At 68.5% G+C, this 51,498-nt stretch carries 45 protein-coding genes; 25 read left to right on the top strand and 20 right to left on the bottom strand.

Annotation, left to right across the window (positions count from 1 at the left end):
- Positions 1-1,346: hypothetical protein (locus FMQ63_RS24455; RefSeq protein ID WP_228556485.1), on the top strand; the 1,346-nt coding region annotated here is incomplete at its 5' end.
- A 40-nt stretch (positions 1,347-1,386) separates the two neighbouring features.
- Here FMQ63_RS24455 and FMQ63_RS24450 read toward each other — a convergent pair.
- On the bottom strand, positions 1,387-2,550 hold the full coding sequence (locus FMQ63_RS24450) for an alpha/beta fold hydrolase (RefSeq protein ID WP_011551552.1): 1,164 nt from the start codon (positions 2,548-2,550) through the stop codon (positions 1,387-1,389).
- Positions 2,551-2,643: 93 nt separating this feature from the next.
- Here FMQ63_RS24450 and pssA point away from each other — a divergent pair, with 93 nt between their 5' ends.
- The 4 genes from pssA to FMQ63_RS24430 all read left to right on the top strand — a co-directional run bounded on the left by pssA (position 2,644) and on the right by FMQ63_RS24430 (position 6,983).
- Positions 2,644-3,510, top strand: coding sequence for a CDP-diacylglycerol--serine O-phosphatidyltransferase (pssA, locus tag FMQ63_RS24445; protein ID WP_020477746.1), 867 nt, complete (start codon positions 2,644-2,646; stop codon positions 3,508-3,510).
- Between the two features lie 111 nt (positions 3,511-3,621).
- The gene (locus tag FMQ63_RS24440) at positions 3,622-4,887 is read left to right on the top strand and encodes a CinA family nicotinamide mononucleotide deamidase-related protein (protein ID WP_011551554.1); all 1,266 of its coding nucleotides are present in this window, start codon (positions 3,622-3,624) and stop codon (positions 4,885-4,887) included.
- Positions 4,884-6,416: a hypothetical protein gene (locus FMQ63_RS24435; RefSeq protein WP_011551555.1), complete on the top strand. Its 1,533-nt coding sequence runs from the start codon at positions 4,884-4,886 to the stop codon at positions 6,414-6,416. Before FMQ63_RS24440 ends, FMQ63_RS24435 begins: the two co-directional genes overlap by 4 nt.
- A 57-nt stretch (positions 6,417-6,473) precedes the next feature.
- Entirely contained in the window at positions 6,474-6,983 is a 510-nt protein-coding gene (locus FMQ63_RS24430) for a DUF1285 domain-containing protein (protein WP_171452300.1), read from the top strand.
- Here the strand turns inward: FMQ63_RS24430 and recA are convergent.
- Entirely contained in the window at positions 6,980-8,008 is a 1,029-nt protein-coding gene (gene recA / locus FMQ63_RS24425; RefSeq protein ID WP_011551557.1) for a recombinase RecA, read from the bottom strand. The genes FMQ63_RS24430 and recA overlap by 4 nt on opposite strands.
- 294 nt (positions 8,009-8,302) lie before the next feature.
- On the opposite strand from recA, the gene FMQ63_RS24420 reads away from it, so the two are divergent.
- Positions 8,303-9,688, top strand: coding sequence for an NAD(P)/FAD-dependent oxidoreductase (locus tag FMQ63_RS24420; RefSeq protein ID WP_011551558.1), 1,386 nt, complete (start codon positions 8,303-8,305; stop codon positions 9,686-9,688).
- A 15-nt stretch (positions 9,689-9,703) separates the two neighbouring features.
- Here FMQ63_RS24420 and FMQ63_RS24415 read toward each other — a convergent pair whose 3' ends face one another.
- Positions 9,704-11,347, bottom strand: a complete 1,644-nt coding sequence (locus FMQ63_RS24415; RefSeq protein ID WP_011551559.1) for a YifB family Mg chelatase-like AAA ATPase — start codon at positions 11,345-11,347, stop codon at positions 9,704-9,706.
- A gap of 197 nt (positions 11,348-11,544) precedes the next feature.
- On the opposite strand from FMQ63_RS24415, the gene FMQ63_RS24410 reads away from it, so the two are divergent.
- Positions 11,545-12,219 (top strand): hypothetical protein, encoded by a 675-nt coding sequence (locus FMQ63_RS24410; RefSeq protein WP_011551560.1) that lies wholly within the window; start codon positions 11,545-11,547, stop codon positions 12,217-12,219.
- Here the strand turns inward: FMQ63_RS24410 and FMQ63_RS24405 are convergent.
- The 5 genes from FMQ63_RS24405 to FMQ63_RS24385 form a co-directional block, all read right to left on the bottom strand.
- Positions 12,120-12,743 (bottom strand): DUF2378 family protein, encoded by a 624-nt coding sequence (locus FMQ63_RS24405; RefSeq protein ID WP_011551561.1) that lies wholly within the window; start codon positions 12,741-12,743, stop codon positions 12,120-12,122. The two genes, FMQ63_RS24410 and FMQ63_RS24405, sit on opposite strands and share 100 nt — an antisense overlap.
- Before the next feature lie 78 nt (positions 12,744-12,821).
- Entirely contained in the window at positions 12,822-13,322 is a 501-nt protein-coding gene (locus FMQ63_RS24400; RefSeq protein WP_011551562.1) for a biopolymer transporter ExbD, read from the bottom strand.
- Positions 13,322-13,738 carry a biopolymer transporter ExbD gene (locus tag FMQ63_RS24395; protein WP_011551563.1) on the bottom strand — a complete coding sequence of 139 codons (417 nt, stop codon included), beginning with the start codon at positions 13,736-13,738 and terminating at the stop codon, positions 13,322-13,324. Before FMQ63_RS24395 ends, FMQ63_RS24400 begins: the two co-directional genes overlap by 1 nt.
- A gap of 125 nt (positions 13,739-13,863) precedes the next feature.
- Positions 13,864-14,547: a MotA/TolQ/ExbB proton channel family protein gene (locus tag FMQ63_RS24390; RefSeq protein WP_011551564.1), complete on the bottom strand. Its 684-nt coding sequence runs from the start codon at positions 14,545-14,547 to the stop codon at positions 13,864-13,866.
- 71 nt (positions 14,548-14,618) lie between these two features.
- Positions 14,619-15,371, bottom strand: coding sequence for an energy transducer TonB (locus tag FMQ63_RS24385; RefSeq protein WP_011551565.1), 753 nt, complete (start codon positions 15,369-15,371; stop codon positions 14,619-14,621).
- Positions 15,372-15,605: 234 nt separating this feature from the next.
- Between FMQ63_RS24385 and FMQ63_RS24380 the strand changes: the two genes are divergently transcribed.
- From FMQ63_RS24380 to FMQ63_RS24365, 4 genes are all read left to right on the top strand, one after another.
- Positions 15,606-18,791 (top strand): TonB-dependent receptor, encoded by a 3,186-nt coding sequence (locus tag FMQ63_RS24380; RefSeq protein ID WP_026113827.1) that lies wholly within the window; start codon positions 15,606-15,608, stop codon positions 18,789-18,791.
- Positions 18,792-18,827: 36 nt separating this feature from the next.
- Positions 18,828-19,538 carry a hypothetical protein gene (locus FMQ63_RS24375; RefSeq protein WP_011551567.1) on the top strand — a complete coding sequence of 237 codons (711 nt, stop codon included), beginning with the start codon at positions 18,828-18,830 and terminating at the stop codon, positions 19,536-19,538.
- A gap of 131 nt (positions 19,539-19,669) precedes the next feature.
- A complete protein-coding gene (locus FMQ63_RS24370) occupies positions 19,670-21,214 on the top strand; it encodes a radical SAM protein (protein WP_011551568.1) in 1,545 nt (514 codons plus the stop codon).
- Positions 21,215-21,310: 96 nt separating this feature from the next.
- Complete coding sequence (locus tag FMQ63_RS24365) at positions 21,311-22,222, top strand: hypothetical protein (protein ID WP_026113826.1); 912 nt, start codon at positions 21,311-21,313, stop codon at positions 22,220-22,222.
- Between the two features lie 121 nt (positions 22,223-22,343).
- Here the strand turns inward: FMQ63_RS24365 and FMQ63_RS24360 are convergent, their stop codons facing one another.
- Entirely contained in the window at positions 22,344-22,925 is a 582-nt protein-coding gene (locus tag FMQ63_RS24360) for a hypothetical protein (RefSeq protein WP_011551570.1), read from the bottom strand.
- Positions 22,926-22,931: 6 nt separating this feature from the next.
- Positions 22,932-23,492, bottom strand: coding sequence for a DUF4920 domain-containing protein (locus FMQ63_RS24355; protein WP_026113825.1), 561 nt, complete (start codon positions 23,490-23,492; stop codon positions 22,932-22,934).
- Between the two features lie 88 nt (positions 23,493-23,580).
- On the opposite strand from FMQ63_RS24355, the gene FMQ63_RS24350 reads away from it, so the two are divergent.
- Positions 23,581-24,012 carry a DUF2752 domain-containing protein gene (locus FMQ63_RS24350; protein ID WP_026113824.1) on the top strand — a complete coding sequence of 144 codons (432 nt, stop codon included), beginning with the start codon at positions 23,581-23,583 and terminating at the stop codon, positions 24,010-24,012.
- 10 nt (positions 24,013-24,022) lie between these two features.
- Positions 24,023-24,601 (top strand): glycerol-3-phosphate 1-O-acyltransferase PlsY, encoded by a 579-nt coding sequence (gene plsY, locus FMQ63_RS24345; RefSeq protein WP_011551573.1) that lies wholly within the window; start codon positions 24,023-24,025, stop codon positions 24,599-24,601.
- Here the strand turns inward: plsY and FMQ63_RS24340 are convergent.
- From FMQ63_RS24340 to FMQ63_RS24330, 3 genes are all read right to left on the bottom strand, one after another.
- Complete coding sequence (locus FMQ63_RS24340) at positions 24,518-25,819, bottom strand: class I SAM-dependent RNA methyltransferase (RefSeq protein WP_011551574.1); 1,302 nt, start codon at positions 25,817-25,819, stop codon at positions 24,518-24,520. The genes plsY and FMQ63_RS24340 overlap by 84 nt on opposite strands.
- 6 nt (positions 25,820-25,825) lie before the next feature.
- Positions 25,826-26,110 carry an antibiotic biosynthesis monooxygenase gene (locus tag FMQ63_RS24335; protein WP_026113823.1) on the bottom strand — a complete coding sequence of 95 codons (285 nt, stop codon included), beginning with the start codon at positions 26,108-26,110 and terminating at the stop codon, positions 25,826-25,828.
- Between the two features lie 119 nt (positions 26,111-26,229).
- On the bottom strand, positions 26,230-28,740 hold the full coding sequence (locus tag FMQ63_RS24330) for a DNA translocase FtsK 4TM domain-containing protein (protein ID WP_194866446.1): 2,511 nt from the start codon (positions 28,738-28,740) through the stop codon (positions 26,230-26,232).
- A 214-nt stretch (positions 28,741-28,954) separates the two neighbouring features.
- Between FMQ63_RS24330 and FMQ63_RS24325 the strand changes: the two genes are divergently transcribed.
- The 4 genes from FMQ63_RS24325 to gatB are packed head-to-tail and all read left to right on the top strand — an operon-like array spanning position 28,955 to position 32,535.
- A complete protein-coding gene (locus FMQ63_RS24325) occupies positions 28,955-29,290 on the top strand; it encodes a zf-TFIIB domain-containing protein (RefSeq protein WP_026113821.1) in 336 nt (111 codons plus the stop codon).
- A gap of 6 nt (positions 29,291-29,296) precedes the next feature.
- Positions 29,297-29,584 (top strand): Asp-tRNA(Asn)/Glu-tRNA(Gln) amidotransferase subunit GatC, encoded by a 288-nt coding sequence (gene gatC / locus FMQ63_RS24320; protein WP_011551578.1) that lies wholly within the window; start codon positions 29,297-29,299, stop codon positions 29,582-29,584.
- 18 nt (positions 29,585-29,602) lie between these two features.
- Positions 29,603-31,063, top strand: a complete 1,461-nt coding sequence (gene gatA, locus FMQ63_RS24315) for an Asp-tRNA(Asn)/Glu-tRNA(Gln) amidotransferase subunit GatA (RefSeq protein WP_011551579.1) — start codon at positions 29,603-29,605, stop codon at positions 31,061-31,063.
- Between the two features lie 32 nt (positions 31,064-31,095).
- Positions 31,096-32,535, top strand: coding sequence for an Asp-tRNA(Asn)/Glu-tRNA(Gln) amidotransferase subunit GatB (gene gatB / locus FMQ63_RS24310; protein ID WP_011551580.1), 1,440 nt, complete (start codon positions 31,096-31,098; stop codon positions 32,533-32,535).
- Here the strand turns inward: gatB and FMQ63_RS24305 are convergent.
- Both FMQ63_RS24305 and FMQ63_RS24300 read right to left on the bottom strand, forming a co-directional pair.
- Positions 32,532-33,566 carry a carbon-nitrogen hydrolase family protein gene (locus FMQ63_RS24305; RefSeq protein ID WP_011551581.1) on the bottom strand — a complete coding sequence of 345 codons (1,035 nt, stop codon included), beginning with the start codon at positions 33,564-33,566 and terminating at the stop codon, positions 32,532-32,534. The genes gatB and FMQ63_RS24305 overlap by 4 nt on opposite strands.
- A gap of 6 nt (positions 33,567-33,572) precedes the next feature.
- Positions 33,573-34,535 carry an isopenicillin N synthase family oxygenase gene (locus tag FMQ63_RS24300; RefSeq protein WP_011551582.1) on the bottom strand — a complete coding sequence of 321 codons (963 nt, stop codon included), beginning with the start codon at positions 34,533-34,535 and terminating at the stop codon, positions 33,573-33,575.
- 173 nt (positions 34,536-34,708) lie between these two features.
- Between FMQ63_RS24300 and FMQ63_RS24295 the strand changes: the two genes are divergently transcribed.
- Positions 34,709-36,790, top strand: coding sequence for a serine/threonine-protein kinase (locus FMQ63_RS24295; protein WP_011551583.1), 2,082 nt, complete (start codon positions 34,709-34,711; stop codon positions 36,788-36,790).
- Between the two features lie 49 nt (positions 36,791-36,839).
- On the opposite strand, the gene FMQ63_RS24290 is transcribed toward FMQ63_RS24295, so the two are convergent.
- A complete protein-coding gene (locus FMQ63_RS24290) occupies positions 36,840-37,229 on the bottom strand; it encodes a hypothetical protein (RefSeq protein ID WP_011551584.1) in 390 nt (129 codons plus the stop codon).
- Between the two features lie 255 nt (positions 37,230-37,484).
- Between FMQ63_RS24290 and rplU the strand changes: the two genes are divergently transcribed.
- From rplU to FMQ63_RS24255, 7 genes are all read left to right on the top strand, one after another.
- Positions 37,485-37,793: a 50S ribosomal protein L21 gene (rplU, locus tag FMQ63_RS24285; protein ID WP_026113820.1), complete on the top strand. Its 309-nt coding sequence runs from the start codon at positions 37,485-37,487 to the stop codon at positions 37,791-37,793.
- Between the two features lie 39 nt (positions 37,794-37,832).
- Positions 37,833-38,108, top strand: a complete 276-nt coding sequence (rpmA, locus tag FMQ63_RS24280; RefSeq protein ID WP_011551586.1) for a 50S ribosomal protein L27 — start codon at positions 37,833-37,835, stop codon at positions 38,106-38,108.
- A 126-nt stretch (positions 38,109-38,234) separates the two neighbouring features.
- The gene (gene obgE, locus FMQ63_RS24275; protein WP_011551587.1) at positions 38,235-39,692 is read left to right on the top strand and encodes a GTPase ObgE; all 1,458 of its coding nucleotides are present in this window, start codon (positions 38,235-38,237) and stop codon (positions 39,690-39,692) included.
- Positions 39,693-39,696: 4 nt separating this feature from the next.
- Positions 39,697-40,374, top strand: a complete 678-nt coding sequence (locus tag FMQ63_RS24270; protein ID WP_011551588.1) for an RNA methyltransferase — start codon at positions 39,697-39,699, stop codon at positions 40,372-40,374.
- Positions 40,375-40,421: 47 nt separating this feature from the next.
- Entirely contained in the window at positions 40,422-41,144 is a 723-nt protein-coding gene (locus tag FMQ63_RS24265) for an outer membrane lipoprotein carrier protein LolA (protein WP_020477744.1), read from the top strand.
- A complete protein-coding gene (locus FMQ63_RS24260; RefSeq protein ID WP_011551590.1) occupies positions 41,092-42,579 on the top strand; it encodes a hypothetical protein in 1,488 nt (495 codons plus the stop codon). The genes FMQ63_RS24265 and FMQ63_RS24260 overlap by 53 nt, the downstream gene beginning before the upstream one ends.
- Positions 42,580-42,625: 46 nt before the next feature.
- Positions 42,626-43,591, top strand: coding sequence for a hypothetical protein (locus FMQ63_RS24255; RefSeq protein WP_216609432.1), 966 nt, complete (start codon positions 42,626-42,628; stop codon positions 43,589-43,591).
- A gap of 30 nt (positions 43,592-43,621) precedes the next feature.
- On the opposite strand, the gene rimO is transcribed toward FMQ63_RS24255, so the two are convergent.
- From rimO to FMQ63_RS24235, 4 genes are read right to left on the bottom strand one after another with little or no spacing between them, the layout of a single operon-like run.
- On the bottom strand, positions 43,622-45,052 hold the full coding sequence (gene rimO, locus FMQ63_RS24250; RefSeq protein ID WP_011551592.1) for a 30S ribosomal protein S12 methylthiotransferase RimO: 1,431 nt from the start codon (positions 45,050-45,052) through the stop codon (positions 43,622-43,624).
- A 5-nt stretch (positions 45,053-45,057) separates the two neighbouring features.
- Positions 45,058-46,161: a hypothetical protein gene (locus tag FMQ63_RS24245; RefSeq protein WP_026113819.1), complete on the bottom strand. Its 1,104-nt coding sequence runs from the start codon at positions 46,159-46,161 to the stop codon at positions 45,058-45,060.
- Between the two features lie 8 nt (positions 46,162-46,169).
- Positions 46,170-46,667 carry a YajQ family cyclic di-GMP-binding protein gene (locus FMQ63_RS24240; RefSeq protein WP_011551594.1) on the bottom strand — a complete coding sequence of 166 codons (498 nt, stop codon included), beginning with the start codon at positions 46,665-46,667 and terminating at the stop codon, positions 46,170-46,172.
- Positions 46,668-46,688: 21 nt separating this feature from the next.
- On the bottom strand, positions 46,689-48,329 hold the full coding sequence (locus FMQ63_RS24235) for a ribonuclease J (RefSeq protein WP_011551595.1): 1,641 nt from the start codon (positions 48,327-48,329) through the stop codon (positions 46,689-46,691).
- Positions 48,330-51,498 lie beyond the last annotated feature (3,169 nt).

The raw sequence follows: 51,498 nt of genomic DNA, 5'->3' as shown, positions 1-51,498 counted from the left end.
GGCAGGGGCCGGGGGTGGTGCTGCAAGCGGAGGGCGCTGCTCGCACGGTCATTCAGGTGGGTGAAGATGCGGAGTTGTCGGATTTTGTCGTCCAGGGTGGGCTCTGGGGGGTGGAGAGCATGGGCGGCGGCCATGTCCGGCTGGCGCGAGTGGGCTTCAGGGGGCAGGTGACGGGAGCGGTGCGCGTGGAGGCCGGGCGGCTGGATGTGGAGGACAGCCGGTTCGAGGCGGCGCCAGCGGCCATGGTGGGGGTGTTGCTGGAAAGCGGACGGGCCCCGTCTCCGGAGAGTGGCGAGCAATCGGCACCGCGCGACGCCTCGCCCAAGCCCGAGGTGCTGTCGAACACGGACGGATCCATGCACTCGCCTCAGGACAGCGAGGCCGCCACGGGCGCTGGAGCGCAGCAGGAAGACCCGAGACATGCCGGAGCCATCGTGGAAGCCCACATCCGCGGGAGCACCTTCACCGGCCCCTACCGTCGAGCCGTGCGGCTGCGCGGCGCGGACGTGCGGGCCACGTTGGAGGACCTCCAGTTCACGGGGGCCGCGACAGCGGTCGGCGTGGACGGTGCGTACGCCGAGGTGCGGCGCTCCACCGCGGAAGGTGGGCAGGCGGCGGCTTTCTCGGTGATGGACGGCACCCTCATCCTGGATGAGGTCTCCGTGACGGGGCACGAGTACGGCGTGTCCTCCATGCAAGCACGCAGGCTCGACGTGCACCGCTTCACGTCGGTGCGGGCCATTCGGGCCGGCATGGGACTGCTGATGTCATGCGTCCGGCTCCGGGACATCGTGGTGCGGGACAGCGGCGCCTATGGCGGGCTTCAGTTCTCGGGCGGGGACCTGGACGTCCAGGGCGTTCGAGTGGACGGCGCCGCCGAGTACGGGGTGATGGCGCTGCGTGGGAAGCTGCGGCTTCGTGACGTGGACATCCGCCGGGTGCGCACGGCGGACGGTGTCACCGGGGATGGCCTGCACCTGCGTCAGGTCGAAGCGGACGTGGAGGGCGTCGTGGTGCGCGATGCACAGGGGGCGTGTGTCCTCGCGGCGCAGAATGCCCGCGTGTCACTGCGGGGCGCGAAGCTGGAGACCTGCGGGTACGTCGGCCTGCTGACGGACACCCTGGCGCGCATGAACGCCGTCAACGTGGACATTCAAGGGGCGGCGACGGCGCTGGGCGCTCTGGGAAACGGCGAGTTGCGTGTGGAATCCCTCTCCGCGAGTGGCCTGGAGACGGGGTTCGTCCATGCGGAGTGCGAGGGCGCCACGCAGGTGCACCTGAAGGAATTCCGCTCCGAGGACACGCGAGGCCTGTCGGCGCGCTGTGTCCACGCCAGTCCGAAGTGAACCGGCACGACAGCAACGGTTGCTCCATCCCGCTGGATGCTCATGGGACGGAGCGCTCCGGCTCGCGAGGCTCCTCTTCCACTGGGGCGGGAGCGGGGTCGGTGATGGCGGCGGGCAGGGCGGAGGCATGTCGCTCCAGCCACTCGCGGATGACGGGATAGACCTCCGACGGGGCGCCGGTGCCGAAGATGAGGTCCCCGTGCCCGTAGTTCATCTTGTCGCCATGGTCCGTGCCGAAGATATGCAGCGTGCGGTCGGGCGCGGTGGCGAGCGCGAACTGCGACTCCACGTTGCCCGGCGTGGCCAGCCGGTCCGAACTGCCGCCCATGACGAGCAGCGGAAGCTGGAGCTGTGCGATGCCAGCGCGCCAGTCCTTCGTGCGGTCAAAGGAGCGGAACATGTCGTGCTCAATCCAGTCCTGGAACTGAAGCAGCACCTTGCGGCTCATCGACGACATCATGTTCGCGTAGACCTGCCGCTGGATGCGCGGGGGGATGTGCTCGGGGTTCACCAGCAGGTCGGACAGGGGCAGGGTGATGTAGCCCAGGAACGGCGCGAGGCTGGCGCTCATCCACTCCTGCCGGAAGCGTGCGGGCCAGGCGGCACGGACGCCCATGGAGATGAGCGTGCGCAGGAAGGGCTCCGACTTGAAGTGCACGGGAGCGCCCAGCGCGAGCAACCCCGCAAGCTTCTCCCCGTGCGGGCCTTGCGCGACGCCGTAGCCCACCAGCCCGCCCAGGGAATGGCCGAGCCAGAATGCGCATTTCGCACCCGTCTCCTTCAACGCCAGCTCCAACAGCGCGGGTCCATCCTGGAGGATGTGGTCGTCGATGGTGAAGTCCGTGTACCTCCGTCCTCGGGGCGGCCGGCGCGAGTGCCCGGTGCCGCGCCACTCGACGCTGAAGCAGTCGAAACCCGCTTCGGTCAGGTAGTGCGCGACGGAGTAGGGGGGCTCGAAGTCGAAGGTGAACCGGTTCGCCGCGAGCCCGTGGCACAGCAGCACGGGCTCCTCGAATCGGCGCACGGCCGCGCGCCGCGCGTGAATCACCAGCTCCCATCCGTCCTCGCAGCGGGCGCGGAGGACCTGGGGCAGCTCCGCCCTGGGGCGGTACCATCGTCGCACGGCCACGACCCAAAGGACGTTCCACAGAACGAGTGCGACCCCGGCGACCAGTACCCACACCACCCACCGCGAAGCATCCATGCATCCTCCTTTTCAAAAATAAAACCCTGCTAAGGTCGGTTCACCCGCCGTCCTGCCGCCGGGAAGTCACGGTCATCAGAGGAAGTCGAGGGAATGATGAAGTTGCGGAAACTGATGTTCGTGCTGCCGAATCTCTTCACCGTCACGTCCATTTTCTGCGGCTTCTACGCCATCACCTTGTGCACGGGGGACGCCGAACCGGTGCAGCTGTACCAGGCGGCCCTGGCCATCTTCTTCGCCATGTTCTTCGACGGCTTCGATGGCCGGGTGGCCCGGTTGACGAAGACTCAGAGCGACTTCGGCGTGCAGCTCGACAGTCTGGCGGATGTCATCTCCTTCGGAGCGGCGCCCTCTCTCCTGGTGTACAAGTGGGCGCTCGAGCCCCTGGGGTTCATGGGGCTGTTCATCGCGTTCTCCTTCGCGGCCTGTGGTGCATTGCGTCTGGCGCGCTTCAACGTGCTGGCGGCGCGCAACCCGCACGGAGGCGGTGGCAGTTTCTTCGTGGGCCTGCCCATCCCCGTGGCGGCCGGAATGCTGGTCTCCGTCATCATCTCCCACCATGCGGCGACGCAGGGGCAGCCCCTGGCCGAGAGCGCCGTGGTGCCCATGGCGGTGGCGGTGGCCGGCCTGGCGCTGCTGATGGTGTCGACGGTGCGCTATCGCACCTTCAAGGACACGCGGCCCAACCGGAAGAGCGCGCTGGCTTTCATGCTCGTGGTGGTGGGCGGCACGGTGATCGCCACGCAGTTGCACCCGGCCTGGGTGCTGGTGGCGTGCTGCGGCGCCTACCTCGCGCTGGGGCTGGTGGAGTCGGCGGTGCTGGTCCGCAGTCGGCTGGTCGCTCGCAAGGGGGCGGCCCCCTGCGCGGTGGCCGCGGTCGCGGTGGCCACGGTCATCGACGACGAGGAAGAAGAGGACGCGGAGTCCAACCAGGGCAACGACGGGCCCGCGTACCTCTGACCTGGAGGACGCTGTTTCCCGCTCGGCCCCCTTCCAGACCAGGGGGCGTTGCTGCTTGAGTGCGCTTCGGTCCGTGCCCAGCCGTCCGGCTGCCGCTAGGATGCGCGGCCCATGCGCGTCGAGCTGCTGTGCACCGGTGACGAGCTCGTCACCGGCCTCATTACGGATACGAACAGCACGTACCTGGAGGCCCGCCTCTTCGACCTTGGCGTCAAGGTGGAGCGCGTGGTCCTGGTGGGTGACGTGCGGCCGGACATCATCCAGTCGCTGAAGGAAGCCGCGTCGCGCGCGGATGTGGTGGTGGTGTCGGGGGGCCTGGGGCCCACGGCGGACGACTTCACCCTCGAATGCGCCGCGGAGGCCGCGGGCGTGCCGCTGGAGGAGGATGCCCAGGTCCTCGACTGGCTGCACCAGCGCTACGCCGCGCGAGGCCTGTCGCCCAACCCGAGCGCCCTGCGCATGGCCCGCGTCCCCCAGGGCTCGGAGCCCGTGAAGAACCCCGAGGGCTCCGCGCCGCTCGTCGTGATGAAGCTGGGTGGCGCCCAGTTGTTCTTCCTTCCGGGGGTGCCCCGTGAGTTCAAGGCGCTCCTGGAAGGCGAGGTGCTGCCGCGGATCCGCGCGACGCTGGACGCCCGCCCCGAGCGCACCTACCGGGCCTTCCGGCTGCTGCGCACGGTGGGCATCCCGGAGTCGGAGCTCGACATTGCGGTTGCTCCCATGGGCCCCCGGCATCCCCGCATCGTGTTCGGCTTCCGCACCCACGCCCCCGAAAACCACCTGAAGCTGATGGCGGAGGCCCCCTCCCAATCGGAAGCGGATGCCGCGCTCGCCGCCGTGGAGGTGGAGTGCCGCCAGATGCTGGGCACGAAGCTCTTCGGTGTGGACTCGGAAGCGTACGCCGCGGTGGTCCTCGAAACGCTTCGTCGGGCGGGCGCCACGCTGGCGGTGGCGGAGAGCTGCACCGGCGGCCTCATCGCCCAGCAGCTCACGGCCGTGCCGGGCTCCAGCGAGGTCTTCATCGGCGGCGCGGTGGTGTACTCGGAGAAGATGAAATCCGCATGGGTGGGCGTTCCTCCCGACGTGCTCGCACGGCACACGGCTGTCTCGCGGGAGACGGCCGAGGCCATGGCGGAGGGCGTGCGCGATGCCTGTGGCACGACCTACGGCCTGTCGGTGACGGGATACGCGGGCCCTGGCGGTGGCACGCCGGAGGACCCCGTTGGCACCGTGTACTGCGCGCTGTCGGCGCCTGGCGTGCCCACCCGCTGTGAGCGCATCTCTGTCACCGGCGACCGCGACCGCGTGCGCCTGTTCGCCGCTTCCCACACGCTTGAAATGCTGCGGCAGCACCTGCTCGCCGCGCCCGCTACCCCATGAGCCGTTCCAAGTCCAAGCGCCCCCGTCCGCCCTCCTCCGAGCCGGGAGCTTCCGAACCAGCCGCGTCAGGAGCGTCCGCTGTCGCGCCCGTCGCTCCGCACCAGGATGCGGGGCCCGCAGCCGCCAGCGCGCCAGTCCCTTCCGCCGAACCCGAAGCCGCCCCGCCTTCGGTGCCACCGCCCGCGTCCTCACCGGGCACCCCCGTGTCGGGAGGCCTGCCGTTGAACGTCGCGCGTGTGTGGCTGTCCGCCTACCGCGTGGAGGTGGTGCTGTTCGTGGTCGCCTTCGTGGTGCTCGCCAGCTTCAGCTCCCAGCGCTTCCTGCGCCAGAGCGCCGCGCCTCACTTCGTCTATCAGGCCCAGGCGTGGATGGAGGGGCGGCTGGACGTGGACCCGCAGGTGCTGCCCAACATGGAGGACTGGGCCTGCGTCCGCATGGTGAACGGCGACAAGGTCCGTTGCACCGGACGCCCGCTCCCAACGGACCGCTGGTTCGTGAGCTTCCCGTCCTTCCCCGCGGTGGCGATGTTGCCCTTCGTCGCACTGCACGGCTACCAGTTCAACGACACCTCGTTTGGTGTCATCGTCGGTGCGCTGGCGGTGGCGCTCTTCTTCTCGCTGCTGCGCTTCCTGGCGAAGGAAGGGGAGACGGAGCGCAACCGCAACGAGAACGTGGCCCTGGCGCTCATCCTCGCCTTCGGCACCCTGTTCTTCTACTGCGCCATCCGGGGAGAGGTCTGGTTCAGCGCCGAGGTGATGGGCGTGGCGCTCACCTGTCTCTACGTACGCAACGCCGTCCGGGCGCATCGTCCGCTGCTCGCGGGCCTGTTCTTCTCCATGGCGACGCTCACGCGGACGCCCTTGCTCTTCACGGGGCTCTTCTTCGTGCTGGAGGCGCTGTGTCCCGGGCCGGAGCCTCGCCTGGCGCAGCTCAAGGCCCTGGCGCAGAACTGGACGCCCGCCGCGAAGAAGCTGGGCCTCTTCACGTTGGGCGCCGCGCCGCTGGCGGGGCTCGCAGCCGCATACAACGTCTACCGCTACGGCCGGCTGAGCGAGTTCGGGCACGCGTACCTCTTCAACAACCGCGTCAACGCGGACATCGACCGCACGGGGCTCTTCAATTGGGAGTACCTGCCACGAAACCTGGAGGCGGCCTTCTTCAAGCTGCCCTCGGTGTCCTTGTCTCCGCTGAAGCTGGGATATGACCCGCACGGGCTGACGCTGCTGCTGACGCTGCCGCTGCTCGTCTTCCTGTTGGTGCCGAAGACGCGCCCGCGCCTGCATTGGCCGGTGTGGCTCACCGTGGCGGTGTGCGCGCTGCCCGGGCTCTTCTATCAGAACACCGGTTACATGCAGTTCGGCTTCCGGTTCAGCCTCGACTACACGCCTTATCTCCTCCTGCTCTTCGCATTGGGGGGGTGGTCCCTGCGGAATCGGGCGGTGATGGCCGCGGTGGCGCTTGGGGTGCTGGTGAACTTCTGGGGAGCGGTGGCTTTCCGCGGCTACACGGAACTTGTCCGGAACTGGTAGCGCCCCACGTTTCATGGGCTTGAATCCTTCGCGCTTCACGCGCAGATGAGAGACGTCATGCAACCACCCACTGGACAGCCGCCTCCCGGCAAGCGCTGGCACACCCGTGAGGACAGCGGCATCCGCCTCGACGCCAGGATGCGCTGGTGGCACGACGACGAGCCCATCCTCCATCCCAAGATCATCGAGCTCTTCAACGCCTCGCTCGTGCTGGATGACGCGGACCGCTACCAGCTCCGCATTGGCAACGACTGGTGCTTCATCCAGGTTGAAGGCGCCGCCTACGAGGTCCGGACAGTGGACGTCACCCCCGACGAGCGGGTGTCCGTGCGCCTGAGCGACCGCACCGCCGAGGCGCTGGACGTCGCCAGCCTGCATCTGGACGCGGACGGCGTGTTGTCCTGCCGAGTGAAGCAGGGGCGGGCCCAGGCGCGCCTCTCGCGCGACGCGCAGTACCAGCTCGGACAGCTCCTGGAAGAAGGGCCCGACGGCGGGCTCGTGCTGAATGTCGGTCAGCGCAAGCTCGCCGTCCCGGTCAAGCTGGACGTGTTGGCGTCCTCCGTCTAGGCCGCGACCTCCACCGGCGCGGGCGAGGAGGGCAGGGCGGAAGTCCCCGTAATCTCCTTGCCCAGCGCTTCCAGCACGTCGGGATGTTCGCGCAGCCACTCGGCGGCGCGCTCCCGGCCCTGGCCGATGCGCTCTCCGCGCAGGCTGAAGTAGCTCCCCGACTTCTCGATGAGGCCCGTGGCCACGCCGAGGTCGAGCACTTCCCCCACGCGGTGGATGCCGCTGCCGTACATGAGGTCGAACTCCGCTTCCTGGAAGGGCGGGGCGACCTTGTTCTTCACCACCTTCACGCGCGCCTTCGAGCCCACGACGGCATCACCGTCCTTGATGTTGCCCGTGCGGCGAATCTCCATCCGCACGGATGCGTAGAACTTCAGCGCATTGCCACCCGTGGTGGTTTCCGGATTGCCGAACATCACGCCAATCTTCATCCGAATCTGGTTGATGAAGATGATGCACGTGCCCGAGCGGCTCACCGCGCCCGTCAGCTTGCGCAGCGCCTGACTCATCAGCCTCGCCTGGACGCCCATGTGCGCGTCCCCCATCTCGCCCTCGATTTCGGCCCGTGGCACCAGGGCCGCCACCGAGTCGACGACGATGAGGTCCACCGCGCCGGAGCGCACCAGGTGCTCCGTGATTTCCAGCGCCTGTTCGCCGGTGTCGGGTTGCGACACGAGCAACTCCTCCACACGGACGCCCAGCTTGCGCGCGTAGGACACATCCAGCGCGTGCTCCGCGTCGATGAAGGCCGCTACGCCACCCGCCGCCTGCACCTGTGCAATCGCATGCAGGGTGAGCGTCGTCTTGCCCGAGGACTCGTTCCCGAAGACCTCCACCACACGGCCCCGGGGATAGCCGCCCACGCCCAGCGCGCGGTCCACCCCCACCGAGCCGGAGGGGATGACGGCGACCTTCTGTTCGCGTGCTTCCCCGCCCAACGTCATCACCGAGCCTCGTCCGAACTGCTTCTCGATGCTCGCTACCGCCGCCGCCACTGCCTTCAGCTTCTCCGCCAGCTTGCTCATCGCGTCTGTCACTCCCTCGCCGCCCTTGCTGTGTTGGATGCCGCCTCTAGGGACGCCGTCATGGCGCCGCCAGCGCGGCGGGCAGACAGGTGAGCAACACCTGTGCCGCCCGCTCCTCCCCCTGAGAGATGGGAGTACAGGTGTCCGGGTACGTGGCTGTGTGTCCAAGAGTGCGGAGTGTGCGCGTGCCACTCCGGCAGTCGGATGAGAAACAAGCATGGGAGCCCACGCTTGGCGGCATGGTGATTGGCGCTTTGCGTTGAAGATGGGCTGGGCAGATATGACCTTCCCTGCGTGAGCCCGAAATCAAAGCGCGAAGACCTGCCCCACGTGGTCATCCTCGGCGGTGGTTTTGCCGGCCTCTACGCCGCCCGTCATCTCTACAGGGCACCCGTGCGCGTCACGATGGTGGACCGGCAGAATCACCACCTGTTCCAGCCTCTGCTCTACCAGGTCGCCACGGCGACGCTGAGTCCCAGCGAGATTGCGGCGCCGCTCCGGGCGGTGCTGGGGCACCACCAGGTGGCGGTGGTGCTGGCGGAAGTGACGGGTGTGGATACGGCTGGCAAGCGCGTGCTGCTCTCCGACGGAGAGCTGAACTACGACTACCTCGTCATCGCTACAGGGGCCACACACTCCTACTTCGGCAATGACGCCTGGGCTCAGTTCGCTCCCGGCCTGAAGTCCATCGAGGACGCGCTGGCGATTCGCCGGCGGATCCTGGTGGCCTTCGAACTGGCGGAGCGGGAGACGGACCCGGAGATCCGCCGCTCGCTCCTCAACTTCGTCATCATCGGCGCCGGACCCACGGGGGTGGAACTCGCGGGCTCGTTGGCGGAAATCAGCCGGCATTCGCTTCATGGCGACTTCAGGAACTTCGATCCGCGGGACGCGCGCATCATCCTCATCGAGGGCATGGACAAGGTCCTGCCCGTCTATCCGGATGACCTGTCACAGAAGGCCTGCCGCACACTCGAGAAGCTGGGGGTGGAGGTCCGTACGGGGGCTCGGGTCACCAACATCACCGAGCAAGGGGTCTTCATCGGCCAGGAGTTCATCCCCGCGAGGACGGTATTGTGGGCCGCGGGCGTGGCGGCATCGCCGGTGGCGAAGTCGCTGGGCGTCGAACTCGACCGGTCCGGGCGCGTGCTCGTCACTCCTGAGCTGACCATACCGGGCCACGACGATGTCTTCGTCGTCGGTGACCTGTCCTTGCTCAAGGATGCGGAGGGCAAGCCGGTGCCAGGCCTTGCTCCCGTGGCCATGCAGGAAGGCAAGCACGCCGCCCACAACATCCGCCGCCAGTTGCAGGGCAAGCCGATGGTGCCCTTCTCGTACTGGGACCGCGGCTCCTACGCGGTGATTGGCCGAGGCCACGCGGTGGGCATTGCCTTCCGCCGCTTCAAGCAGGCGGGCTTCGGTGCCTGGATGGCCTGGCTGCTCATCCACATCACCTTCCTCATCGGCTTCCGTAGCAGGCTGGCGGTGCTGCTCAACTGGGCCTTCTCGTACCTGACGTTTGGCAAGTCGGCGCGCATCATCACCGGCCCTTCGCCTCGCCTGGACCGGCTCCAGCCCACCCACGCCTTGCCGGAGGGTGGGCAGACCCCGTCCATCGCAGAGCCCCGCTTCCAGACGACGACGTCTCACGCGGAGTCCGCGACGACCGGGACGCACTGACGCGCGCGGCAGCCCTCAACCATCCAGGTCCTCCAGCGGGCTGGCCCTGCCGGAGGGCCCGGTGTTCCGCCAAGCGGCGTCCTCGGGCGGAGGGGCAGGGCGGGCTCCGTGAAGCTTGCCTTGCATCGCCCCTCGCCGGTCCAGCATGCGGCAGTTGATGGCGAGCTGCATGTCGGTCTGCTCGATGCGGTCGCGTCCCTCGAGGTCTGCCCGTGTGAGCGCCAGTTTCATGATGCGGTCATGGGCTCGCGCGGACAGGCCGAACATCCGCACCGCTTGCTGCAGCATGTGCTCGGCCCGTTCGCTCATGGCGCAGTACCGGCGCAGCAGGTGCGCGGGAAGCTGCGCGTTGCAGTGGATTCCCGGCTCATCGCGATAGCGGGCGCGTTGACGCTCGCGCGCGACCTGGGCCCGCTCGCGGTAGTAGCGGCTCGAGGGCTCTTGGACCGTCGAGCGGGCCATGTGGTGATACTCCACCGGGCGCGTCTGCAGGCTGATGTCGATGCGGTCCAACAGGGGCCCGCTCACGCGCGTCATGTAGTCGAAGACGCGCTGCTCGCCGCAAGTGCAGGAGCGGCTGGGGACGTTGTAGTAACCGCAGGGACAGGGGTTCATCGCGGCCACCAACATGACCCGGCAGGGATAGGTGATGTTCTGGTTGGCGCGTGCCAGGTGGATGACGCCTTCCTCCATGGGCTGGCGCAGAACCTCCAGCACGTTCCTCCGGAACTCCGGAAGCTCGTCGAGGAAGAGCACGCCATTGTGCGCCAACGAGAGTTCGCCAGGCCTCGCCGAGAGGCCGCCGCCAACCAGGCCCGCGTCGGAGAGGGTGTGGTGGGGCGCGCGGAACGGGCGCTCGCGCATCAATGCGTGGCCTTCGCCCAGCAAGCCCAGCACCGAGTAGACCTTCGTCACCTCCATGGCCTCGGTGAACGTCATCTCCGGAAGGATGCCGGGCAGGCGCCGCGCCAGCATCGTCTTCCCCGAGCCCGGTGGCCCGGACATCAAGACGTTGTGGCCCCCCGCCGCGGCGATTTCGAGGGCGAGCTTCAGGTCGGCCTGCCCGCGGACATCGGACATGTCAGGCGCCTGTCCCGTGGGCGCCAGAAGACGGGGTTCCCGCTGCCGCGTGTACGGCGGGATGCTGCGGGCCCCCGTCAGGTGGTCCACCGCCTCCCGCAGGGTCTTCACGGGAATGACGCGCAGTTCTTCGACGAGCGCTGCCTCCGCGGCATTGGCCCAAGGCACCATGACACCTTCGAAGCCGCCGTTGAGCGCCGCCACCGCCAACGGAAGCACTCCTTTGATGGGGCGGAGTGTGCCGTCCAGGGACAGCTCGCCTCCGAAGAGAAGCCGTTCCAGCGGGGCTTCATCCATCAACTTCGCCGCCGCTAGGACGCCCAATGCAATCGGCAGTTCGAACGCCGCGCCTTCCTTCTTCAAATCCGCGGGCGCCAGATTCACGGTGATTCGCTTCTGGGGAAGCTCGAAGCCCGTGTTCTTCAGCGCGGAGATGACGCGGACTTTCGATTCCCGGACCGCGCCCTCCGCCTGCCCCACGACGTTGAAGTAGGGGAGGCCGAGCGCCATGTCGACCTCACACTCCACCACCACCACGTCGATACCCATCAACGCCCCCGACCGCACCCTCGCCAACATGTCCCGTCCTCTCGCCGTGCCGCCCGAAGTCCTTGAGCAATGCACGTACCGGGGCCCACCCCAGGCGTAGGCCCGCGCTCGCCAATCCGCGCCGGCGGATGCCCATCCCAGCCTCGGGAGCTTGAATTTCAGCCCCGTGGTATTTGTGAAGCCAGGGCTAGCCATGCCCTGACGAGTCCGGTAGCGTTTCACCCACCTTGGGGGACGCTATGGGAGCAGAGGCCGCAGTGGAATCGGGGGACGTTCGTCAGCGCCGGCAGGTTCGTATCCGCAGGGCGGACATCAAGCGGGGCCAACGGATGAAGGTGGCGTTCGCCGTGTTCCGCTTCTGCCTCTACGGCATGGTGGGGCTCAGCGCCGAAATCTTCTTCTACAACCTGGTGCGCATCGCCCAGCACGTGCCGTTGCTGGAGGCGCTCTTCCGCTTTCAATGGCGCGTGGACGACCGGTTGGGGCTCAACGCCATCTGGGATACGCCCATCTCCACGGCGTATGGACAGTGCTCGCTGTGGATGTTCGTCATCTACGGTGTGGCGTGCTTCTTCTTCATCGAGCCGCTCTACCGCTGGATGCTGTACCAGCACACGGGCCTGCGAGCCGCTGTGTACGGCGTGGTCATCCTGCTCTTTGAAGGCTTCTCCGGTGTCATGCTGGAGCGGCTCACGGGATACCGCATCTGGTACTATGCGGATGCCGGCGCCATTCTCTGGCAGATGACCTCGCTCTACATCCTGCCCATCTGGATGGTGACGGGCCTGCTGGCGGAGTTCATCTACAGGGAGCTGATGGACCCTGACCTCCTGGCGGCCTTGGAGTCTCCGCTGCCCGCCACGCCGGAAGAGACCGAGGCCTCGTTCCAGTTGATTCGGTAGACGCAGGCGTGGCCGTCGTAGCCGGACATCTCGATGACGATGTCCTGCGCACCGGCCACCCGCAGCCCCGCGTGGATGATGCCCGCGGTGAAGGCAGGGTAGGGGCCTACCTCGTTCATCCAGAGCTCGAACTGGGTGGGCCCCAGCTCACGCAGCTTGGATTCCGTGTAGTTGTTGCCAGCCCGGAAGTTCTGTGTGGCCCGCATCAGCGTCCTGCGGGGCCCCAGCACGCGAAGCAATGAGAGGACGGCGCGTCCCAGCATCGTCTCACGGAAGCCTTCGATATAGGCCTCACCCAGCTTCCAGGTGCCCTGCTCGAGCGGGAGTTGGGGAAAGAGCTCCTCCGACGTGATGCGAAGGAACGTCATCCACGCGTCGAAGGTGTAGGCTGGCCGGAGCTTCTGATCCACATCGAGCCCTGCCTGCCGCAGGCGTGCCTTGCACTCAGGCGTCAGGCGCCCGTGCAGTGCCCGCAGGAACAGGGCTTCGATGGTCTGCTCAAAAATGAGAAGCTCGTCGGCCATGAGGAGTGAACTCTAGCCGACGAGCTTCTCGATGTGAACCACGTACCCACCCGGAGCGTAGGCTCCGGAAGAGGAGTTTCAGGGCGTGGGTGCGGGGGGCGGGGTCGGCGTATCGACCGAAGTGCCCTGGATGATGGCGTTCTGCGGCAGCTCCGTGGCCATGCCCAGCACTTTCGCACCAGCGGTCTTCGCGCCGTCCAGCGCAGTGATGAGCCGCCCGTAGTTGGTGGCGTCATCCGCCATGAAGAAGACGACTTTGTCGTCCGCCTTCTTGGCCGCCAGCATGCGCTTGAGCCGCGTCACGTAGTCGGCGGGGGCAATCTTCTCCGTGTTGATGGAGTAGCCACCGTCCTTGTCGAGCTGGACCACCAACTGCTGGTCGTTCGGGTCGGGAGGCGTCGGCTCCTGGTCGACCTCGGTGTCCGGCACGCGCACCACGATGTCCTTCTCGAGGAGCGGCGTGACGACCATGAAGATGATGAGGAGCACCAGCACCACGTCAACCAGCGGCGTGACGTTGATCTCCGAGTTCGGCTGCGCCTGGGGCTTGACCCACTGTCGTTGCTTGCGGCCGGCCATTACTTCTTCTCCTCGACGCCCAGGGAGATCTGCTTGGCCTTGGACTTGCGGGCCACGTCCAGCACCTTGCGCACGTCACCAACGCTGAGCGCGTTATCACCCTTGAGCAGGATCTTCTTGCCTGGATCCTTCTCGATTTCCGCGGTGAGCTTCTCCTGGAGCCCTTTCTCATCCACCTGGTCGTTCTCCACGAACACCTTCTTGTCCGGGGTGATGGAGAGGATGAGCGGGTCGGCTTCCTTCCCTTTTCCTTCCTTCTCGATCTCGGTGGCCTTCGGGAGCTCCACGGACTTGCCACGCTGGAGCATCGGGGTGACGACCATGAAGATGATGAGGAGTACCAGCACCACGTCGACCAGCGGCGTGACGTTGATGTCGCTCTTGACGCTCCCCTTGGGGCCTGCTGACATTCCCATGTCTTTACCTGTTTCCTGGTAAGGAGGTGCCCGCCTTCACGGTGGGCCTCCAGCGCCCCGAAGAAGAGCTGGAGACAGGGTCACCGTGAAGGGCATCGGGTCGTCCCCGACTCGCCCGGGACGGCTCAGGCGGCGTTCGAGGACTGCGCGCCACCACCCAGGTGGCGGGCAACCACGTCCAGGAACTCGTTGGACGACTCGGAGATGTCCACCGAGCGCGCGTCCACCCAGCCCTGCAGGAAGTTGTACGCCATCACCGCGGGGATGGCCACGAGCAGACCGAAGGCCGTGGTGATGAGCGCCTCGGCGATACCGGCGGAGATCGTGCCGAGACCACCGGAGCCCGCCTGCGCCATCAGCTGGAAGGCGTTGACGATACCCATCGTGGTGCCGAGCAGACCGACGAACGGCGCCGTGGAGCCGACCGTGGCCAGCAGGCCCAGACCGCGCTTCATGCTCTGGACCTCACGCTGCGCCTGACGCTCCAGCGCGCGCGCCACCGACTCCACCGCCACGTCCTTGTTGTTCGGGCTGATCCGGTACGCCGTCAGTCCGGAGTTGATCACCCGGCCCAGGTGGCCCACATCCTTGCCCAGGTTGGTGTTGGCGGCCGTGTTCAGGTCGCCTTTGGCCAGGATGGCACCCATCTTCGCGGCGAAGTTGCGGCTGTCAGACCGCGTCTTGCGGAAGACGATCATGCGCTCCGCCAACACGACCAGCGAGGCGATGGACATGATGCCCAGGGTGAAGATGATCATACGGGCGAAGAGGCCCGTGTGATCCCAGATTTCTGCGAGAGTGAATTGCATGGTTGGGTTGAGCGCTCCTCCTCACGAGCGCGGGGTAGTCAGCAATACGCCTCTAGACGACGCGCCCGGACTCAGCGCGGCAGCTTGAAGTTCAGGGTGAAGGTGTAGTCCACCTGCACAGGACGGCCCTGGAACGTGACCGGCTTGTAGCGCGACGACGCCAGCGCGTCCAGGACGGCCCGGTCCATGTGGGGCAGGGGCTTGATGATCCGGCAGTTCTCCACTCGACCTTCCACGGTGACGATGCACTTCACGATCATCGTTCCCTGGACGCGAGCCTCGAGCGCCTCACGAGAGTACTCGGGCTGAGGACCGGACAACTTCTCCGGCCGCGTCATGCCCGCACCGAACGGAAGCACGTCGGTTCCCGTCCCGCCAAGCTGGCCGCCGACCACGCCGCCAATCACACCACCGACCACGCCACCGACGACGCCGCCGACCACGCCACCTTCCACGCCGCCCTCGACGACTTCTTCGCTCGCCTCTTCTTCAGCGGGAGGCTCTTCGGAGGGCTCCACTTCCTTCGGGACCTCCTTCGGAATCTCCTTCGGCTGGACGATGGCGTCCGGCTTCTTGGGCTTCTTCGGCTGCGTCTTCGGCTTGCTCGAAGAGGCAGGAGGCGGTGGAGGAGGAGGGGGCGGCGGAGGCGGTGCCATGGTCGCCTTCAGCGTGACCTCAATCTCCTTCTCCTCCTCGACGGGCGGTCGCGTCGACAGCCAGATGGAGAGGCCGAACAGCGCCACATGGAGGATAACCGAGACAGTAGCCCCGACGCCGAATCGCGACTTGGGCCCCTGACCACGGTCAAGGACTGAATCGAACATGCACTAGACTCCTCTTCACCAGTGGACACCCATTGGCGACGCTCCGCCCGGATGAAAGGGCGCGCTACCATACAGAAACGCGTTCCAGGTTCAAGCAAGCACGGTCGACGGACGGGGCGTGATCGCGCAATTGCCCCACTGGTTACCAAAAAGCAACGGTCTATTGACAACTGCTCGACCTCGGATATTTTCCCGGGTCATTTTCACTTGCAGCCCACCTTGGAGGGGTCTGGTATGCACTTGAACCGAGTGCTCCGGGAAACCGGAGTTGTTGTCGCCGCAGGTCTGCTGTACGGATCCGCGGCTTTCGCGCAGTCGAGCACGATCATCGGTACGGTGATCGACGCTCAGAGTCGGCAGCCTGCCGCTGACGTCGTTGTGACCGCCACCTCGCCCAACCTTCAGGGTGAGCAGACGGTCGTCACCGACGCGCAGGGTAACTACCGCATCCCCCAGTTGCCCCCCGGCGACTACACCCTGCGGTTCGAGAAGGAGCAGTTCAAGCCGTACGCTCGTTCGGCCATCCAGCTGCGTCTCAACCGCACCATCCGCGTCAACGTGGAGCTGCTCCCCGAGGCGCTCGGTGAGGTGGTTGAGATCGTCGGCGCGCCCCCGACCATCGACGTGGGTTCCACGACGATGGGCGTGAACGTCGATCAGGAGTTCATCAAGCGCATCGCCGTTGCGCGTCCGGGTGGCAAGGGCGGCGCGACCCGCTCCTTCGAGTCCCTGGCCGAGCTCGCGCCTGGCGCCCAGAACGACAACTACGGCGTGTCCATCAACGGCTCGACCTCGCCTGAGAACGGCTACGTGGTGGACGGCCTGTCCACGAACGACCCGGCCTTCGGCGTGAACGCCAGCCCGTTGAGCATCGAGTTCGTGCAGGACGTGAACATCATCACCGGCGGTTACATGCCGGAGTTCGGCCGGTCCACCGGCGGCGTCATCAACGCGGTCACCCGGTCGGGCTCCAACGAGTTCCACGGCTCCGTGTTCGCGAACTGGACGCCGGGCACCCTCGAGGGTACCCGCAAGCAGATTCGTGAAGAGGGCACGGTCATCACCGGCCAGAACCAGCTGCAGAACCTGGGCGACTTCGGCGCCACCCTCGGTGGTCCGATCCTCAAGGACAAGCTGTGGTTCTTCGCCGGCTTCGCGCCGTCGTTCACCCGCTACCAGCACACCCGCACGCTCAATGCGCTGCGCGTCGATGACGAAGGCAACACGATCAAGGACGAGACCGACTTCACGGTCGCGGACGCGATCCCCGGTTCCGCCAGGAAGTACTACGCCGACTCCCGTACCATTCAGTACATGGGTAAGTTGACGTACCTCATCAACCAGGACCACAACGTGTCGTTCGCCCTGAACGGTACGCCGACCTCGACGGGTGGCCTTGGGAAGCTGAGCGTCAATCCCCAGTCGGGAGGCCTGCCGGGCGTGCTGGCTACCCGTCCGGGTGACTTCGGTCTTACGGAGACGAAGGCCAACACGACGTCTCTGGCCCTGAAGTACGCCGGTGCCTTCGCGGACAAGAAGGTCCTCGTTGATGCGAACCTCGGCTGGTTCCACCAGACCGCGTCCACCCTGCCGGGTGACGGCAGCAACCTGGGCGATCGCACGGGCCTGGCTGGCTACTCGCGGATGGTGTACACCACCCCGCGCGCGCTGACCCTGTTCGAAGCCCTGCCCGAAGGGCAGGAGGGTGCCTGCGGCAGCACGCCGGAAGAGCAACTGCTCCGCTGCCCGGTGACGGGCTACGGGGTGGGTGGCCCTGGCTTCATGAGCGACCAGACGCTGGATCGCTACCAGGCCAACGCGAAGGCCACCTACCTGCTGAACGCGCTGGGCACCCACGTGTTCAAGGCAGGCGTGGACGTCGAGTTGCTGTCGTTCGACCAGGTGAAGGCGTACGGCGGCGGCGTGTTCTTCCAGGAGGGTTCGAACTACGGGGTTGCTGGCCAGGGCCCCGCCGTGCACGATGCGCGTCGCTACGGGTATCAGACCGGTCCTGACTCTGCGGTGACGCAGTTCACCCAGGTTGCCAAGACGACCAGCACCACGGTCGGTGGCTTCCTCCAGGACTCCTGGTCCATCGCGAACCGGGTGACTCTGAACCTGGGCGTCCGCTACGACGTGCAGGCGCTCTACGGCGGCAATGGCGACCTCTCGCTGCTGCTCGGCAATCAGTGGTCGCCGCGTATCGGCGCCATCGTCGACCCGTTCGCCAACGGCCGCGCGAAGGTGTTCGTGAACTTCGCTCGTTACTACGAGCAGGTCCCGCTCAACCTGATGGACCGCGCGTTCCCGGGTGAGAACCGCATCTCCGCGCGTCGCTCCCTCGCGGAGCCGGGCCAGGGCACGGCGACCTCGTGCGACCCGTCCAGCTTCGAGAGCCAGCAGGCTACGTGCAACACCGACTCGAACCTGCTTGCCATTCCGGAGAGCAGCCGCAACGTGAACCGCTTCTACACGGGCGGCACGGTTGGCGGGACGCCGGTCGACCCGGACATCAAGGCCCAGTCCTCTGACGAAATCGTGGTCGGCGCCGAGTACGAAGTGCTGGCGAACACCCGCCTGGGTGCGAGCTACACGCACAAGGACATGAACTCGGTCATCGAGGACATGAGCCGCGACGACGGCAACACGTACTTCCTCGGTAACCCCGGCAGCGGCTTCGCCGGTGAGTTCCCGACGCCGGTTCGTAACTACGACAACGTCACCGTCTACCTGAACCGTACGTTCGCCGACGGCTGGCTCGCCCAGGCCAACTACACCTGGTCGCGCCTGTACGGTAACTATCCTGGTCTGTTCCGTCCTGAGACGGGCCAGCTCGACCCGAACATCCTCTCGGACTTCGACCTCATCGAGCTCCTGGAGAACCGCACGGGTCTGCTGCCGTTCGACCGCACGCACCAGATCAAGGTCTTCGGTGCGAAGGAGTTCAACATCTCGAACGCCCTGTCGGCGAGCGTGGGTGTCTCCTACCGCGGTAGCTCTGGTACGCCGATCAACTACTGGGGTAGCCACTGGGCCTACCTCCAGGACGAGTCCTTCGTCCTCCCCCGTGGCGCTGGCGGCCGTACGCCGTGGATCAACACCATCGACTCCAACATTGGCGTGAACTACCGCGTCAGCAAGGACAGCGTGGTGTCGTTCACCCTGGACGTGTTCAACCTCTTCAACTTCCAGGGCGTGAACACGGTCGACCAGACGTACACCCTGCGCGACATCAAGCCCATCCCGGGTGGCACGCCTGCGGACCTGGAGAACCTCCCGGGCCGCGTGGAGTTCCAGGACCAGGCGCCGCGTGACGAGCCCTTCGGCAGTGTCGACGGCGACGTGAACAAGAACTTCAAGAACCCGCTCTCGTACCAGGCGCCCCGTCAGGTCCGCTTCGGCATCCGGTACACGTTCTAATCCCAGGCCCAGTCACGGAATCGGAACATCAGTCACATGACCAAGAACATCGTCAATACTGCGTTGGTTCTCGTGGGCGCGGGAAGCCTGCTGACGGGCTGCAACTTCGAACAACCTGAGACCAACTGCTTCGTGCAGGAGTCGCCCAGCTGGGCGGTGAAGTACGACGTCGTGGATTCCCCCAAGGACGCGAATGGCGACGAGTGCACCACGACTGCGCCGCTCGTGGAGTTGATGGGTGTCTACAAGTACGTGAACCCGGAGACGGGGGCCGCGCAGCTCGCACTTCGTCCCGCGACTCTGGCGAGCCGCGCGATTGCTGACACGACGACCACGTCGGCGGATCAGACTTCGCTCGGTTCTCTGGACACCGAACCCAAGGACCATGGCTTCTGCCACGCGAACGACTTCGCTCCTGCGTTCGTCAACGTGGCGGCCTCGGATACTGCGGCGGCGAACACCATCCGCTACGAGTTCACTAATGTTCGCGTGTACTCGGCGGCTGTGGCGCCGGGAACCCAGTTCACGGGCGAGCTCAAGTACACCAGCAATGGTTGCACTTCGTCCTACGTGATGCGCGCTGTGTGGCCGCCCGCACCGTGCGATACCGCCTCGACGGAGCCCGCAGAGAACTGCGGTGTGGGGTCCGGCCTGAACCCGGAATTCGCCGTGGTGTGCCAGCCGACCAGCGCGACTGGAACCACGGGCTACTGCGTGCCGGCGGGTGACATCCCGTCGTTCAAGTAGTCGAACAAGTCGTCTGCTGAACCGCGCCACCCCACCTGGGTGGCGCACCTCGGCCCCGGCGGTCTCTCCCCACATGGGAGTGGCTGACCGGGGCCGCGGTGTTTAAAAGGCTGGACCTGTACTGGAGACACATGGAGGGCCGTTACTCACTCATCGAGCGCGTTCGCAGCTTGCTAGCGGACGAACAGGGCACGCTGCACAAGGCGGCGCCCTACCGGGTGGCCCTCTGCTACCCCAGCCCCTACCACGTGGGCATGAGCTCGCTCGGCTACCAGGCCATCTACCGTGAAATCCACGAGCATCCTGGCGCGACGGCCGAGCGCGTCTTCCTTCCGGATGACGTGGACGCCTTCAAGCGCACCCGGACGCCGCTCTTCACCTGGGAGTCCCAGGTCCCTGTCGCCGACTTCGACATGCTGGCCTTCTCCGTGGCCTATGAGCTGGAGCTGACGGGGCTCTTCTCCATGTTGGAGCTGACGGGCATCCCGCTCCTGGCGGAGGAGCGCCAGGATGGCCGCTATCCGCTCGTGGTGGGCGGCGGGCCGTTGACGTTCTCCAACCCGGATCCGCTGGAGCCCTTCGTGGACGTGCTCGTCCAGGGCGAGGCGGAGGATTTGATCCACCTGCTGGTGGAGGCCGCGGCGACCATGGAGCGCGAGGCCCTCCTGGCGCACCTGGCGCGCATCCCGGGCTTCCGCGTGCCCGGGCGGGGCGGAGCGCGGTACCACGTGGCCAAGGCCACGGATTCACGGCTGCCTGCTCGGTCGCAAATCGTGACACCGAACACCGAGCTGCGCTCGATGTTCCTCATCGAGCCGGAGCGGGGCTGCTCCCGGGGCTGCCATTACTGCGTCATGCGGCGCACCACGAACGGGGGCATGCGCACGGTGCCGCCGGAGCGGATCCTGTCCCTGATTCCGGAGCATGCCCGCCGGGTGGGGCTGGTGGGCGCGGCGGTGACGGACCATCCGCGCATCGTCGAGTTGCTCCGGACGATTGTGGAGTCCGGCCGTGAGGTGGGGGTGTCCTCCCTGCGCGCGGACCGGCTGACCCAGGAGCTGGTGGATCAGCTCCGGCGCGGAGGGGCCACCAACCTCACGGTGGCGGCGGACGGTCCGTCACAGCGCCTGCGGGACATGGTGGACCGGAAGCACTCGGAGGAACAGATTGTCCGGGCCGCGACCTTCGCTCGTACGGCGGGGATGAAGCAGCTCAAGGTGTACAACGTCGTGGGTCTGCCGACCGAAGAGGACGCGGACATCGACGAGCTCATCCGCTTCACCAGCGAGCTGTCCCGCATCCTACCGGTGGCGCTGGGCGTGGCGCCTTTCGTGGCCAAGCGCAACACGCCGTTGGATGGCGCTCCCTTCATGGGCATTCGCGAGGTGGAGGGGCGGCTGGAGCGACTGCGCAAGGGGCTCCGGGGGCGCGCCGAGGTGCGCCCGACGTCCGCGCGTTGGGCCTGGGTGGAGTACATGCTGGCCCAGTGCGGTCCGGAGGCGGGGCTGGCGGCCATGGATGCCTGGAAGGCCGGAGGGAACTTCGCGGCCTGGAAGCGGGCCTTCGACGCCCGGGAGTGTGAGCCGTACCTGGCCCGGCGGGTGGAGGACGGTCGGCGCAACCCCGTCCTGTGGCCCACCGTGCCGAGGACCGCGCCCCCGGCGTCCGCCGCCTGACGTGGGATTGCACGTGGTGGTGCACGTCCGCCCCGGCTTCCGCTAGAAGGCCGCTTGGCGCGCCGATGGCCGGCGTCCAGGGCAGCGGAGATCCAGGTGAGCACGCAGCGAGTGGACAAGTCGTGGCAGCAGAAGGGCCTGAAGGAGTACTCGACGGAGGCCCTGCTCGGGACGCTCGGCCATTACGGCATTGCCGTGGGCGAGGACGACTTCCGCAAGCTGGCGGAGACGGCCTTCCCGCTGGGCATTGCCCAGCAGTGGCGGCCGCAGTGGAAGGGCACCGGCCCCTTCAAGGACTTCGCTGTGGCGGCGGCAGTGGAGCTGTGGAGCCGCTGGCTGCCGGACCGCGTGGCGCCCATGGAGATGGCCGACACGCTGGCGAACCTGATGCAGCAACTGTCGTTCCTGTTGGGTGGGCGGCAGGACGCGGCGGTGGACGCCGCCTTCGAGAAGATGAACGCGGTGCGCGCGAAGATGCCGCTCGACGAGAAGGGTGCGCCGCAGGAGCGCTTCATGCGCGAGGCGCTGGCGCCCTTCACGGAGAAGCAGGCCGAAATCTTCGACAGCCTCGCGGAGGCGCTGGCGTCGTCGGGCCACGTGGGCCACGCGGAGTCTTTCGCGGACCTGGAGGAGTTCCTCCTGCCGGACCGCCGTGGAATCTCGCGGGCCATCGTCCGCGCGGCGAAGGGCGAGCTGCAGCCCGCCACCGAGGACATGGTGAAGCTCACCGAGGACACCGAGCGCTCCCCCATCGCACGCCTGCTGGCGGTGGACGGCCTCATCCACATCAAGGCGCACGGTCAGGCGGCGGCCGCGGCCCGCACGCTGCTCGCGGCGGCGGAGAATGGCGGTGACCTGCACCTCGCGCTGGACCTCGTCCCCCGCCTGGAGCACGTCTACAAGGCGCAGAACGACCGCGAGTCGCTGCTGGAGCTGATGGGCATCTCCGAGCGCCTGGAGGCGGCCCACGACAAGATTCACCCCGGCCACCGCCGTCACCGTCACTGAGGCACGCGCGTGACAGGGGGCCTGCGTGGCCTCCTGTCACAGCCCGTGGGAAGAGGGGCCCGTCCGCGGCTCCGCGCCCAGGAAAGAGGGTGCCAGGGAGCCGCGCTTCCACCCCTTCGTCCTAGCCGTTCGACTCCTGTCCCTGAGGAGATTCGGAGGTGGGCGGCACCTCTTCCTCCACGTCCTTCGCGCCACCCCGGCGCTTCAGCGGAACGCGAAGCACGCCGGGGACACCTTCCGCCACGTCTCGCACGGAAACCACGGCGCCCACGGTGGTGTAGCGGATGGCGCCCGTCTGCGTGAAGGCGTGCTTGAGCGGGTACTCCTTCGCCCGGGGAAGGAACCACTCGCGCGCCGCCTTCATGGGCACGACGTGCAGCTCTCCCTGCGAGAGGAAGACGTACACCAGCAGGTCCGCACCGCTGTAGAGGAAGCAGCCCGGGGTGTCCTTCTCCAGGTTGGACACCAACTCGAAGAAGTAGCGGCGGCGGGTGGCGTTGCGGTCGCCCTTCACCTCGATGCCGCGCACCTCTCCCGAGGGGAGCTCCCAGAGCAGGTCCACACCCCGGTGCTGGAAGCGCGGGTCCAACTGCACGTCATGCACGCGCGAGCCCGGCTCCGTCTCCAACATCCATGCGCGGGCGTGCTGCACGGCGCGGTCCGCCGCGCTCTGCACGCCGCGCATGCTGAAGCTTCGTGCCATGTCGTCTCAGCGGCGCAGTTCGACGCCCGTGGCCACCAACTGCACCTCACGCGGCTTGCCATCGGCGCCGCGGGGGACGATGGCGCCCTCCGACTCGTAGTGCTGGGCGCGGCTGTCGGTCAGCTCGGCCACCTTCAGCACGCCTTCCACACGCGCCTGCGCGCCCGCGGAGTCCAGGGGGACGAAGAAGCCGTAGTCCTTGAACGTCACGCGCACGCCCGGGCCCTTGTCCTGGCCGTTCGCCGCCAGCTCCATCCAGCAGCCCTTGCGCTCACACGCCTTGCGCACCTGCCCCTCGAGCAGCACCGTCTTGCCGTCATGAGCCTGCGGCTTGGCCAGCACGTCCGCGAGCTTCACCGCCTTGGCGCCCTTGAGGGGCTCGCCGCGGGTGAGCTTCCAGCCATCGGGCGCGCCTTCGGCCTTGGGCGCGGTCTGCGCCTGCGGAGCGGGCGGGTGGTGGCAGTCGGCCTCGGCGGCCTTGCCCGCCTTGGCGGACGACTTGTCACCCGCAGCGGCAACCAGGGGAACGGCGACCAGCAGCATCAGGGACGTGCGGAGCGTGTTCATACCCCGTCCGCTTAGCCAAAAGTCTTTGCTCCGGCAAGGCGACCCCCGTACTAAAGTCCATCCATTCGCACACGCTGAGGAGGTGCGCTTGAAGGTCGTCATCCCTCCCCGCAACCGCCGTTTCAGCACCGTGGACGCCATGGGGCTCGCCGGCGTGGTGGGGCTGCTCGTGGCGCGCTACATCCCGGTGGCCCGCATCATCCCCTTCTGGGGCTGTGTGCTCAGGGAGCAGACCGGGTGGCCCTGCCTCGGCTGCGGTCTGACGCGCGTGGCCGACCGGGTGTCCCACCTCAACTTCGCCGGCGCCTGGGAGGCCAACCCCCTGGGAACGGTGGCGGCCATCGTGTTCGCGCTGGCGGCGGTGGTCATGGTGCTGCACCTGGTGTTCGCGATGCCCATCCCCCAGGTGGAACTCTCCCCCCGCGAGTGGAGCGTCCTGGGCGTCGTGACGCCCATCATCATCCTGGTCAATTACGCCTACGTGGTGGTGAAGACGCGCTTCCCCCACCTGCTGCTGTAGCCTCTGCGTCGTGACTTCCGCGCTCGTCCTGCTGGGCTACCTCGCCGGCTCCATTCCCTTCGGTGTGTTGCTGACGCGGTGGCTGCGCGGGGTGGACGTGCGCACCGGCGGTAGCGGGAACATCGGCGCCACCAACGTCACGCGCGTGGCGGGCAAGAAGCTGGGCGCGGTGGTGTTGCTGCTGGATGCCATCAAGGGCGCGCTGCCCGTGGTCCTGGCGGTGCGCCTGTTGCCGGATGCGCCCACCGTGCATGTGGCGGTGGGGCTGGCCGCGGTGCTGGGCCACATCTACCCGGTGTGGCTCAAGCTCCAGGGCGGCAAGGGCGTGGCCACGGCGCTGGGCGTGCTGCTGGTGCTGGTGCCCCAGGCCGCGCTGGCGGCCGCGCTGGTGTACGTCGCCGTCTTCGCCGTGTCGCGCGTGAGCTCGCTGGGCTCGCTGGCGGCGGGGGCCACGGCGGTGGGCACGTCGGCGCTCACCGCGCGGGCCGTGGAGTACGCGGGACTCTCAGCCCTCCTCTTCGCCCTCATGCTGTGGACGCACCGGGGCAACATCCTCCGGCTGGCGCGGCGCACCGAGCGGCGCTTCTGAGCCGTTCCCGGTGTCACCCCGAGCGCTGCCGCCGTCTGGAGGACGGTAGCCCAGCAGCGAGCAGGCGATGGGGCCGTTCCAGAGGTCCCGCTTCGCGGAGGGGCGCGCGTGGAAGGCGCTCTCGAAGGCGGGGTTGCCGCAGATGACCCACACGCGCCAGCCCGGCACGCGCAGCGACTCGCCCAGCTTGAAGTAGAAGCTCTTCATGCCCTTCTGGCCGCCCGTGCCGAGCCGGTCGCCGTAGGGCGGGTTGGTGACGATCAATCCGCCTGTCTCCGGCAGCGGCGGCAGCCGGGTCGCGTCACCCTCGGCCAGCTGGATTTCCTCCGTCAGTCGCGCGGCGCGCACGTTGCGGCTGGCGGCCTCCAGCGCCTCCGGGTCCTTGTCGAAGCCGAGCAGCGGTACTTCCACCTTCCGCTCGTTGCGGCGGGCATCCGCGCGCATGTCCGCGAGCAGCTCGCGGGCCCGGGTGCCCAGCTCCGGCCAGCGCTCCACCGCGAAGTCCCGGTTGAGCCCGGGCGCGCGCCGGCGGGCGATGAGGCCTGCCTCGATGAGCAACGTGCCGGAGCCGCACATCGGGTCCACCAGGCCCTCCGTCCCCGTGTAGTTCGCCGCGCGAAGCACCGCCGCGGCCAGCGTCTCCTTCAGCGGGGCGGGCGTGGGGCGCACGCGGTAGCCCCGGCGGTGCAGCGGCTCGCCGCACAAATCCAGGGACAGGGACAGCGTTTCACGGGCGAGGTGCGCCACCACGCGGATGTCCGGGTCCCTCGTATTCACGTCCGGCCGGGCGCCCTTCGTGTCGCGCATCCGGTCGACGATGGCGTCTTTCACCTTGAGGGCCACGAAGCCGGAGTGGCTGTGCTCGCTGTCCTTCAGCGTGGCATCCACCGCGAAGGTGTGTTCGGGGGTGAGGTGCTCCTCCCAGGGGATGCTGGCGGCGGCTTCGTACAGGCCTTCCGCGCCCCGGGCCTCGAAGGCGCCCAGCGGGTAGAGCACGCGCATGGCGATGCGGGACCAGAGCGCCACCATGAGCGCCTCGTCGAGCGTGGCCATGAAGCGGACACCGCCGCGGTCCTGGCGGATGCGGCGGGCGCCGAGCTCCTTCAGCTCGTCGGCCAGGAGGTCCTCGGTGCCGCGAGCGGCGGTGGCGAAAAGGGCAATGCGTTCAGCCATGGGATTCCGCCCATAGACGACACCGGGCCGCTTGGGAACCGGCATCGCGTTTCATGTGCCCACCGCCTCGTAGAGGGCGAAGGTGGCGTCCTCCTGCTGGGCGCTCGCCTCCCGCGCCCGCTGGAAGTCCTCGGACTGAAAGTAGGCCCGCATGGAGGCCTTGTCCCGCCAGCGCGTCACCAGCATCAGCTCCGGCGGCCGTTCGAAGGAGCGCAGCTCCTCCAGCCCCAGGAAGCCCGGGTATCCGTCCACCGCCCGCGTGCGCGCCTGGAAGCGGGCGACCAGGCGGTCCGCTTCCTCGGGGGCTGGCCGGAAGCGGGCGATGGCGACAATCATGGGCACGCCCCGGTGGAAAACAGCGAGGGCGTCCGGGCCGAGCCAGGACGCCCCCGTGAAGTGGAACCGCCAGGGCCACCGCCTCCCATCCCATCCGGGAGACGGCGGCCACGTGGGCCTTACATGGCCCCGGCGCCGGGCATGTCGCCCAGGCCCCGGATGAGCACCTCGCGGGGCTTGGCGCCGTCCGCCGCGCCCACCACCCCGTCGCGCTCCATCCGCTCAATCATGCGGGCCGCGCGGTTGTAGCCGATGCGCATCTTGCGCTGGAGCATGGAGATGGAGACGGCCCGCATCTCGCTGACCGTCGCGAGCGCCTGGTCGTACAGCTCGTCGGACAGCTCGTCCTCCTCGCCGCCACCTTCCACGTCCTCGTCGCGCGGCTTGAGGATGGAGTCGTCGTAGACGGGCTTGCCCTGGGCCTTGAGGTGGTCCACCGCCTTCTTGATTTCGTTCTCCGACACGAAGGCGCCGTGCACGCGCTGCAGGTGCGCGCTGGTGGGCGGCATGATGAGCATGTCGCCCATGCCCAGCAGGGCCTCCGCACCGACCGTGCCCAGAATCGTCATCGAGTCCGGCTTCGAGCGCAGCATGAAGCTGACGCGCGTGGGGAAGTTGGCCTTGATGACGCCGGTGACGACGTCCGTGGACGGGCGCTGCGTGGCGACCATCAGGTGGATGCCGGCCGCGCGGGCCATCTGCGCCAGGCGAGCGACGTAGGTCTCCACCTCGCGGCTGGCCACCATCATCAGGTCGGCGAGCTCGTCGATGATGACCACGATGTAGGGCAGCTTCTTGAGCTGCTTCTTCTCCGGCTCGGTGGACTCGCTGGCCTCCATCGCCTCGGTGTCCTCGGACTCGTCCTCCAGCTCCGGAGCCTCGGCTTCCTCGGGCGCCTGCGCGTCGAGCATGTCGTCCTCGTCGTCCCGGGGTGCGGCGACGCCCAGGCTCTCACCGCCCGCGGGCATGGAGGACTTGGGGCTCTCGCCATCGAGCACGAGCACGTTCTTCGGCTTCGCCTTCTTCTTCGGCGCGGACTCGGTGGTCGTCTTCACCTCCACCGCGGTGCTCTCCACCAGCTTGTTGAAGCCGGCGATGTTGCGCACGCCCGCCTCGGACAGCATCTGGTAGCGGCGCTCCATCTCCTCCACGGCCCAGCGCAGCGCGAGCGCCGCCTTCTTCGGGTCCGTCACCACCGGCAGCAGCAGGTGGGGGATGCCCTCGTAGACGGAGAGCTCCAGCATCTTCGGGTCCACCATGATGAAGCGGACCTCCTCGGGCGTGGCCTTGAGGAGGATGCTCATGATCATGGAGTTCACCGCCACCGACTTACCGGACCCGGTGGTGCCGGCGATGAGCAGGTGGGGCGCCTTGGCCAGGTCGAGGACGTACGGCATGCCCTCGATGTCCTTGCCCACGCACATGGTCAGCTTGCTGGCGCCCTTGTTGAAGGCGTCCTGCTCGGCAATCTCCTTGAGGTAGACGGTTTCACGGTCCCTGTTCGGCACCTCGATGCCCACCACGCCCTTGCCGGGGATGGGGGCGACGATGCGCACGCGCATGGCCTCCATGGCCATGGCGAGGTCGTCCGCGAGCGCGGCAATCTTGCTCACCTTGATGCCGGGGCCCGGGAGGAACTCGTACATGGTGACGACGGGGCCGGGGCGAATCTCCACCACCTCGCCGACGATGCCGAAGTCCGCCAGCTTCGCGCGCAGCTTCTCCGCCTTCTCGCGCTCGCGGGACTCCTTGAGCGCCAGCTTCGCGGCGATGGCCTGCTCCTTCTCCTGCTGCTTCGACAGCCGGAAGGCCTCCTCCGCCATCGCTTCGGCCTCGGCGGCCTCTGCCTCTTCGGCCAGGCGCTCGGCTTCGGCGAGCTCTTCCTCGTCGGCCTCGAGCTGCGCGAGGAAGGCGGCCTCCTCGAGCTTCTCCTCGGCGGCGCGTTCCTGGCGCTCCTGGTAGGCCACCTTCTGAGCCTCCCAGAACACGCTGGCGGACTCCTGGACGCGGCGGCCCACCACGCAGAGCCCGGCCCACGCCAGCGAGCACAGCTTGAGGAAGGTGTACTGGGTGCCCACGATGAGGGCGGCCGCGCTGATGGCTGTCACCAGGATGACGGTGCCCACCGTGGAGAACAGGCCGGACATGATGCCGCCCAGGCTGGCGCCCAGCGCGCCACCCGGTGGGTGCGCCCAGCCCTTGTCACCGGCGAACATCAACTGCGCCAGCACGGACACGCTGACCGTCAGCAGCGCCAGGCTGATGATTTGCGGTCCTCGCTTCCGGTCGCGGCTGCCCACGAAGAGCACCATGGCCGTGTAGATGCCACCCGCCGGGATGAGGTAGGCGCACACGCCCAGCAAGCCGCGCAGGGACTCCGCGATGAGGTGCCCCATGGGGCCCACCGCGTTGTTGAAGCCCGGGCCCACCCGGTCCTTCGCGTCGAAAGTGGCCACCGCCAGCAGGGCAATCAACGACGCCGCCAGCAGGAACACGCCGGTGATGGCTCGGGTGGTGACGTCACCGCCCTTGCCGGCCTTCATCCGCTTGTCCGCCAGCGCCCTGCGGCGCGTCGCGATTTCCTGCCGGGACAAGACCGCCTTCTCCGCCCGACCCTTCTTCGCCGTCATGTCCGTCTTCCCTCTGCGCGTCTCAGCCGCGTAGCGGGCTGTAGCAATGCCCGCAGCGAGTGTAGGGAGGGCGGGGGACCGGTCAATTTTCCAGCTCAGGACGGGGAACCTACATTTCGGCTGCACCCCTCCCCAGAGGGGGTATGGTGCCGCCCAACATCGCCGCCCGGGCGCGCATGCCGCGCGGCGGCGGGACTTCGTGGAGGAACATCACATGGCCGACGCCCGTACCGACAAGCCGTCATCCACCGAGGAGGAGTACTTCGCCCGGGAGGAGATTGAGAAGAAGCGCAAGCTGGCTCTGGAGCAGGCCGCGGCGAGCGCGGCGCAGCAGCGCGAGGAGCTCAAGAAGCTCCACTGGATGAAGTGCCCCAAGTGCGGCATGGACCTCCAGACGCTGAAGCAGGGGAATGTCGAAATCGAGACCTGCTTCAACTGCCACGGCATCTTCCTGGACGCCGGGGAGCTGGACCAGCTGGTCGCCCAGCACGGCCACGAGGGCAGTGGCAAGGTGATGGGGGCCATCCTCAACCTCTTCAAGAAGAAGTAGGCCGCCGTGGCGCTCACGCTCGAGCAGGTGCGCCATGTGGCCACACTGGCGCGGCTGTCGCTGACTCCGGAAGAGGAGCAGCGCTTCACCACCCAGCTGTCCGCGGTGCTGGACGCGGTGGAGCAGCTCCAGTCGCTCGACGTGGAGGCCGTGGAGCCCACTTCCCACGCCACGCTCACGTCCTCACGGTTGCGTGAGGACGTGACGCGGCCGTCCCTGCCGCCAGAGAAGTCCCTGGCCAACGCGCCGGCGAAGTCGGACACGTCCTTCGCCGTGCCGAAAATCATCGAGTAGCCCCGGAGGTTCCACGCCATGCAGCTCACGGACCTCACGATGCTGGAGCTGGCCGCGAAGCTGGCCGCGGGAGAGGCCTCCTCCGAGGAGGCCACCCGCGCGAGCCTGGCGCGCATCCAGCAGGTGGACCCGAAGGTGCGCGCCTTCTTGCGCGTGGATGAAGCCGGTGCCCTGGCCGCCGCTCGCGCCAGTGACGCGCGCCGCAAGTCGGGCAGTCCCGCCAGCGCCCTGGACGGCGTGCCGTTGGGGCTCAAGGACATCTTCCTCACCGAGGGCGTGGAGACCACCGCCGGCTCGCGCATCCTGGAGGGCTTCGTTCCGCCCTATGACGCCACGGTGGTGCGCCTGCTGAAGGAGGCGGGCCTGCCGCTGGTGGGCAAGCTGAACATGGATGAGTTCGCGATGGGCTCATCCAACGAATCCAGCGCCTTCTTCCCCAGCCACAACCCGTGGGATGTGTCGCGCACGCCGGGCGGCTCGTCTGGTGGCTCGGCGGCGGCGGTGGCCGCGCGCGAGGTGTTCGGCGCGCTGGGAACGGACACGGGCGGCTCCATCCGCCAGCCCGCGGCGCTCACCAACACCGTGGGGCTGAAGCCCACCTACGGCCGGGTGTCGCGCTTTGGCGTCATCGCCTTCGCCTCGTCGCTGGACCAGCCGGGCCCCATGACGCGCACGGTGGCGGACGCGGCGGCGCTGCTCCAGGTGATTGCGCGGCCGGACGCGCAGGACGCCACGTCCGCGGACGCGCCCGTGCCGGATTATTCGGCGGACCTGGAGGCCGGCGTGCGGGGCCTGAAGCTGGGCGTTCCGCGCGAGTACTTCACCGAGGGCATGGACCCGGAGGTGGAGGCCGCGGTGCGCGAGGCCCTGCGCGAGTACGAGCGTCTGGGCGCGACGCTGGTGGACGTGTCGCTGCCCCACACGAAGTACGCGCTGGCGACGTACTACCTCATCGCGCCCGCGGAGGCGTCCAGCAACCTGGCTCGCTACGATGGCGTGCGCTTCGGCCTGCGGGCGAAGGACGCGCGCAGCCTGCGGGACGTGTACGCGCTGACGCGGGAGCAGGGCTTCGGCGCGGAGGTGAAGCGCCGCATCATGCTGGGGACCTTCGCGCTGTCCTCCGGCTACTACGACGCCCACTACCTGCGTGCGCAGAAGGTTCGCACGCTCATCCGCGAGGACTTCACGCGGGCCTTCCAGCAGGTGGACGCGCTGCTGTCGCCCACCTCGCCGGTGCCGGCCTTCAAGCTGGGTGAGAAGGTCGAGGACCCGCTGTCCATGTACCTCATGGACATCTACACGCTGCCTTGCAACCTGGCGGGCCTGCCCGGCCTGTCGGTGCCCTGCGGCTTCACGAAGGCGGGCTTGCCCGTGGGCCTGCAGATTCTGGGGCGGCCCTTCGACGAGGCTGGCCTGCTGCGCATTGCCCGCGCCTACGAGCGCGAGCACGACTTCTTCCGCCGCTCCGCGCCCCTGTAGGGCCCTCGAGCGTCCGCCCTGGTGACACCGCCATGCCCGTGAGCGATTTCCAGCCCGTCATCGGCCTCGAGGTCCACGCGCAGCTCCTCACGCAGTCCAAGATTTTCTGTGGCTGCTCCACCGCGTTCGGCGCCGAGCCCAACCGCAACACCTGTCCGGTGTGCCTGGGCATGCCCGGTGTGCTGCCGGTGCTCAACCAGCGCGTGGCGGAGTTCGCCGTGCGCACGGGGCTGGCGCTGGAGTGCACCATCCGCCCGACGAGCGTGTGGAGTCGGAAGAACTACTTCTATCCGGACCTGCCCAAGGGCTATCAGATTACGCAGTTCGACCAGCCCATCTGCGAGCACGGGCGGCTCGTCATCGACACGCCGCAGGGCGAGAAGGCCATCCGCATCCTCCGCATCCACATGGAAGAGGACGCGGGCAAGAGCGTGCATGACGCCGGTGGGGGCCAGAGCCTGGTGGACCTCAACCGCGCGGGGGTGCCGCTGCTCGAAATCGTCAGCCAGCCGGACCTGCGCGACGCGGACGAGGCGGTGGAGTACCTCAAGGCGATGCGGGACGTGCTCGTCTACCTGGGCGTCAACGACGGCAACCTGGAGGAGGGGAGCTTCCGCTGCGATGCCAACGTGTCGGTGATGCCGAAGGGCTCCACCACGTTTGGCCAGCGCTGCGAGCTGAAGAACCTCAACTCGTTCCGCTTCCTCAAGCAGGCCATCGAGTACGAGATTGCCCGGCAGGTGGACGTCATCGAGTCGGGTGGCAAGGTGGTGCAGGAGACGCGCCTGTGGGACGTGAACAAGGGCGTCACCCGCTCCATGCGCAGCAAGGAGGAGGCGCACGACTACCGGTACTTCCCGGAGCCGGACCTGCCGCCGCTGCACGTGAGCGCGGAGGCCATCGCCGCCGCGGCGAAGGCGCTGCCAGAGCTGCCGCGCGCGAAGCTCCAGCGCTTCACCAGCCAGTACGGACTGCCCGCGTATGACGCCCGCATCCTCACCGCCGAGCGTCCGCTGGCCGACTACTTCGAGGCCTGCGCCGGGCACTACAAGGACTACAAGAAACTCTCCAACTGGTTCCTCGGAGAGCTGATGCGCCTGCTGAAGGAAGAGGGTACGCCGCTGTCCGCGCTGCGCTTCACGCCAGCACAGCTGGGGGAGCTGCTGGGCGCTGTCGACCAGGGCATGGTGTCCGCCAACGCGGGCAAGGATGTGCTCGGGGAGATGTTCCGCACGGGCAAGGCGCCCGCGGACATCATCGCGGAGAAGGGCCTGGCCCAGGTGAGCGACACCGGCGCCATCGAGGCGGTGGTGGACGACATCCTCGCGAAGAACGCGGGGGAGATTGAGAAGTACCGCGCCGGCAAGAAGCAGGTGTTCGGTTTCTTCGTGGGCCAGGTGATGCGGGCCATGAAGGGCAAGGGCAACCCCGCCCTGGTCAACGAGCTGCTGAAGAAGAAGCTCGGCGACTAAGGCGTGCCGTGTGCCGCGGTGGGGACGATGGCGTGCACCACGTCCTCCTCCTGCGTCGTCTGGGCCTGGGCGAGCACGCGCACGTCGCCGGAGGCCGTGCGCTCCAGGATGTGTGAGGCGGCTTCGAAGGTGCCGCCGAGCAGACTGCCCACCTGCTGCGCGCTCACCACGTAGCGCACGTTCCGGAGCGTGCGGAGCTGCGCGGGCAGGCCTTCGTGTCGCCAGCGCTCGCCTTGGGCAGAGCGTGCCCATGGCCCGGCGTGGATGGCGGGATGGGCGAGGACATCCACTCGCATGGCGTCGAGGTATTGCGCGCAGGGGGCGAACCAGGGCTCGTCGCGGGTATGCGGCTGGGCGAAGCCGTCATAACCGATGAGGGTCGCCAGCTTTCCGAAGGGCGTCTGGAGCACGGCCAGGTCCTCCGGGCGGCCAGGGCTCAGGTGCAGCCCGTCTTCCCAGGAGGGCACCAGGTTGGCCTTGCGCGCAGCCGCGACGCAGTTGCCTTCGGGCGAGAAGGTGTAGCTGGTGTTGTAGGTGCGCGCGCTGAAGGGCTCGAAGTCCGGCGAGCCCTCCCCCCGGCGGCCGGCGGGCAGCAGCGCACTGCCCGCCACCACCCACAGGCCGAAATCCCGCGCGATGCCAGAGAAGGTGTTCCACAGCGTCCGGTGCACGAGGGGCGCTCGCGCGGCGTAGATGCACTCCGTCAGCGACGGTGGCCGGAAGTCGCTCCAGGCATTCCACACCCCCCAGGCCTCGGAGAGGCGCACGCGTTTCAGTGCACCCTGGAGTGAGGTGCTTTGCCGCACGCGGTGCATGTGGCCCAGGAACAGCAACGGCGCCCCCACCGACTCCGGCCACACGGCGAGCGCTGGATAGCGCGGCTGGCCTGACGCATCCCGGGCGCGCAGGGCATCCACCTTCGCGGCCAGCGCACGGTGTCGCGCGGCGAAGGCCGCCGGAGAGGCGTAGTCCTCCAGCGAGACGCGGGGCTGGAGGGCGAACAGTTCGACGAGGTCGGTGGCCGTGTCCACGGTGCGTTACTTCAGCAAGCCATTCTCGCGCAGCCGCTGCTTGAGGAAGGCATCCGCGGTGATGGGCGCGTGGCGCGCCGGGGTGTCCGCCGTCTGGGTGCAGGGCAGCGCCTGGAGCACGCAGTCCGCGTAGGGATGGACGAAGAAGGGCATCGAGTAGCGCACCGTGTCCTCTTCCTTGCTGCGCGGGTTCACCACCCGGTGCGTAGTGGCGGGGATGATTTCGTTCGTCACGCGGCTGAGCATGTCGCCCGAGTCGACGACAATCTGTCCGCGCAGTGTGTCCACCGGCAGCCACTCCCCGTCGCGGGTGAGCAGCTCCAGGCCGGACGCCGTGCCCTCGCAGAGGAGGGTGATGAGGTTGATGTCCTCATGCTCGGCGGCGCGCACGCCCCCGGGGATGAAGCGCTCCTTCAGCGGCGGGTAGTGGATGAGCCGCAGCACGGAGTTGCCGTCCGTGGCCATGCCGCTGAAGGTGTCGCGCGCCACGCCGAAGTACTCGGCCAGCGCCTGGAGCATGACGCCCGCCGCGCCATCCAGCGCGTTGAAGAGCGACAGCGTGTGCTCGCGGAAGGTGGACACCTCGGTGGGCCACACGTTGGGGCCATAGAGCGCGTGGTACTTGTGGTCAGGTGGGAGCTCGCGGCCCACGTGCCAGAACTCCTTCAGGTCTCCCACCTGGCGGTTCTTCGCGTGCTCCTGACCGTAGCCGATGTAGCCGCGCTGGCCGCCGTGCCCCGCCTGGGCGTACTGGGCCTTGGTGGCCTCGGGCAGGGCGAAGAAGCGCTCCACGTCCGTGTACGTGCGCCGGATGAGGCCGTCGTCGATGCCGTGGCCTTCCACCGTGACGAAGCCGAACTCCTTGATGCCGTCGCCGAACACCTGCACGAAGCGGGCGCGCTCCTGGGGTGTGCCCGTGCGGTAATGGGACAGGTTGACGACGGGGATGCGGCGCTGGGTTGGCGACATGGCGCCGCACTTTAACCACCGTGATGGATTGTCGGCACGCACAGCGTCCGCCAGAGGACCCTGTTCTGCGACCATGGCTTCGAGGGTGCGGCACCAGCGGACATCTGCCCTCATCCCCCGTGGAAGTCAGTGCTCCCGGAGTCCATGTTGGTGGGCAGGTTGGGGGGAGGCGGATGCCCGAGGTGAGCAGCGGTGGTGGGTGTGGGGCGTGTGGCCGGCGGCATGGGGCGGATGCCTCGTGTCCGACGCTGGTGCGCGCGGACGTGCGGGCCGGGGGAACGGCGCATCCCAGGTGTGCCCCCGTGGTCGAGGCGCAGGACCCTCTGGTGGGCGTCCGGTGCGGCAGCTTCCGGCTGGTGCGGCGCCTGGGCCGGGGCGGCATGGGGGCCGTCTACCTGGGAGAGCACGTCTCCATTGGCAGCCGGGTCGCGGTGAAGGTGCTGCACGCGCACCTGACGATGTACCCGGAGCTGGTCCAGCGCTTCCATGCGGAGGCGCGGGCGGTGAACCTCATCGGCCACGAGAACATCGTCAGCATCTTCGACATGGATGCCACGCCGCCGCGCCCCTACCTCATCATGGAGTTCCTGGATGGGGCTCCGTTGTCCGCGTGGGTGGGGACGCCCCTGGCCGCGGGCGCGGTCGTCTCGGTGCTGTCGCAGGTGTGCGACGCGCTCCAGGCCGCGCATGCGCGAGGCATCGTCCACCGCGACCTGAAGCCGGACAACATCTTCCTGGTCCGGCGCAAGCGCAACGCGCCCTTCGTCAAGGTGCTGGACTTCGGCATCGCCAAGCTGGCGGACGCGCACATGCCCCAGACGCACGCGGGCATCATCGTGGGGACGCCCGAGTACATGGCCCCCGAGCAGTCCCTGGGGCGCGGCGTGGATGGCCGCGCGGACCTGTATGCGCTGGGCGTCATCGCCTACCAGCTCCTCACTGGCCGGCTTCCCTTCAACGATGAGGGACTGGCCGCGCAACTGGTGGCCCATCAGCTGAGGCCACCGCCGCCCCCCAGTTCGGTGTACCCGGCCGTGTCCGCCGCGTTGGAGCACGTCATCCTGCGCGCCCTGGCCAAGAAGCCCGAGGACCGATACGCCTCCATCGCGGCGTTCCGGAACGCGTTGCAGGTGGCGCTCGCCGAGCACGTGCGCGTGTCGGCGCGGAAGACGCGTCCCGGAGGACTCGCGGTGCTCGAGCGGGCGCCCGTCGCGCCAGACATGCCCACCGAAGGCCAGTCGCGGGGGCGGCTTGGCGTGGACGCGCGGGCGGGGCATGTGCCTTCATCGCTCGCGAGCACGTCCCAGCGGCGTCTTGCCCCCGCCGCTCCGGCGGTGCCCCGGGCCTCCCTCGTGGAAGTGCCGGTGCAGGTCGTGCTGCGGCCAGGGGAAAGCCCTGTGCGGCTCAGGGGCAGTGGCCTCTCCCGGGGCGGCTTGTTCCTTCACGGTGGGCGCGTACTGCCGCCGTTGTGTTCGCGGCTGCCCGTGGTGCTGGAGCTGGCGTCCGGGCCCCTGTCGGTCATGTGTGAAGTGGTGCGGGTCGTTCCGCCCGCGCAAGCGCGCGTCTGGGGGATGCCCACCGGCTTCGGCGTCCAGTTCGTCGAGGCCACCGCCGTGCTCAAGGCCGCCGTGGATGCGCTCCTCCAGGGCGAGCCGGTACGTGCCGTCCCGCAAGTGCCGCTCACGGAAGACCCGGCCGTGGCGCGCTTGCTGGAGGCCTGGCGTCAGCGCTCGGCGGGGGACGCGTATGCGGTGCTGGCGCTGGAGCCTGACTCGGACATGGGCACGGTGCGCCTGCGGACCCGCGAGGCCTGGCGCTCGCTGGAGTCCCTGGAGCAGCACTCGCTGACGCCTCCCCAACGCGCGCAGGTGGATGCGTTGCGCGTCCGCGTCCGCGAGGCGGCCGAGGCCTTGGGCGCCACGGTGCAGCGGGCCCTCTACGATGCCTGGCGCGGCAATCATCGCGGGGTGGCGAAGTGCCTGGAGGCAGGGCTCACGGCCGAGCAGTTGGAGTCCCTGCGGCGCGAGTTCCTGGCGCGCAGGCCCCAGGCCATGGGCACGGCGCGGAGCCACTTCCAGTCTGGTGGCGCGCTGGAGCGCGACGGCCAGCTCTCCCAGGCGCTGGATCAGTACGAACGAGGGCTGAAGCTCGCGCCGCTGGAGGTGGACATGCTCCAGCGCTACCGCAGGCTCCGCCGGGTGCTGGGCGGGCGGGCGACGGCGCCGACCGGACATGACAGGGCCCGGTCACCTTGAAGAAGGCGCCGGGCCCAGGAGCACTTCCTGGATGGAAGGCCACTTGAAATTACGGCTCTTCGTCCAGGTCCTCCAGGGAAACAGCGGTCCGGCAGGCCTGGCTGAGCCCGTAGACTTGTGCCGCGCAGCCGAACAGCTCACCAAAGTACTGCATCTCGTTGCCCTCGGAGCAGGTGTTGACCCTGTCCAGGCACTTGATGGCTCCCTCTATCTTTTCCTTGTCGCTATCGGTGCACTTATCGAGGCCGCGCTTGCATTGCTGGATGGCGGCGTCCAGCTCATTGTCCGATAGCCCAGTAACTCCACAGGCACGGCCCTTTTTGTCGACCTCGTTGCTGCTGTTGTGCAGGTCTTCGCAAAGGTCATCATCGCCACCGCCACAGCCGGTGCCGAAGGCAAGGGCGCTGCTGGCGATGAGGCCGATCAGGAGCTTCTTCATGGTAGTCCCCCTTTGGACGAGGTTGTCGGGCTGGCGCGCGAAAGGGCGGCCGAAAGCCCGGGTGCTGAGTTAGCATTGACCCAGGGGGTGGGTAAACAGCCGGGGAGTGGCCGTCTGATCCTTCAACCACCTTGACTCCCCAGGGTATCTCCCGTAAATCCCGCCGCCTTTGGCGCGATTGGATGGTCCACCCGTCCGAAATGCGCGGTCGATTCCACGGGTTGACCCAACCCGACAGATGACAGGGGTTTGACGATGTACGCAGTGATTCGCACGGGCGGGAAGCAGTACCGCGTCGCCGAGGGCGATGTGGTCCGGATCGAGAAGATCGCGGGCGACGTCGGGGCCGAAGTGACCTTCACGGAGATTCTGCTGGTCGGTGGTTCGGAGAGCCCGAAGGTGGGCCAGCCGACCGTCGCTGGCGCGAAGGTCGTGGGCAAGGTCCTGGCGCAGGACAAGCACCGCCGCGTCCTCCACTTCCGGAAGGAGAAGGAGGGCTGGACCCGCCGCCGCGGTCACCGTCAGCCGTACACCGAGGTGAAGGTCACCTCCATCGCCGGCTAGTCCGGGCGGTTTTACCTCAAACTTCAGGAGCACGGTGTCATGGCTCATAAAAAAGGACAGGGTTCTTCGCGCAACGGTCGCGATTCCAACCCGCAGTATCGTGGCGTGAAGGTGTACGGCGGTGAGACGGTGTCGGCGGGCAGCATCCTCGTTCGCCAGGTGGGCACGGTCATCCACGCCGGCGCCAACGTGAAGCTCGGCCGCGACTTCACCCTCTACTCGGTGGTGGACGGCGTGGTGAAGTACGAGCGCCTGGGCCGCGACCGGAAGAAGGTTTCGGTCTACCCGGCCGCCGCTGAGCAGGCGAGCGCCTGACGGCTGGCTGGCCTTTGAGGCCGGCAACCGTGCGGCACCCACGAGCGGGTCGCTTCTCCAGTCCACGCGCCCTTCCGGCAGCGGGATGCGAGGGCGGCCCGCTTTTTGTTTATCCAGGAGTCCCAGATGAAGTTCGTCGACGAGGTCCGCATCTTCGTGAAGGCGGGGGATGGCGGCAACGGCGCCGTCTCGTTCCGGCGGGAGAAGTACATCGAGCGCGGTGGCCCCAATGGCGGGGACGGCGGTAACGGCGGCTCCGTCGTCTTCGTGGCGGATCCGCAGCTCACCACGCTGCTCGACTACCGCTACCAGCAGCACCACCGCGCCAGGAATGGCGAGCACGGCATGGGCAGCGACTGTAACGGTCGCGCCGCCGAGGACATGGTGCTCAAGGTGCCCGTGGGCACGCTGGTGAAGGATGCCAACACCGGAGAGCTGCTGGTGGACCTCAGCGAGGCCGGCCAGCGCTGGGTGGCGGCGAAGGGCGGACGGGGCGGCCTGGGCAACATGAACTTCGCCACTTCCACCCGGCAGACGCCGCGCTTCGCCCAGGATGGGACGAAGGGCGAGGAGTTGACGCTCCGGCTGGAGCTGAAGCTGCTGGCGGACGTGGGCCTGCTGGGCTTCCCCAACGCGGGCAAGAGCACGTTCATCTCCCGCGTGAGCCGGGCGCGGCCGAAGGTCGCCGACTATCCCTTCACCACGCTGGTCCCCAACCTGGGCATGGTCCAGTACAAGGACGGCCTGTCCTTCGTGATGGCGGACATCCCCGGCATCATCGAGGGCGCCAGCGAGGGCGTGGGCCTGGGGCACCAGTTCCTGCGCCACGTGGAGCGGTGCAAGGTGCTGATCCACCTCATCGACATGGGGGCGGAGGGCGAGGGCCGCGCGCCGCTGCACGACTTCGACGTGCTCAACGCGGAGCTGGGCAAGTACAGCCCGGAGCTGGCGTCCAAGCCGCAGGTGGTGGCGGCCAACAAGTTGGATCTGCCCGACGCGCAGGCCCGGCTGGAGGGCTTCACGGAGGCGCTGCGTGAACGCGGCATCCGTGTGTATCCCGTGTCCTGCGCCACCGGCGAGGGCATGCAGCCGCTGATGGACTCCGTGGCGGAGGTGCTGTTCACGGGGCGCACCGAGAAGCTCCACGTGGAGATTCCCGCCAAGGCGGCTCGGGCGGGGAAGGCCAAGACGAAGGCCGCGGAGAAGAAGGCTCTGGCTCGCAATGCGGGCGCAGCTGCGGCGACGAAGTCTGCGACGAAGAAGTCTGCGGCTGCGAAGAAGGCCGTGACGAAGAAGGCTCCGGCGCGGAAGGCGGGTGCAGTGGCGAAGACGTCCGCAGCGCGCAAGGCAGGCACTGCTGCGGCGAAGAAGGCCCCGGCTCGCAAGTCGGGCACCGCGCCCGTGAAGAAGGCCGCGGCGAAGAAGGCCCCAGCTCGCAAGTCGGGCACCGCGCCCGCGAAGAAGTCCGCCGTGAAGAAGGCATCCGCGCGCAAGAGCGGCTCGTCGGGCAAGGCCGCCGCGAAGAAGGCATCCGCGGCCACGAAGCGCGCTCCGGCGCGCAAGTCGGGCGGCGGGAGGAGCTGAGTCCATGTCGGGTGGTGGTGCGCGCTACGAGCGCTATGAGCGGGAGCAGTTCGAGCCGGAGCAGTTCCTGCTCGACGTGCGCAAGGAGAAGATTGATCGCGTCGTCAGTCACCGGACGCGCAACTTCACGGTGGTCCTGGACCGGCTGGAGGACAGCTTCAACATGGCCGCGGTGCTGCGCACCTGCGAGTCCATGGGCGTTCAGGAAGTCCACATCATCATCAACCCGGAAGCGCCCTTCGTCCCCAACTCGAGGGTGGCCCAGGGCTGCGACAAGTGGCTGGACGTGAAGCTGTACAGGACGTTCGCCGAGTGCCGCGAGCACCTGAAGTCCCGTGGCTTCTCGCTGTATGCCTCCGCCATTCAGGAGGGGGCCACCAGCCTCTACACCCTGCGCTTCGACGGGAAGATGGCGCTGGTGTTCGGCAACGAGCGGCGCGGCGTGAGCGAGGACGTGCTGGCCGGCGTGGACGGCACGTTCTGGGTCCCCATGAAGGGTTTCAGCCAGAGCCTGAACATCTCCGCCGCGGCGTCCGCCTGCATCAGCCGGGCGATTGCCTGGCGGGACGAGCACCTGGGCCAGTCGGGGGACCTGTCTCCCGAGGATGCCCAGGCCCTGCGCGAGCGCTTCTACGTGCTGGCCATCAAACAGAGGAAGCGCCTGTTCAAGAAGGCCCCGTGAATGCTGGGGCTCAGGCCCCGTCGGGATGGTTTAGATGGAGGTACGCCATGTTCTTCGAAGCCCTGCTCGCTACGCTCCTGTCCGCCCCTGCCACCCCTGCCGCCACCCCGGTGAAGCCCGCGCCGACGGTCCAGGCCGCCGCGCCCGCGGCCCCCGCCGCCGCGAAGCCCATGACGCCGGAAGTGAAGTCCCTGGTGGACCGGATGCAGGCCTTCTACGAGAAGACCGGTGACTTCCGCGCGGGCTTCCGCCAGGACTACAAGTACAAGACCTTCCGGCGCACGCAGACGTCCGAAGGCACCGTCACGTACAAGAAGCCCGGCCTGATGCGTTGGGAGTACCTGAAGCCCTCGCCGCGCACCTTCGTGCTGGCGGGCAACAAGGTGTACGCGTACGACCCGGCGGCCCAGAGCCTCACCGTGGCCAACGTGGACACCAGCCAGCTCTCCGCGTCGGTGACGTTCCTCTTCGGCCAGGGAAAGCTCGCGGACGAGTTCAACATCACCAAGGGCGCCTGCAAGGACTGCAAGGGCACGCTGCTGGTGTTGGATCCGCTGAAGAACGAGCCGCGCTTCCGCCAGGTGCGCCTGGAGGTGGATCCATCCACGGCCCAGGTGCTCAAGAGCACGGTGGTGGACCCGGACGGCAGCGAGAACACCATCTCCTTCCTCAACCTGAAGACGAACGTGGGCCTCGACGCGGACAGCTTCAAGCTGGATGTGCCGGACGACACTCGCGTGGATGACTTCACGAAGGCGAAGAAGCAGTAACCTGCGAAGCGTGCGTCGCGCGTTTCTGCTGATGGGGTGGATGGGGCTGGTCGGGACCGGGTGCCATCGGGAACCGGCCGCCAGCGCCGAGCGTCCGCAAGGCTTCCACGGTCAGACGCTGCCGCTGCTGGCATCACCCGCGCTGCGGCTCACCGTGGCGGGCAAACTGGGGACGCGGCCCGTGCCGGTGGTGTTGGACGTGGCTCGGCCACTCTCGCTCGTGTCGCGAGGCTGCTTCGACGGAGCGCTTCCCGCCCCCGAAGGCACCATCCGCGCGCCCGAGCCCGCGGGAGGTTTCCGCTCCTGGCCCGTGGTGCCTTTGCCCGCCTTCTCGGTGGGTCCGGTGCGGTCGCCTGTGCGCACCGCGGGTTTGTCCGGTGAGAAGGTCTGCGCCGTGACGCTGGGCGCGGATGTCCTGGAGTTCTATGCGCTCACCGTGGACCCACTGCGGCGGGAAGTGACCTTCACCACCTCTCGCCCGCGCGCGGACTACGTCGTGGAAGCGGCGGCCACGGAGGCCTCGCGTGAGGTGCACGTGGTGGAGCTCAGCCGCGAGCCGCTGGGCGATTGGCCCTTGCTGGCCGCGCGGATGACGCAGGGCGGAGCGGAGCTCACGGGGCCCTTCGTCCTTGGCTCGCGCGAGCCCTTCTCGCGGGTGTCCGTGCGGCTCGCCGAGGCACAGGGGCTTCAGCCGCTCGAAACGGCGGCCAACCTGCCGCCGCGAACCTTCGTGCTGGACGCAGTGGAGGTGGCCGAGGGACTGGGTGTCCACCCGCTGGTGGTGGAGGCCGCTGGGCGTTGGGATTCGCCGAGCAGCCTGGGCCGCCTGGGGCCGGATGTCTGGGGCCGCTTCACTGCGACGCTGGACGCAAAGGGCGGGGTCCTGGTGCTGCGGCGCCCCCGCGTCCGGCCGTCAGAAGGCTCCGCCACCAGCCATTGCGCCGCGCCCGATGGCTCCTTCCGTGAGGAGGCTTGCTACGGCCTGCATGTGCGGCGCGAGCCGGATGGCAGCGTCTCGATCAGCGGCGCCGTGTACCGGGACCTGCCAGAAGGAGGGCGGCTTCACCTGGAGCCGCTGGGGCCGGACGGGCAGAAGCTGGTGAGCGGCTGTGGCGTGGGGCTGAGCTTCCCCTCCACCAGCAGGGGCCTGACGACGCAGCACCGCGTGCCCTGGCGCTCCCTGGCGCAGGCGCTGCCTGCCTGCCATGCGGCGCTGTCCACCGCGCGAGACTTCACGCTGAGCCTGTTCGAGGAAGGCCGCCAGCCCGAGTGCCCCACGGCCTGTGCCTTCGTCACGGAGACCGCCTCTCGCCGCACCGTGTGTGAGTGCCAGCCCACGCCGCTGGGTGAGGGCGTGGCCATGCCGGCGCGAGGCGCTTCCTCGCGTGAGCCCCCGCCAGGGGAGCGGGAGTTGGAGCCGGAAGACCCCCGTTAGCGTTGCCTGGACAGGGGCGGGGGTGCTGCGCTCTCCTCTGGCGCACATGCGCCCGTCTCCCACCGAGTTCGACCGTCAGTACACCGAACAGCGCCGCTCCATCGAGTTGGCCCGCCGCTACCTGGAAAAGGAGGGCGTCTCGCGGATGTACGACGCCCTCTCCAAGGAAGTGGAGCGCGGCCGGTTGTCCGTGCAGGACGCAAGTGGCGCCATCCGCTTCGGATTGCTGGCCGTCATCGAACGCGTCGCGGAGCGCGTGGGCCACACGCACTACGTCGACATGTTGAAGGACGAGGAGATGCTGAATGCGCTTCGCTCCACGCTGGACGACATCTGCCGGCGCAAGGGCGTGGACACCTTCGAGTTCCGCCAGCAGTGGGCTCACACCAACCTCCAGGCCGTGCTGCGTGACTGGCACCTGGTGGTGCACGAGGAACGAGGCCGGCAGCGCTACGAGGTGGCGGCGGACCTGGCCCGGCGCCTGGTGAAGGAGACGCCGGGGACGGTGCTGGCGCAGACGCTGAAGCTGCCCGCGGACGCGTTCGTGCTGCTGGTGTCGCCCGAGGCGGGGCTCGTGGGCCTCGGCCCGGACGGCACGCCCGCGCCCATCACCGAAATCTACGCGGTGGAGTCGCCCGCGCCTGAGGGCAAGGCGTGGTTCCTGTGGCTCAACATGCGGGACGCGGGGAACCGCGCGGCCCGGGCGCTCATCAACGTCTACCTGCAGGACGGGAAGACGCTGGATGACGCTATCGCCTTCACTCGGGAGCAGGGCGGCCCTCAGCAGGACGCGGGCTGGGAGGACTGCTGCCGGTTGCTCGCGGGGGTTGCGCGGCACATGGCCGAAAGTGGGCCCGTGCGCGAGGTCTGGTACGACGCCACGGCGCGCGAGCTCCACGAGAAACTGGCGGCGACGCCGAAGTCGGCGAAGGCGGACCGGGAGAAGCTGCGCGAGCGCCTGCGCGCCGTCAGCCCGGGACGCACCCTGGTGCTGGAGGAGCCCTCGCGCTGAGGGCTCCCGCGGCGTCCGGGGCCTTCGCGCCTACTCCGCGCGAGGGGCCGGACGCTGCATCGCCGCCACCGGCAGCGGCGCCGGGTGCGCGTCGCGCGCGGTGTGCTCGCGCTGCTTCGGGTCCGGGCGCTCCACCACGCGGGCGACCAGGTCGTAGTCGTGGGCTTCCGTCACCTCCACGGTGACAATCTCCCCCGGGTACGCTAGGCCGTCGTTGATGTAGACCATGCCGTCGATGTCCGGCGCCTGGCCCTGGTGGCGGCCCACCAGCAGGTGCTCCGTCTCCGGCGCGGGGCCTTCCACGAGCACCTCCAGGCGCTTGCCCACGAGCTTCTTGTTCTGCTCGCGGTTGATGCGCTTCTGGATGGCCATGACCTCGCGCCAGCGGCGCTCGATGAGCTTCTGCGGCACCTTGTCCGGCAGGTCGTAGGCGGCGGTGCCCTCTTCGTCGGAGTACTGGAAGACGCCCAGGCGCTCGAAGCGCTGCGTCTTCACGAACTCCTTCAGCATCTCGAAGTCCTCTTCCGTCTCACCCGGCAGGCCGACGATGAGCGAGGTGCGCATCACCAGGCCGGGCACGCGCTCCCGCAGCTTGGTCAGCAGGCCCTTGAGGAACTCCGAGTTGCGGCCGCGCTTCATGGACAGCAGCAGCTTGTCGCTGACGTGCTGCACGGGCATGTCCAGGTAGCGGGCAATCTTCGGCTCCGAGGCCATCACCTCGATGAGCTCGTCCGGGAAGATGCGCGGGTAGGCGTAGTGGAGGCGAATCCACTTCACGTCCACCTGCACCAGCGCCTTGAGCAAATCATGCAGCTTCGGCCGGCCCGGCAGGTCATGCCCGTAGGCCGTCAAATCCTGCGCGACGAGGTTCAGCTCCTGCACGCCGCTGTCCGCCAACTGCTTCGCCTCGGCGACGATGTCGTCGATGGGCCGCGAGCGCTGCCCGCCGCGCAGGGTGGGGATGATGCAGAAGGCACAGGCGTTGTCGCAGCCCTCGGAAATCTTGAGGTACGCCGTGTACTTCGGCATCGAGTTGATGCGCGGCGTATTGGCGTCGTGGATGTAGTCCGGGTCCGGAATCACCTGACGCGGCGAGGCCTCGGCGGCCAGCAGGTCACCAATCTGGGCGTAGGCGCTGGTGCCCAGGAAGTGGTCGACCTCCGGCATCTCTTTCGACAGCTCCTCGCCGTAGCGCTGGGACAAGCAGCCCGTCACCACCAGCGTCTTGCAGGCGCCGGACTTCTTCAGCTCGGCCATCTCCAGGATGGAGTCCACCGACTCCTGCTTGGCGGGACCGATGAAGGCGCACGTGTTGACGACGATGACCTGGGCGTCGGACGCCTCCTGCACCAGCGTGTAGCCGCGGTGGCGCAGCGTGCCCAGCATCACCTCGGAGTCCACCCGGTTCTTCGGGCAGCCGAGGGTCATCATGTACAGGCTCTTGGGGGTGGTGGTTTCCACTGCGTCTACCGCTTTCCGAGTTCGGTTCGCGAGAAGTGGGTCCCACTCCAGGCGAAGTTCATGGACGTGCCGTTCGAGTAACGGATGGACAGCACGCCCTCTTCTTCCAGTTCCACCGACGACGTGCGCCCCAGCGCGCAGGTAGCGGCCGGCCACTCGAGCACCCGTTGCGCTGTCTTCCCGGTCACCAGGTAGAGGCCCAACCGCAGCTCGTCATCGGCGTCACATTGACCGGCGACGGCATACGGATTCTTCCCGGTCACCACCGTGACGACGCGACCGCCGTCCTCCAGGGTGAGCGTATCCGGCACGTTCAGGTCCACGGACGAGGGAACGACGGCGTCCGGCGCCACCAGGCGGCGCAGCGAGGCAGGGGCCAGCTCGTCATCCGCCTGGGCCCAGGCCGGGTAGCTCATGTAGTCCCAGCCCAGCAGCCCGTCCTCCTTGGGCTCGAGCGAGGTGACGTTCTCCGGCAGCTTCAGCTTGAGGCCCTTTCGAGGCTCGTCCGGCAGGCGCAGCGCGTCACCCACCATGGTGCCGCTCTGGCAGTTGGAGATGGACGTGGCCTTGCCGTCCGCACTGTCCCGGTCCTCGTAGGTGAGGCACAGGTCCATCACCAGCGGGTCCACGGCGGGAAAGCGGGGGAAGGCGCGCACCGGCACCGACGCCATCAGCAGCAGCGTGTTGCCCTGGCGCTGCACGGCGGCCGTCACCAGGTCCTGCGCGAACTGCGGCGTGCCGCTCTCCGCCCCGGACGCACGCTTGCCATCGAAGGCGAAGCGCCACGTGTAGCCGGCGGCGGTGGGACCGGTGCCCGGGAAGTAGAGGGACAGGGTGAGCAGATCGCCGGCCTGGAGCTGGTCGTCGGTGGCTTCCACGCCGACGTAGAGCGTGTCCTTGCGCGCGCCCACCTTGGCGGTGAACGAGGCGGTGGCGCCCTCCACGGCGACGGGCTTGAGCACCATCGGCGACGCGAAGGCCTTGAGCCCACCCTGGATGCGCGGGGGCTTGGCGAGGGAGGGAACCGGCTTGGAAGGACGGTCCGCCTGGGCAGACGCAACGCCCGGGGCGCAGAACAGGAGGCAGAAGGACAGGGCGGCAGCGCGCATGGGCCTCTTCAATCGCGGAAGTTGATGAACTGCATGTCCAGCTTCAGCCGGTCCTGCTCCTTGCGGAACAGGGCGATGGCCGCCTGGAGGTCGTCCCGGTTCTTGCCCGTGACGCGAAGCTGGTCGGCCTGGATGGAGCCCTGGACCTTCATCTTCGAGTCCTTCAGCAGCTTCACCAGCTCCTTGGACTTCTCCACCGGGATGCCCTGCTGGAGCTTGATGACCTGCTTCACGTTGTGAAGGCCCGTCTTCTCGATGTCGCCGTACTCCAAGGCGAACAGGCTGATGTTCCGCTTGGCCAGCTTCGTCAGGAGGACTTCCTTGGCGGCCTGGACGCGGTCTTCGCTGTTGGCCTTCACGGTGATGGCGGTATTGTCCGGGGCCAACACCACGTCGGCATGGGTGCCCTGGAAGTCGTACCGCGTGCTGAGCTCCTTCTTGGTCTGGTTGACCGCGTTGTCGAGCTCAGCGAGGTCGATTTTCGAGACGACGTCGAAGGATGGCATGGGCAGCGGCCCTTACCATACCTACACCCGGACGACCAAGGGCACCACCAGGGCACGCTTGGACGTGTGCGCCTTGAATGCCCGGCGCACGGCCCGGGTGAGTTCCTCTCTCACCAGGGCGTCATCGCCCCGCAGGATGGGGGACAGTTCCTCGAAGAGCACTCGCGCGTCCTGGGCCACCCGGGGGAGCAGGACCTGTTCGTCCACGGACAGCCCCTGGCCGGACAGCTGTGGCCCCGCCACCAGTTGCTGGGAGCCCCGCTGGAGGACCACCACCGCGGCCACCATGCCCGTCTCCGACAGCCGGACGCGCTCCTGGAGCGTGTCCGGCGTCACCAGGCCGGGGCCGAACCGGTCCTTGAGGATGCGTCCGGACGGGACGCTGCCGGTGAAGCGCCCCCGGCCTTCCTCGAAGGTGACGACGTCGCCGTCCTGTGCCAGCAGGCACTGGGCGGGCTCCAGCCCGGCCTCGCGCGCGGTGAGCAGGTGCTTGTGCAGATGGCGGCCCTCGCCGTGGACGGGGATGAAGTGGGCCGGGCGCACCAGGTCCAGCACGCGCCGCTGCTGGGGCTGGCTGGCGTGGCCGGAGACGTGGATGCCCGGCTCCACCTGGGCGTAGGCGACTTTCGCCCCGCGCCACTGGAGCGCGTCGATGAGCGCGCCCACGGAGCGCTCGTTGCCGGGGATGGCCCGCGAGCTGAGCACCACCAGGTCGCCGGGATTCAGCCGCACGGGGCCGTCCCCCGACGCGAGCTGGGACAGCCCGGCCCGGGGCTCGCCCTGGGCGCCGGTGGTCAGCACCAGCACCCGCTGCGCGGGCAGCGCCGGCACCGAGTCCAGGTGGACGAAGAGCGAGTCGGGCACGTCCAGGTAGCCCATCTCCCGCGCCATCTCCACGTTGCGCAGCATGCTGCGGCCCTGCAGGGCCACCTTGCGTCCCAGCCGCTCCGCCAGCGCCAGCAGGTGCCGCACCCGGTGGAGGTTGGAGGAGAAGAGGGCGACGATGATGCGGCCGGTGGCGCCCTGGAAGAGGCGCTCGAAGGTCTGCTCCACCACGCGCTCGCTGCCTGTCTCCTCCGTCACCTCGGAGTTGGTGGAGTCGGAGAGGAGGCACAGCACGCCTTCCTCGCCGGCCTCGCCCCAGCGCTCCAGGTCCGTGCGCAGCCCGTCGATGGGGTCCGGGTCCAGCTTGAAGTCGCCGGTGTGGATGAGGGTGCCTTCGGGCGTGCGCAGGATGTAGCCCACCGCGTCCGGCACGGTGTGGGTGACGCGGCTGGCCTCCACGCGGAACGCCGTGCCCACGGGGAAGGGCTCGCGCGGCTCGATTTCGCGCAGGTCCGCCTCGATGCCCAGCTCCTCCAGCCGGTGGCGCGCCATGGCCAGTGTGAAGCGCGTGCCGTAGACGGGGACGGGCACCTCGTTGAGCAGGTAGGGCAGGGCGCCCAGGTGGTCTTCGTGGCCATGGGTGAGCAGCACGCCCTTGAGCTGCGCGGCGTTCTGCTTCAGGTGGCTGAAGTCCGGAATGATGATGTCCACGCCGGGCATCCCCGCGGAGGGGAACATCAGCCCGGCGTCGATGAGCAGCATCTCCCCACGGCAGGCGATGACCATGGAGTTGAGGCCGATTTCGCCCAGGCCGCCCAGGGGAATGACGTGAAGCATTGGGCGAAGTCTAGCGGTGGAAAGTGACGGAAGCCCCCGAGAATGGACGTGAGCCGCGTCCGCCTGTCTGGCGGCCCTCGGGGTGACTTCATCAGATGCGGTTGGACGGCTCCCTGGAGTTGTCGCGTTCCCGCTTGAGGATGTGTGCGGAGGGGCGTGATTTCGGTGGATGTGGGCCCTGGCTGTTGCTCAGCGCCTCCGGCGCCGGAGGTCCTGGAGCCAGTTGCGCACGGAGCTGGCCTCCATGGCGTAGGTGGGCTCTTCGGCTGCGTAGAAGTGCAGGGCCTGGTTGGCCAGCCCCCGGGCGCGGGGCCCGTCCTGCTTCACCAGCGTTTGGGCCAGGGCGAAGCGGGTGCTCGCGAGGTCCTCGGCCGGGCCCGGATGGGCGGTGCGAAGCGCCAAGGCGCGCTCCAGCATGGCACGGGCCTCGTGGCTCTTGCCCAGGGCGTGCAGGGCCAGGCCCAGCGTGGTGAGCGGAGCGGCCGTGTCCAGGTGGTCCTTCTGGAAGGCCTCGTAGGCCGCGATGCTCCGGCGGGCGTAGTCCATGGCGTCGCGCGGCTTTCCCTCGCGCAGGGCCAGCGCGCCGAGCAGGGCCAGGTCGGTGGCGGTCTCCGGATGCTCGGGGCCGTAGGCCTTCAGGTCCACCGCGAGCGCGCGCTCGCGCAGGGGGCGGGCCTCTGCGTTGCGGCCGAGCGCTTCCAGGGCCTCGGCCAGGTTGTTGAGCGGATAGCTCAGCGTGGCGCTGTCGTGCCCCAGCGACTGCTCCTCCAGGTGGATGGCGCGCTGGAGGTAGGGGAGGGCTTCCTCGAAGCGGCGGACGATGACCAGGTGGTAGCCCATGGCGTTGGCCGCCATGGCCGTCTGAGGATGGTCCGGACCGAGCACGCGCTCCGTCGTCTCCAGCACGCGGTGCAGCAGGCCCATGGCGCGCTCCGTCTCGGGCGTGCGGGACAGGGCCGCGGCCTGGTTGCGGAGCGACTCCAACGTGAGCAGGTGCTCGGGACCCAGCTCTTGCTCGCGCAGCGTGGCGGAGCGGCCAAAGGCCTCCACTGCCTGGGCGTACTGGCCTCGGAGGAAGGCGTTGCGGCCCAGGCTCGTCTGGAGCAAGGCCTCCAATTCGGAGGCACCGCCCGCGCGTTGGATGGACGCGCGCGCCTGCTCCACCGTCCAGGACTCCAGGGTGGGGTCGGAGGAGACGGCGGTCACCAACCGCGCCGACGCGCGCGCCGCCAGGTGGTCATGACGGTGCGCCTGCGCGGTGAAGAGGGATTCCCGCAGGGCCGCGGCGGCGCGAGCGTCATCCCCCGCGACGAGCCCGAGCCGGCCCTCCAGCTCCAGCGCCTCCGCCAGCACCGGCCCGTAGCCGAGCTGCCGCGCCTCGGACAGCACCGCCTTCGCTTCTTCCTGCGCCTGGGGGTAGCGGCCGGCGTCCACCAGGGCCGTGGCCCGGTCCACCCGGGCGCGCAGGGCCTCCACCTGCTGCCGCTGCCCCTCGGGCTCCGACAGGCCCCGCCAGAGCGCGTCCACGTCCGCGCAGGCGGCGATGGGAGGCAGTCGCTGGGCCGCGTCCGGTGCGGCGTTCAACGCCTCCGCATCCGTCTGCGCGAGCACGCCCGTCAATGCCACCAGGGCCGAGTGGCGCCGGTCCAGGCACGCCATGCGCAGCGCGAGCTCGTGGTCCGACTGGTGGCCCTGAACCCGGGTGGCCTCGCAGGCCTCGCGGTGCATGCGCGTCCAATCGCGCGCGAAGCCATCCAGGGTCGTCGCCACGCGTTCGAAGGCGGCGGAGGCGTGGACCTTGCCCGTGGCGGCGAAGGCCTTCTGGATTTCCGCCCGGCGTGCCGTGTCCCAGACGCCGGTGAGCCGGGCCTCGGCATCCGGACACGGGCCGTCCCGCTGCGAGCCCACCAGGAGCCAGGTGACGGCGACCACGCTGTTGAGCAGCATGGACGCGGCGGCCACCGCGCCACGGCGGCGCCAGGCCGCCAGCGGGTCCGCGCCCAGTGCATCCAACAGCACGCCCATGGACGGGAAGCGCGCTTCGGGAGCCGGGGACAGGCCCCGCGTCACGGCGCGCAGCACCCACGTGGGGACGCGGCTGCCCCGAGGCGGTGGGCGCACGCGGCCGGCGCGGGCTTCCTCCAAGTAATCCTCCGGGCGCTTGCCGTTGAAGGGAAGCTGTCCGTAGAGGGCTTCGTAGAGGGACGCGCAGAAGCTGAACTGGTCCCCGCGCGCGTCGATGCGCCCATCTTCGTGCTGCTCGGGTGGCATGTACGCGGGCGTGCCCATGACGAGCCCGGCCTCGGTGAGCGCCGTCTGGAGCAGGTCTTCCGGGGCGAGGCGCGGCAGCGCGGGCGTGGTGCCCCGGCCCGCCTCGGCCGCGTCGAGGTCCGCGGTGGTGCGGGCCAGCCCGAAGTCCGTCACCTGCGCCCGGCCGTCCTTGCTGACCAGGACGTTGGCGGGCTTGAAGTCCCGGTGGACCAGTCCAGCGGCATGTGCGGCGGCGAGCCCTCGGCCCGCCTGGCGGAAGATGTCGAGCACCTCTCGCCAGGTCCGGTGCTCGGCGCGGAGCCAGTGGCGCAGGGACAGGCCGTCCACCCGCTCCATGGCGATGAAGACGCGCCCCGCGAACGTGCCCGCGTCGTAGACGGAGACCACGTTCGGGTGAGACAGGCGCGCCATCGCCTGGGCTTCGCGAAGCAGCCGGGACGAGCCGTCCGAGCGCGCCGCCGGGTTGGCGTCCGGGTGCAGCAGCTTGATGGCCACGCGCCGGTGCAGCTCCGGGTCATAGGCGCTGTAGACAGCGCCCATGCCGCCCGCGCCCAGGGTATCCAGGATGTGGTAGCGGCCCACGCGAATCTGGGCCGAATCCCGGGGCTCGGTGTCCTCGACATCCTTGCGCGCGGGGGGGCGGCCCGACTTTCCACCCCCGGGGCTCGCCAGAAGCGGCTTGGCCGGCGAGGGCGCCAGGGGCATGGACAGGGTGACTCGAGAGCCGCGTCCCTCCGCTGCGTCCGGGGCGGAGAGCAGCCGGCCGCCATGCGGGAGCACATGGGCGCCCGCGAAGCTCTTGGGGCTCGCGCTGGGACCAGGCGCGGCGTGTGCGTTGGGCAGGATGCGCTGGCTCTTATACACATCTGACGCTGCCGACGAACTCTAGGGTGTAGAT

This window comes from Myxococcus sp. CA005 (assembly GCF_006518205.1).
GTDB lineage: Bacteria > Myxococcota > Myxococcia > Myxococcales > Myxococcaceae > Myxococcus > Myxococcus xanthus.
This window is presented reverse-complemented; position numbering and strand designations above follow the sequence as displayed.

What these genes read in the sequence shown, in the direction of transcription:
- FMQ63_RS24450 (WP_011551552.1), bottom strand. Translation starts at nt 2,550, where the DNA reads ATGGATGCTTCGCGGTGGGTGGTGTGGGTACTGGTCGCCGGGGTCGCA.
- pssA (WP_020477746.1), top strand. Translation starts at nt 2,644, where the DNA reads ATGATGAAGTTGCGGAAACTGATGTTCGTGCTGCCGAATCTCTTCACC.
- FMQ63_RS24440 (WP_011551554.1), top strand. Translation starts at nt 3,622, where the DNA reads ATGCGCGTCGAGCTGCTGTGCACCGGTGACGAGCTCGTCACCGGCCTC.
- FMQ63_RS24435 (WP_011551555.1), top strand. Translation starts at nt 4,884, where the DNA reads ATGAGCCGTTCCAAGTCCAAGCGCCCCCGTCCGCCCTCCTCCGAGCCG.
- FMQ63_RS24430 (WP_171452300.1), top strand. Translation starts at nt 6,474, where the DNA reads ATGCAACCACCCACTGGACAGCCGCCTCCCGGCAAGCGCTGGCACACC.
- recA (WP_011551557.1), bottom strand. Translation starts at nt 8,008, where the DNA reads ATGAGCAAGCTGGCGGAGAAGCTGAAGGCAGTGGCGGCGGCGGTAGCG.
- FMQ63_RS24415 (WP_011551559.1), bottom strand. Translation starts at nt 11,347, where the DNA reads ATGTTGGCGAGGGTGCGGTCGGGGGCGTTGATGGGTATCGACGTGGTG.
- FMQ63_RS24405 (WP_011551561.1), bottom strand. Translation starts at nt 12,743, where the DNA reads ATGGCCGACGAGCTTCTCATTTTTGAGCAGACCATCGAAGCCCTGTTC.
- FMQ63_RS24400 (WP_011551562.1), bottom strand. Translation starts at nt 13,322, where the DNA reads ATGGCCGGCCGCAAGCAACGACAGTGGGTCAAGCCCCAGGCGCAGCCG.
- FMQ63_RS24395 (WP_011551563.1), bottom strand. Translation starts at nt 13,738, where the DNA reads ATGGGAATGTCAGCAGGCCCCAAGGGGAGCGTCAAGAGCGACATCAAC.
- FMQ63_RS24390 (WP_011551564.1), bottom strand. Translation starts at nt 14,547, where the DNA reads ATGCAATTCACTCTCGCAGAAATCTGGGATCACACGGGCCTCTTCGCC.
- FMQ63_RS24385 (WP_011551565.1), bottom strand. Translation starts at nt 15,371, where the DNA reads ATGTTCGATTCAGTCCTTGACCGTGGTCAGGGGCCCAAGTCGCGATTC.
- FMQ63_RS24380 (WP_026113827.1), top strand. Translation starts at nt 15,606, where the DNA reads ATGCACTTGAACCGAGTGCTCCGGGAAACCGGAGTTGTTGTCGCCGCA.
- FMQ63_RS24375 (WP_011551567.1), top strand. Translation starts at nt 18,828, where the DNA reads ATGACCAAGAACATCGTCAATACTGCGTTGGTTCTCGTGGGCGCGGGA.
- FMQ63_RS24370 (WP_011551568.1), top strand. Translation starts at nt 19,670, where the DNA reads ATGGAGGGCCGTTACTCACTCATCGAGCGCGTTCGCAGCTTGCTAGCG.
- FMQ63_RS24360 (WP_011551570.1), bottom strand. Translation starts at nt 22,925, where the DNA reads ATGGCACGAAGCTTCAGCATGCGCGGCGTGCAGAGCGCGGCGGACCGC.
- FMQ63_RS24355 (WP_026113825.1), bottom strand. Translation starts at nt 23,492, where the DNA reads ATGAACACGCTCCGCACGTCCCTGATGCTGCTGGTCGCCGTTCCCCTG.
- FMQ63_RS24340 (WP_011551574.1), bottom strand. Translation starts at nt 25,819, where the DNA reads ATGCCGGTTCCCAAGCGGCCCGGTGTCGTCTATGGGCGGAATCCCATG.
- FMQ63_RS24335 (WP_026113823.1), bottom strand. Translation starts at nt 26,110, where the DNA reads ATGATTGTCGCCATCGCCCGCTTCCGGCCAGCCCCCGAGGAAGCGGAC.
- FMQ63_RS24330 (WP_194866446.1), bottom strand. Translation starts at nt 28,740, where the DNA reads ATGACGGCGAAGAAGGGTCGGGCGGAGAAGGCGGTCTTGTCCCGGCAG.
- FMQ63_RS24325 (WP_026113821.1), top strand. Translation starts at nt 28,955, where the DNA reads ATGGCCGACGCCCGTACCGACAAGCCGTCATCCACCGAGGAGGAGTAC.
- gatA (WP_011551579.1), top strand. Translation starts at nt 29,603, where the DNA reads ATGCAGCTCACGGACCTCACGATGCTGGAGCTGGCCGCGAAGCTGGCC.
- gatB (WP_011551580.1), top strand. Translation starts at nt 31,096, where the DNA reads ATGCCCGTGAGCGATTTCCAGCCCGTCATCGGCCTCGAGGTCCACGCG.
- FMQ63_RS24300 (WP_011551582.1), bottom strand. Translation starts at nt 34,535, where the DNA reads ATGTCGCCAACCCAGCGCCGCATCCCCGTCGTCAACCTGTCCCATTAC.
- FMQ63_RS24295 (WP_011551583.1), top strand. Translation starts at nt 34,709, where the DNA reads ATGCCCGAGGTGAGCAGCGGTGGTGGGTGTGGGGCGTGTGGCCGGCGG.
- FMQ63_RS24290 (WP_011551584.1), bottom strand. Translation starts at nt 37,229, where the DNA reads ATGAAGAAGCTCCTGATCGGCCTCATCGCCAGCAGCGCCCTTGCCTTC.
- rplU (WP_026113820.1), top strand. Translation starts at nt 37,485, where the DNA reads ATGTACGCAGTGATTCGCACGGGCGGGAAGCAGTACCGCGTCGCCGAG.
- rpmA (WP_011551586.1), top strand. Translation starts at nt 37,833, where the DNA reads ATGGCTCATAAAAAAGGACAGGGTTCTTCGCGCAACGGTCGCGATTCC.
- obgE (WP_011551587.1), top strand. Translation starts at nt 38,235, where the DNA reads ATGAAGTTCGTCGACGAGGTCCGCATCTTCGTGAAGGCGGGGGATGGC.
- FMQ63_RS24270 (WP_011551588.1), top strand. Translation starts at nt 39,697, where the DNA reads ATGTCGGGTGGTGGTGCGCGCTACGAGCGCTATGAGCGGGAGCAGTTC.
- FMQ63_RS24265 (WP_020477744.1), top strand. Translation starts at nt 40,422, where the DNA reads ATGTTCTTCGAAGCCCTGCTCGCTACGCTCCTGTCCGCCCCTGCCACC.
- FMQ63_RS24260 (WP_011551590.1), top strand. Translation starts at nt 41,092, where the DNA reads ATGTGCCGGACGACACTCGCGTGGATGACTTCACGAAGGCGAAGAAGC.
- FMQ63_RS24255 (WP_216609432.1), top strand. Translation starts at nt 42,626, where the DNA reads ATGCGCCCGTCTCCCACCGAGTTCGACCGTCAGTACACCGAACAGCGC.
- FMQ63_RS24245 (WP_026113819.1), bottom strand. Translation starts at nt 46,161, where the DNA reads ATGCGCGCTGCCGCCCTGTCCTTCTGCCTCCTGTTCTGCGCCCCGGGC.
- FMQ63_RS24240 (WP_011551594.1), bottom strand. Translation starts at nt 46,667, where the DNA reads ATGCCATCCTTCGACGTCGTCTCGAAAATCGACCTCGCTGAGCTCGAC.
- FMQ63_RS24235 (WP_011551595.1), bottom strand. Translation starts at nt 48,329, where the DNA reads ATGCTTCACGTCATTCCCCTGGGCGGCCTGGGCGAAATCGGCCTCAAC.